Annotated in this window: 52 protein-coding genes and 1 pseudogene (2 of these 53 running past the window's edge); 26 read left to right on the top strand and 27 right to left on the bottom strand. The window is 74.9% G+C overall.

The window, feature by feature from the left end:
• The 4 genes from VKK44_RS30595 to VKK44_RS30580 form a co-directional block, all read right to left on the bottom strand.
• Positions 1-1921, bottom strand: partial view of a hypothetical protein gene (locus tag VKK44_RS30595; protein ID WP_343444656.1) — the 5' portion only. 146 nt of this gene lie to the left of the window's left edge; the window shows 1921 of its 2067 coding nt (coding positions 1-1921); its start codon is at positions 1919-1921; its stop codon lies beyond the left edge, outside the window.
• Positions 1922-2050: 129 nt separating this feature from the next.
• Entirely contained in the window at positions 2051-3055 is a 1005-nt protein-coding gene (locus VKK44_RS30590) for a glycine betaine ABC transporter substrate-binding protein (protein ID WP_343444655.1), read from the bottom strand.
• A gap of 201 nt (positions 3056-3256) precedes the next feature.
• On the bottom strand, positions 3257-3979 hold the full coding sequence (locus tag VKK44_RS30585) for an ABC transporter permease (protein WP_343444654.1): 723 nt from the start codon (positions 3977-3979) through the stop codon (positions 3257-3259).
• A 55-nt stretch (positions 3980-4034) separates the two neighbouring features.
• On the bottom strand, positions 4035-4721 hold the full coding sequence (locus tag VKK44_RS30580; RefSeq protein ID WP_343444653.1) for an ABC transporter permease: 687 nt from the start codon (positions 4719-4721) through the stop codon (positions 4035-4037).
• A 2-nt stretch (positions 4722-4723) separates the two neighbouring features.
• On the opposite strand from VKK44_RS30580, the gene VKK44_RS30575 reads away from it, so the two are divergent.
• Positions 4724-5716, top strand: a complete 993-nt coding sequence (locus VKK44_RS30575) for an ABC transporter ATP-binding protein (protein WP_343444651.1) — start codon at positions 4724-4726, stop codon at positions 5714-5716.
• 199 nt (positions 5717-5915) lie between these two features.
• On the opposite strand, the gene VKK44_RS30570 is transcribed toward VKK44_RS30575, so the two are convergent.
• From VKK44_RS30570 to folP, 7 genes are all read right to left on the bottom strand, one after another.
• The gene (locus VKK44_RS30570) at positions 5916-6407 is read right to left on the bottom strand and encodes a hypothetical protein (protein ID WP_343444650.1); all 492 of its coding nucleotides are present in this window, start codon (positions 6405-6407) and stop codon (positions 5916-5918) included.
• Between the two features lie 82 nt (positions 6408-6489).
• Positions 6490-6792, bottom strand: a complete 303-nt coding sequence (locus VKK44_RS30565; RefSeq protein ID WP_343444648.1) for a hypothetical protein — start codon at positions 6790-6792, stop codon at positions 6490-6492.
• A gap of 62 nt (positions 6793-6854) precedes the next feature.
• Positions 6855-8087: an ABC transporter permease gene (locus tag VKK44_RS30560; protein WP_343444646.1), complete on the bottom strand. Its 1233-nt coding sequence runs from the start codon at positions 8085-8087 to the stop codon at positions 6855-6857.
• 118 nt (positions 8088-8205) lie between these two features.
• Positions 8206-8736: a DUF3180 domain-containing protein gene (locus VKK44_RS30555; protein ID WP_458351585.1), complete on the bottom strand. Its 531-nt coding sequence runs from the start codon at positions 8734-8736 to the stop codon at positions 8206-8208.
• Positions 8733-9260: a 2-amino-4-hydroxy-6-hydroxymethyldihydropteridine diphosphokinase gene (gene folK / locus VKK44_RS30550; protein WP_343444645.1), complete on the bottom strand. Its 528-nt coding sequence runs from the start codon at positions 9258-9260 to the stop codon at positions 8733-8735. Before folK ends, VKK44_RS30555 begins: the two co-directional genes overlap by 4 nt.
• Entirely contained in the window at positions 9257-9616 is a 360-nt protein-coding gene (folB, locus tag VKK44_RS30545) for a dihydroneopterin aldolase (RefSeq protein WP_343444644.1), read from the bottom strand. The genes folK and folB overlap by 4 nt, the downstream gene beginning before the upstream one ends.
• Positions 9613-10491 carry a dihydropteroate synthase gene (gene folP, locus VKK44_RS30540; RefSeq protein WP_343444642.1) on the bottom strand — a complete coding sequence of 293 codons (879 nt, stop codon included), beginning with the start codon at positions 10489-10491 and terminating at the stop codon, positions 9613-9615. Before folP ends, folB begins: the two co-directional genes overlap by 4 nt.
• Positions 10492-10851: 360 nt before the next feature.
• Here folP and VKK44_RS30535 point away from each other — a divergent pair, with 360 nt between their 5' ends.
• From VKK44_RS30535 to VKK44_RS30505, 7 genes are read left to right on the top strand one after another with little or no spacing between them, the layout of a single operon-like run.
• A complete protein-coding gene (locus VKK44_RS30535; protein WP_091070155.1) occupies positions 10852-11166 on the top strand; it encodes a hypothetical protein in 315 nt (104 codons plus the stop codon).
• 14 nt (positions 11167-11180) lie between these two features.
• Positions 11181-11543, top strand: a complete 363-nt coding sequence (locus tag VKK44_RS30530) for a hypothetical protein (protein ID WP_089157613.1) — start codon at positions 11181-11183, stop codon at positions 11541-11543.
• Positions 11544-11592: 49 nt separating this feature from the next.
• Positions 11593-14967 (top strand): ATP-binding protein, encoded by a 3375-nt coding sequence (locus VKK44_RS30525; RefSeq protein WP_343444641.1) that lies wholly within the window; start codon positions 11593-11595, stop codon positions 14965-14967.
• Between the two features lies 1 nt (position 14968).
• Entirely contained in the window at positions 14969-16912 is a 1944-nt protein-coding gene (locus tag VKK44_RS30520) for an MraY family glycosyltransferase (RefSeq protein ID WP_343444640.1), read from the top strand.
• Positions 16909-17469, top strand: a complete 561-nt coding sequence (locus tag VKK44_RS30515; protein WP_343444638.1) for a hypothetical protein — start codon at positions 16909-16911, stop codon at positions 17467-17469. The genes VKK44_RS30520 and VKK44_RS30515 overlap by 4 nt, the downstream gene beginning before the upstream one ends.
• Positions 17466-18641: a M23 family metallopeptidase gene (locus tag VKK44_RS30510; RefSeq protein WP_343444637.1), complete on the top strand. Its 1176-nt coding sequence runs from the start codon at positions 17466-17468 to the stop codon at positions 18639-18641. Before VKK44_RS30515 ends, VKK44_RS30510 begins: the two co-directional genes overlap by 4 nt.
• A 10-nt stretch (positions 18642-18651) precedes the next feature.
• A complete protein-coding gene (locus VKK44_RS30505; protein ID WP_343444636.1) occupies positions 18652-19251 on the top strand; it encodes a hypothetical protein in 600 nt (199 codons plus the stop codon).
• A gap of 6 nt (positions 19252-19257) precedes the next feature.
• Here VKK44_RS30505 and VKK44_RS30500 read toward each other — a convergent pair whose 3' ends face one another.
• On the bottom strand, positions 19258-19818 hold the full coding sequence (locus VKK44_RS30500; protein WP_343447960.1) for an Rv0361 family membrane protein: 561 nt from the start codon (positions 19816-19818) through the stop codon (positions 19258-19260).
• A gap of 193 nt (positions 19819-20011) precedes the next feature.
• On the opposite strand from VKK44_RS30500, the gene VKK44_RS30495 reads away from it, so the two are divergent.
• Entirely contained in the window at positions 20012-22561 is a 2550-nt protein-coding gene (locus tag VKK44_RS30495; RefSeq protein WP_343444634.1) for an FtsK/SpoIIIE domain-containing protein, read from the top strand.
• Complete coding sequence (locus VKK44_RS30490) at positions 22558-23259, top strand: hypothetical protein (protein WP_343444633.1); 702 nt, start codon at positions 22558-22560, stop codon at positions 23257-23259. Before VKK44_RS30495 ends, VKK44_RS30490 begins: the two co-directional genes overlap by 4 nt.
• A 64-nt stretch (positions 23260-23323) precedes the next feature.
• Here VKK44_RS30490 and folE read toward each other — a convergent pair whose 3' ends face one another.
• From folE to VKK44_RS30470, 4 genes are all read right to left on the bottom strand, one after another.
• Entirely contained in the window at positions 23324-24028 is a 705-nt protein-coding gene (folE, locus tag VKK44_RS30485; RefSeq protein WP_343447959.1) for a GTP cyclohydrolase I FolE, read from the bottom strand.
• Entirely contained in the window at positions 24025-26031 is a 2007-nt protein-coding gene (gene ftsH, locus VKK44_RS30480) for an ATP-dependent zinc metalloprotease FtsH (protein ID WP_343444632.1), read from the bottom strand. Before ftsH ends, folE begins: the two co-directional genes overlap by 4 nt.
• Positions 26032-26412: 381 nt before the next feature.
• Entirely contained in the window at positions 26413-26988 is a 576-nt protein-coding gene (gene hpt, locus VKK44_RS30475) for a hypoxanthine phosphoribosyltransferase (protein ID WP_281934365.1), read from the bottom strand.
• A gap of 99 nt (positions 26989-27087) precedes the next feature.
• Complete coding sequence (locus VKK44_RS30470; RefSeq protein WP_199199870.1) at positions 27088-27225, bottom strand: hypothetical protein; 138 nt, start codon at positions 27223-27225, stop codon at positions 27088-27090.
• Positions 27226-27375: 150 nt separating this feature from the next.
• Here VKK44_RS30470 and VKK44_RS30465 point away from each other — a divergent pair, with 150 nt between their 5' ends.
• On the top strand, positions 27376-28362 hold the full coding sequence (locus tag VKK44_RS30465; protein WP_343444631.1) for a GlxA family transcriptional regulator: 987 nt from the start codon (positions 27376-27378) through the stop codon (positions 28360-28362).
• Between the two features lie 40 nt (positions 28363-28402).
• Here the strand turns inward: VKK44_RS30465 and tilS are convergent, their stop codons facing one another.
• The 3 genes from tilS to dacB form a co-directional block, all read right to left on the bottom strand.
• Positions 28403-29353: a tRNA lysidine(34) synthetase TilS gene (gene tilS / locus VKK44_RS30460; protein ID WP_458351702.1), complete on the bottom strand. Its 951-nt coding sequence runs from the start codon at positions 29351-29353 to the stop codon at positions 28403-28405.
• A 76-nt stretch (positions 29354-29429) separates the two neighbouring features.
• Positions 29430-30497 carry a zinc-dependent metalloprotease gene (locus VKK44_RS30455; protein ID WP_281934359.1) on the bottom strand — a complete coding sequence of 356 codons (1068 nt, stop codon included), beginning with the start codon at positions 30495-30497 and terminating at the stop codon, positions 29430-29432.
• A gap of 66 nt (positions 30498-30563) precedes the next feature.
• Positions 30564-31988 (bottom strand): D-alanyl-D-alanine carboxypeptidase/D-alanyl-D-alanine endopeptidase, encoded by a 1425-nt coding sequence (gene dacB, locus VKK44_RS30450; RefSeq protein WP_343447958.1) that lies wholly within the window; start codon positions 31986-31988, stop codon positions 30564-30566.
• 431 nt (positions 31989-32419) lie between these two features.
• On the opposite strand from dacB, the gene VKK44_RS30445 reads away from it, so the two are divergent.
• A complete protein-coding gene (locus tag VKK44_RS30445; RefSeq protein ID WP_091070192.1) occupies positions 32420-32926 on the top strand; it encodes an inorganic diphosphatase in 507 nt (168 codons plus the stop codon).
• 52 nt (positions 32927-32978) lie between these two features.
• On the opposite strand, the gene eccD is transcribed toward VKK44_RS30445, so the two are convergent.
• Positions 32979-34361 (bottom strand): type VII secretion integral membrane protein EccD, encoded by a 1383-nt coding sequence (eccD, locus tag VKK44_RS30440; protein WP_343444629.1) that lies wholly within the window; start codon positions 34359-34361, stop codon positions 32979-32981.
• A gap of 100 nt (positions 34362-34461) precedes the next feature.
• On the opposite strand from eccD, the gene eccCa reads away from it, so the two are divergent.
• The 4 genes from eccCa (at position 34462) to VKK44_RS30420 (ending at position 41397) form a co-directional block, all read left to right on the top strand.
• On the top strand, positions 34462-38409 hold the full coding sequence (eccCa, locus tag VKK44_RS30435; protein ID WP_343444628.1) for a type VII secretion protein EccCa: 3948 nt from the start codon (positions 34462-34464) through the stop codon (positions 38407-38409).
• Between the two features lie 89 nt (positions 38410-38498).
• On the top strand, positions 38499-39815 hold the full coding sequence (gene mycP, locus VKK44_RS30430; protein WP_343444627.1) for a type VII secretion-associated serine protease mycosin: 1317 nt from the start codon (positions 38499-38501) through the stop codon (positions 39813-39815).
• A gap of 43 nt (positions 39816-39858) precedes the next feature.
• Positions 39859-40641, top strand: coding sequence for a phosphatase PAP2 family protein (locus VKK44_RS30425; RefSeq protein ID WP_343444625.1), 783 nt, complete (start codon positions 39859-39861; stop codon positions 40639-40641).
• A 30-nt stretch (positions 40642-40671) separates the two neighbouring features.
• Positions 40672-41397 carry a phosphatase PAP2 family protein gene (locus tag VKK44_RS30420; protein WP_343444624.1) on the top strand — a complete coding sequence of 242 codons (726 nt, stop codon included), beginning with the start codon at positions 40672-40674 and terminating at the stop codon, positions 41395-41397.
• A 43-nt stretch (positions 41398-41440) separates the two neighbouring features.
• Here the strand turns inward: VKK44_RS30420 and VKK44_RS30415 are convergent, their stop codons facing one another.
• From VKK44_RS30415 to VKK44_RS30390, 6 genes are all read right to left on the bottom strand, one after another.
• On the bottom strand, positions 41441-42619 hold the full coding sequence (locus VKK44_RS30415; RefSeq protein WP_343444623.1) for a MarP family serine protease: 1179 nt from the start codon (positions 42617-42619) through the stop codon (positions 41441-41443).
• 76 nt (positions 42620-42695) lie between these two features.
• Positions 42696-43388: an NUDIX hydrolase gene (locus VKK44_RS30410; protein WP_343444622.1), complete on the bottom strand. Its 693-nt coding sequence runs from the start codon at positions 43386-43388 to the stop codon at positions 42696-42698.
• The gene (locus VKK44_RS30405; RefSeq protein WP_343444620.1) at positions 43385-43990 is read right to left on the bottom strand and encodes a TlpA family protein disulfide reductase; all 606 of its coding nucleotides are present in this window, start codon (positions 43988-43990) and stop codon (positions 43385-43387) included. The genes VKK44_RS30410 and VKK44_RS30405 overlap by 4 nt, the downstream gene beginning before the upstream one ends.
• Positions 43987-44766 (bottom strand): endonuclease III, encoded by a 780-nt coding sequence (gene nth, locus VKK44_RS30400; RefSeq protein ID WP_343444619.1) that lies wholly within the window; start codon positions 44764-44766, stop codon positions 43987-43989. The genes VKK44_RS30405 and nth overlap by 4 nt, the downstream gene beginning before the upstream one ends.
• A gap of 59 nt (positions 44767-44825) precedes the next feature.
• Positions 44826-46082: a CapA family protein gene (locus tag VKK44_RS30395; RefSeq protein ID WP_343444618.1), complete on the bottom strand. Its 1257-nt coding sequence runs from the start codon at positions 46080-46082 to the stop codon at positions 44826-44828.
• A 70-nt stretch (positions 46083-46152) separates the two neighbouring features.
• Entirely contained in the window at positions 46153-46824 is a 672-nt protein-coding gene (locus VKK44_RS30390) for an adenosylcobinamide amidohydrolase (RefSeq protein WP_343447956.1), read from the bottom strand.
• 173 nt (positions 46825-46997) lie between these two features.
• Between VKK44_RS30390 and VKK44_RS30385 the strand changes: the two genes are divergently transcribed.
• From VKK44_RS30385 to VKK44_RS30355, 7 genes are all read left to right on the top strand, one after another.
• Positions 46998-47675 (top strand): Crp/Fnr family transcriptional regulator, encoded by a 678-nt coding sequence (locus tag VKK44_RS30385; RefSeq protein WP_007073398.1) that lies wholly within the window; start codon positions 46998-47000, stop codon positions 47673-47675.
• 141 nt (positions 47676-47816) lie between these two features.
• Entirely contained in the window at positions 47817-48560 is a 744-nt protein-coding gene (locus VKK44_RS30380) for a metallophosphoesterase family protein (protein WP_343444617.1), read from the top strand.
• Between the two features lie 66 nt (positions 48561-48626).
• The gene (locus VKK44_RS30375) at positions 48627-49088 is read left to right on the top strand and encodes a glycosyltransferase (RefSeq protein WP_343444616.1); all 462 of its coding nucleotides are present in this window, start codon (positions 48627-48629) and stop codon (positions 49086-49088) included.
• Positions 49089-49090: 2 nt separating this feature from the next.
• The gene (locus tag VKK44_RS30370) at positions 49091-49585 is read left to right on the top strand and encodes a hypothetical protein (protein ID WP_343444615.1); all 495 of its coding nucleotides are present in this window, start codon (positions 49091-49093) and stop codon (positions 49583-49585) included.
• The gene (locus VKK44_RS30365) at positions 49582-50361 is read left to right on the top strand and encodes a class I SAM-dependent methyltransferase (protein WP_343444613.1); all 780 of its coding nucleotides are present in this window, start codon (positions 49582-49584) and stop codon (positions 50359-50361) included. The genes VKK44_RS30370 and VKK44_RS30365 overlap by 4 nt, the downstream gene beginning before the upstream one ends.
• A gap of 28 nt (positions 50362-50389) precedes the next feature.
• Complete coding sequence (locus tag VKK44_RS30360; RefSeq protein WP_343444612.1) at positions 50390-51463, top strand: radical SAM protein; 1074 nt, start codon at positions 50390-50392, stop codon at positions 51461-51463.
• A 4-nt stretch (positions 51464-51467) separates the two neighbouring features.
• Positions 51468-52238: a class I SAM-dependent methyltransferase gene (locus VKK44_RS30355; RefSeq protein WP_343444610.1), complete on the top strand. Its 771-nt coding sequence runs from the start codon at positions 51468-51470 to the stop codon at positions 52236-52238.
• Between the two features lie 15 nt (positions 52239-52253).
• Here the strand turns inward: VKK44_RS30355 and VKK44_RS30350 are convergent, their stop codons facing one another.
• On the bottom strand, positions 52254-54290 hold the full coding sequence (locus tag VKK44_RS30350) for an aminotransferase class I/II-fold pyridoxal phosphate-dependent enzyme (protein WP_343444609.1): 2037 nt from the start codon (positions 54288-54290) through the stop codon (positions 52254-52256).
• Positions 54291-54409: 119 nt separating this feature from the next.
• On the opposite strand from VKK44_RS30350, the pseudogene VKK44_RS30345 reads away from it, so the two are divergent.
• The 3 genes and pseudogenes from VKK44_RS30345 to VKK44_RS30335 all read left to right on the top strand — a co-directional run.
• A pseudogene (locus VKK44_RS30345) lies at positions 54410-55012 on the top strand (TetR/AcrR family transcriptional regulator); the annotation flags it as partial.
• 127 nt (positions 55013-55139) lie between these two features.
• Positions 55140-55934, top strand: a complete 795-nt coding sequence (locus VKK44_RS30340) for a TIGR03084 family metal-binding protein (RefSeq protein ID WP_343444607.1) — start codon at positions 55140-55142, stop codon at positions 55932-55934.
• A protein-coding gene (locus tag VKK44_RS30335) for an acyclic terpene utilization AtuA family protein (protein WP_343444606.1) crosses the window boundary here: on the top strand, positions 55931-57188 show its 5' portion. Its footprint extends 422 nt past the window's final position; 1258 of the gene's 1680 nt are visible here — the first part of the coding sequence; the start codon lies at positions 55931-55933; its stop codon lies off the right edge, out of view. Before VKK44_RS30340 ends, VKK44_RS30335 begins: the two co-directional genes overlap by 4 nt.

Here is a 57188-nt window from a genome sequence, read left to right as displayed (position 1 = left end):
GGGTCGGCGGTCGCCACGCGTCCGGCATCGGCACGCCGCCGGCCGGCAGCGCCGGCTGCCCCTCCCCCGACCAGCCGCCGCCCGGCGGCGACTCCCGGTCGTGCCGCGGCACGCCGACGTCGGGGTACGCCGCCTCCCGCCGCGACGCGCCGGAATCGGGGTACGCCGGGCCGGTGCCGTGGTGGCCGGATGGCGTGCCCCGGACGGAGGCCCACCGGTCCTCGACCCGGTACCCGGTGCTGCCGCCGTCGGCGTGCACCGCGGCCCGCCGCTCCCCGACCCGGACCTCGCGCCCCTGACCGTCGTCGCGGACCTCGGCCCAGCGGTTGCCGGCGCGCAACTCGGACCAGTGGCCGCCGTCCGGCTCCCCGACCGCCGCCCCGCCGTACGGTTCGGGCGGCGCCGCCCGCTCGTGCGCCCCGGTCGGCCGCCAACCGGCCTCCGCGGCCGACGGCCGCCCGGCCCGGTCGTCATCCGCCCCGGGCCAGGGGCGCTGCTCGTCCGCCGGCCGGCCCGACCGCGAGCCGGTCGACCAACCGTCCTCCGCCGGCCGCGCCGGCCAGCCCCGGTCACCGCCGGCGGCACGGCCGACGCCGGCCCACGGGTGCTCCCGCCCCTCGCCGCCCCGGGATCGTCCGTCGCCGGGCGGGCCCGACCGGAAGCCGTCGTCCCGCCCGCCCGGCCACGCCGGGCCGTCGCCCGCACCGTCGTCCCGCGCGCCCGGCCACGCCGGGCCGTCGCCCGCACCGTCGCCCCGCCCGCCCGGCCACGCCGGGCCGTCGACCCGGGCACCGGGCCAGGCCCGATCCGGGTCGGACCGGGGCGCTCCGGGCCAGGCGTCCTCCCCGGCAGCGGGCCAACCGGAGCGCGCCGGCTCGTCCCCGGCCGGCTCGCGGTGGCCGGCACCGCGCGGTCCGGCCGGCTCCGCACCCCTCGGCCGTTCCTCCGCCGACGGGGACCAACGGCCGGCGTACCCCCCGTACCGGGAACCGGCCGCGTCCCCGCCGCCGTCCACGATGGTGTGGCGCGTGGTCACGTGCACGGTCTCGGTGTGGTGGACCACCCCGACCGGACGCGATTCCGGTCGGGCCCCCGGTTCGGGCACCCGTGCCGCGCCGTACACGCCGCCGCCGGCCCGTTCCGCGTCCCGCCCGGCGGACGGCGGCGGCTCCGTGCCGTGGCCGCCGAACTCCGTACGCTCCGCGCGCGGCCGGGCCGCCGCGGTCGGGTAGCCGCGGAACTCCGCGTGCTCACCGGCCGGGCGGTCACGATCGGCGCCATGCGGCTCGGGTCGCGCCCGGCCCTCGACGGCGTACGCGTCGGATCCGGACCGCTCGGCCCGGTCGTCGACGTGGCGGCCGGTGGCGTCCGGACGGCCCGCCCACGGCGTATCGACCTGCTGGTCGGTGCCGAAGCGACCGTCGGCCGGCCGGCTCGACCCGTCCTCGTCGGGGCCGGCCGGACGCACCCCCGCGTCGTACCCCCCGACGACCGGCACCCGGGCCCGCCCGCCCGGGCGATCCTCGGCGGAAGGGGCGGCCAGGCCCGCAGCCGCCGCGTCGAGCCGCTGGCGCACCGCGCCGGCCGCGTCCTCCGCCCGTCGCGCCTGGTCGAGTGCCTGGTTGCCGCGCTGGGCGGCGGCCACGATCTCGGCCCGCAACTCCCGCCGGAGCTGCTCCAACTCCTCGCGCAACCCCTCGGACACGGTCCCGTCGGCGCCGTTGTCGGCCCGCAGCGCGATGGAGAGACCGATCAGCACGACGGCGAGGATCGCGAGCACGGCACCGAACCGGAGCGTGCCGTTGCCGTCGGCGACCAGCAGGATCAGCGCCGCCAGGGGGGCCAACCCCACACCGGTCCAGAACAGGACCGTCAGCAGCGTCGGGGGGCGCTTGTCGGTGGGGGCGACCGAGGCGGGCATGGGTGAGCAGAGTACCGAGAGTTCCACCGGAGCGGAACGGGTCGGCACAGTCGGATGCCCGCACCGCCGGCCGGGCCACCAGCCCCGACGCGCCGCCGGCCGGTCGGTGCGACCGGCCGGCGGCAACGGTCAGCTCGTGGCGAGCGCCGCGTCGGAGGAGAAGACCAGACCGACGCTGGCGGAACCGGTCTTCAGCGCGTTCTTGGTCTGCGGGCCGCCCGCGTCCAACGAGCTGAACGAGCCGGCCTTGAAGTCGTAGACCTCGACGAGCCCGGCCTGGCACTTCGGCCGCTGCGGGCACTCCGGCGGGCCGGCCAGCACGGTGGCCTGGCCGGAGCACTTGGCGGCCAGGTCGGAGAGCGTGGACACGCCGTACTTGTCGGCGAAGGCCTTGGTGACCGCGAACGCGTTCTGGTCCTGCGCCTGGGACGGCTGGCCGAACACCAGGCCGGACTTCTCGCCCTCGGTCTTGAGCGCCGCGACCGTCTTCTCCAGCTCGGGCGAGGAGATCGGCTGGGCGTCCTTGCCGTTGGCCTTGGTGTTGAGGAACTCCGCCATGGTGGCGGCGTACTCCGGGACGACCTGGATCTGGCCCTTCTCCAGGGCTGGCTCGTAGAGCTCCCGGTTGCCGATGGTCTGCACCTTGACCTGGTAGCCGGCCGCGGTGAGCCCGATCTTGTAAAGCTCGGCGACGGTCTGGCTCTCGCTGAAGTTGCCGGCGCCGACCGTCACCTGGCCGCCCGGACCCTTCTCGATCCCGTCGGTCACGCCGTTGGCGCCGGCGAACTCCTGGGCCGCCACCTGAGGCGTCTTCCGGTCGACGTCGACCGCCCGGTTGAGCTGAATCAGCTTGGTGGTGTCGAGCTTCGCGGAGACCTTGTCCAGCGCGGCCACGAGCTGCGGGGTGGCCGCCTTCTTGTTGATCGCGGGAAGGACGTTGTCGGTGTTCTGGAGCTTCTTGTCGTCGGTGAGGACGACGAGTTGGTCACCCGCCACCGGGGCGCAACCGGCGCCCGAGGCGCCCGCCTGGGGCGCGTCGGTGCCGGACGAGCCGGCGTCGCCGCAGCCGGTGAGAAGACCCGCCGCGACGAGGGCGCCGAAGGCCCCCGCGGCCAGCCGTGAACGTGCGCGCATCAGATGCCCGCCTTCCGTGTCCCGGCGCGGCCCTCTCGGGCCGGCCGCGTGTCCGACGGGCGATCCGTACGCCGCCCGTGACTTCACCCAACATCCTCACCGACCGGGACGACAAATTCGGAGCGGTTTTCGTCATCGGATCGTCACCCGGGGGCCGAGCGACAGTGACCGCCGTCTCGGTGCCCGCCCGGACGCCGGGCGTCAGCCGCCGGCCGTGGCCGCCGCCGCGCGGCGGTTCGCCCGCCGTTGGACCCGACGCAGCGGACGCGGCGTGACCAGCCGCTCCAGCACCGCGAGCACGCCCTCGACCAGCAGCGCCAGGCCGGCCACCAGGACGCCGCCGGCGATGATCTGGCCGCCACCGGCGGCGATGTCGAGGCCGAAGCCGGCGCGGATGATCTGGCCCAGCCCGCCGCCGTTGACGAAGGACGCCAGGGCGGCGGTGGCCACCACCTGCACGGCCGCGGTCCGGAACCCGGCCGCCAGATAGGGCACCGCGAGCGGCAGCTCCACCCGGCGCAGCACCTGCCCGCCGGAGAGCCCCATGCCGCGCGCGGCGTCCCGGGCCTCCGCGTCGGCCTGCCGCACCCCGGTGTACGCGTTCGCCAGCAGCGGCGGCACCGCGAACACGGCGAGCGCCACCACCACGGACGCGCGGCCGAACCCGAGGAAGGTCAGCGGCAGGATGGTCAGCAGGGCCAGGGTGGGGATCGCCAGCGTGACGTTGGAGACCAGCAGCACCAGGCCGCCACCCCGGCCGCTGTGCCCGAGCCAGAGGCCGATCGGCCAGGCCACCAGGCAGCCGAGCAGCACCGCCAGGGCGGACATGCTCAGGTGCTCGCCCAGCCGGTCCAGCACGCCGCCCGGATTGGTCCAGTTCAGCGGGTCGTTCAGCCAGGTCACGGCCGCCTGCACCGGGTTCACCGAACTGACCTTCCGTTCGCGACCGCGGTGCTCCGCGGCGCCGTACTCCTCGCGCTCACGAGTTTCTCCCGCGCAGCCAGGGGGTGAGCAGCCGGCCCACGCCGGCCAGCACCAGGTCGAGCGCCAGCGCCAGCAGCACGCAGAGCACCGTGCCGGTCATGATCTGCGCCTTGTAGAAGTTGTTCTGGAAGCCGGCGAAGATGAGCTGGCCGAGCCCGCCCCGGCCCACCACCACCCCGACCGTGACCAGCGCGACCGTGGAGACGGTGGCCAGGCGCAGGCCGGTGAGGATGCCGGGCAGCGCCAGCGGCAGCTCGATCCGGAACAGCCGGCCCCAGCGGCCGTATCCCATGCCCTCGGCGGCCTCCCGCACCTCGGGCGGCACCTGGTTCAGGCCGGCCAGCGTGTTGCGCACGATCACCAGCAGCGCGTACAGCGCCACCACGGTGAGCACCGTCACCGCGCCGATGCCGAGGTAGGGGGCGAGGAACGCGAACAGCGCCAGCGACGGGATCGTGTAGAGCACCCCGGTCAGCGCCAGGATGGACGCGGCCAACGACCGGAACCAGTACGCTGCCACCGCGAGCGGCAGCGCCACCAGCGCGGCGATCACCACGGCCCGGCCGGTCAGCCAGGTGTGCTCGCGCAACGCGGCGAGGATGCTGTCAGAGTTGTCCCGCACGTACCGCCAGGAGAACCACGGATTACCCGGGGCGGCCCGGTAGCTCAGGTGGAGGAACACACGTGGACGTTACCCCGGGGGCCCCCGCCGGTCACGGCGCCGCCTCGATCACGCTGGAGCGCATCCGCAAGCGCTATCCGGACGGCACCGAGGCGGTCCGCGAGCTGAGCCTGGAGGTCCAGGCAGGCGAGCTGGTGGTGCTGATCGGCCCGTCCGGCTGCGGCAAGTCCACCGTGCTGCGGATGATCAACCGGTTGATCGAGCCGACCGACGGGCGGATCCTACTCGGCGACGACGACGTCACCCGGGTCGACCCGGTGACGCTGCGCCGTCGCATCGGCTACGTGATCCAGAACGTCGGTCTCTTCCCGCACCAGACCGTGGCCACCAACGTGGCGACCGTGCCGGGGCTGCTGGGCTGGTCCCGGGAACGGACCCGGGCCCGGGTCGGTGAGCTGCTGGAGCTGGTCGGGCTCGACCCGGCGCAGTTCGGCAAGCGCTACCCGCACGAGCTCTCCGGCGGCCAGCGGCAACGGGTGGGGGTCGCGCGGGCGCTCGCCGCCGACCCGGTGGTACTGCTGATGGACGAGCCGTTCTCGGCCGTCGACCCGATCGTCCGGACCCGGTTGCAGGAGGAGTTCCTCCGGTTGCAGGCCGAGGTCCGCAAGACCATCGTGCTGGTCACCCACGACCTCGACGAGGCGGTCCGGCTGGGCGACCGGATCGCGGTGCTGTCCGAGGGCGGCGTCCTGGAGCAGTACGACCGGCCCGCCGCGCTGCTCGGCTCGCCCGCCTCGGCGTTCGTCCGCGAGTTCGTCGGCGCCGACCGGGGCATCCGGCAGCTCGCGGTCACCCCGGTGACCCGCGCGGTACTCGACCCGCTCCCGGCCGGCGACGCCGACGGCCTGCCCACGGTGCCGCTGGGCAGCTCGGCCTACGACGCGCTGGGCACGCTGCTCACCGCCGGCGCCGACCGGGCGGTGGTCACCGAGGACGGCCGCCCCCTGGGGCTCCTCGCCCGGACCCGGGTGCTGACCCTGGGCGCGGTCGACTGACCCGGTCCGGCCGACCATCCGCGCGAGGTCAGGCCCGGCCGCCCCGACCGGCTCGACCTGGCCAGGCCGACGATCCCGCGCGAGGTCAGGCCCGGCCGCCCCGACCGGCTCGACCTGGCCAGGCCGACGATCCCGCGCGAGGTCAGGCCCGGCCGCCCCGACCGGCTCGACCTGGCCAGGCCGACGATCCCGCGCGAGGTCAGGCCCGGCCGCCCAGGCTGGCCAGGCCGACGATCCAGCCGGCGAACAGGCCGTACGCGGCGCCGGTGCTCGCGGCCTGGAACGCGGCGTAGAGCGTGCCGTGCGGCCCGAGCAGCGTGGCGAGCAGCGCGCTGAGCCCGGCCGCCAGGGCGTACGCGCCCCAGCCGGAGAGGAACTGGCTGCCCGAGGCCGCCACCCGGTCGACCTGTGGACCGGGCAGCAGGTAGAGCAGCGCCGCGGCCAGCACGATCAACAGGATCGCCCGCAGGTTGGTGGCGAGCACCCCCTCGTCCGCGTGCCACTGCCAGGCCGGCCAGGCCAGCAGCCGCAGGAACCAGCCGCCCGCACCGGTCGGGTCGGTGTGCTCCTGCGCCCAGCCGACGTACATCGGGCTGCCGCCGACCGCGACGAGCAGGAACGCGGCGAGCGTGCCGGTGCCGGCGGCCGTGCCGTACCGGGGGACGGTGCGGGGGCGGTTGGTGAGGGCCATGGGACGGTCAGTTCCCGGGCCGCCGCGGCGGGCAAACCTGCCCGGCCGCCTGACCGCCGCCGGCCGGCGCGCGGCCACCGGGTCAGTGCTTCATCAGGTAGTCGATGAAGGCGGCACGCAGCAGCGGCGCGGACTCCTCGTAGCCGTGGCCGGTCAGCTCGCGCCACAACGCGTTGGCCTCGTCGATGGTCGGCCCGACCGAGTTGGGCGCACCGTCCAGGGCGGCGGCCTCGTCGGCGTTCGGCAGGTGCCGCAGCACCGACCAGAAGAACCCCACGTCGCGACGCTCCCGGGCCAGGTGGAACGCCTGCTCGCGCAGCTCCTCGGTGGAGAGCCTGTCGAGCTCGTCGAAGGTACGGCCGCCGGGGGCAGGAGTCTCCGTCATGCCGCCGAGCCTAACCGGCGAGATCAGCTCCGGCCCGCCGGACGCGACGCCGGCGGCGGGCGTCAGCGGCCGTCGGTGTCCCACCGTCGTGGCTCGCTCTCCCAGCGCGGCGCCTCCCAGGCGTCGACCGGGGTGTCGGTGTCCCGTACCGGCAGCACCGACGGCCAGGTGTCGGTCGGCTCGGGCCTCGGCGGCATCACCCAACCGCCGCTGATCGTGCCGTCGCCGGGCGACCGGAGCGGTGCGGGCGCGCCCGCGGCGGGCCCGGCCGGGCGGGGCCGGCCGAACGTCTCCACCAGTCGGGTGACCACCAGCCCGGCACCGAGGACGGCGCCGCCCACCGCCCACCGGCTGATCGTCCAGTCGTGCGCGTCGGCCCAGACCTGGAACACCACCACCAGGCAGACCGCCAGCAGGGCGCCGAAGATGCCGCCGCGCCGGCCGTACGCGCTGGTGCCGCCGAGCAGCACGGTGCCGACCGCCAGCACGGACCAGTCCAGCCCGGTGCCCGGCGGGACCGGGCCGTGCCCGTTCGCGGCGATCAGCACCCCGCCGAGCATCGCCAGCACGGTGGAGCCGACGAGCGCCAGCGCGGTCACCGTGGCGGCCACCGCGCCCCGCCGCCGCGCCGGGTCGGCGACCGGACGGAACCGGCCGAGCAGCCGGCGTACCGGTTTGATCGCGCCGAACAGACCACCGAGGACGGCCACCGCGGCGAACCCGACGAAGAGGTAGAGCGCGGTGCGGCGGGGGTCGTAGTCGCCCTGGACCGCGACCGGGCCGGTCCGCCGCTCCAGCCAGACGATCACACCGGCCGCGCCGGCCAGGCTCGCCGCCCAGCCGGGCACGTGCAGCACCACCACGGCCAGGGCGAGCGCCAGCCCACCGGCCGCCGCCACCGCCAGCGCCGGCAGCAGCGCGTCCCGCAGGCCCCGGTCGCCCTGCTCGGCGAAGTGCAACGCGGCGGCCAGCGCGACCGGACCGACCGCGAGGTTCACCGCGGCGGCCCGCAGGCTCAGGCCGGCGGCCAACGTGAGCAGGCCCAGCCCGGCCACGTCGACCAGCAGCATCTTGAGCGCGCCGCCGCGCAACGCGTCCGAATCCTCGCGCCAGAGCAGCCAGGTCACCGCGATCAGGCCGGCCAGCAGCAGGAACTCCCAGACCACGTGCACCGCGATCCGGTCCCGGCCGGGCTCGCCGTGGGACGGGTCGTCGAAGACGTTCTCCAGCACCGCGGCGGGCACGCCGGACGACGTCTCCGGTGGCGCCGTCCGGCCCGACTCGTCGTACCCCATTGGCCCGTGCCTCCCAGCTGGCCGCGTCCGGCCCACTTCGCGGGCGGACCGGTGGCGACCGTCGCTCTCCGGTCGCCAGGGACGGTACCTGCGGGCGGAGACGGGGGAAACCCTCTGCTCAGCGGCGCCCGCGCGGCGTCTCCCGGTCGCCCGGCTCCCGGTCCTCGTCGTCCTCCTGCTCGGGCACCCGGCACGAGCGCTCCAGCCAGAGCGCGGCCACGACCAGGGCCAGCGAGGCGACCAGGCCGGCCACCGCGGCCGGACGGTCGCCGACGGCGGCGTTGGTCCGCTCCACGAAGAGCCAGCCGACCAGGCCCGCGTAGAAGCCGGCGAAGATGGCCCCGGCCAGCGCGGACGCCTTGGCGAGCACCACGAAGCGGGCGACCAGGAGCGGATTCACCGGCTCCCGGCCGGGCCGGCGCTCGACCCGGGCGCGGGTGTTGGCCGCCGCGTAGCCCTCCAGCACGGCCAACCCGGCCAGCGTGACCACCGGCAGCCACGGCAGGTCCGGGGCGAAGTCGTAGTAGAAACCGCTGATCAGCAGCCAGGCCACCGCCGCGGCGGCCAGACCGGCCACGACCAGCGTGGAGACCCGGGTCGGACCCATCCGGAAGCGGTCGGGGTCCTGCGGGGGCCGGGCCGTACTCATGCGTCCGACTCTAGCGTCAGATCGGGCCGTGGGCTCAGTTCCAGGGCGTCGGCGGCCAGCGGCTCGGCGTTGAGCAGGTCGGTCAGCCAGCCGTGCCCGGGCAGCCGGCCGTGCGGCTCGATGTCGATCCACGGCCGCAGCACGAACGCCCGCAGGTGCGCCCGGGGGTGCGGCAGGGTCAGCTCGGGATCGTCGCTGAGCACCGGCTGCCCGGCGGCGTCCCAGACCGCGATCACGTCCACGTCGAGCGTGCGCGGCCCGTACCGCCGCGCCGGGTCGCGGGTCCGGCCGGCCGCCGCCTCGGCGGCCCGGGCCCGTGCCAGCCAGTCCTCCGGCGCCGCCGCCGGGTCCGCGACCATCACCGCGGCGTTCAGGTACGCGGGCTGCTCCGCGTCCCCCCACGGTGGAGTCTCGTAGACGCCGGAGACCAGCAGCACGCCGTCGCCGAGCGCGGCCACCGCGCCGCGCAGGTGGTCGAGGCGGTCGCCGAGGTTGCTGCCGATCGACAGCACGGCCCGGGTCACCGGGTACGCCGCATCGTGACGGCCACGTCGCGGAAGGCGTGCGGGATCGGGGCCTCCGGCTTGTGCACGGTCACCGTCGCGGCCACGACCAGCGGCTCGGCCAGGCAGACCGCGAGCAGCCGGTCGGCGAGCGTCTCGATCAGGTTCACCGGCTCACCGGTGAGCACGGCGACCAGCCGCTCGGCCAACTCGCCGTAGTGCACGGTGTCGGTCACCTCGTCGGAGCGGGCGGCCGGGCCCAGGTCGAGTTCGAGCACGGCGTCGACCACGAACTCCTGCCCCTGGGCCCGCTCGAAGTCGTAGACGCCGTGCCGCCCGTGCGCGCGCAGGCCGGTCAGCTCGATCCGGTCGGTCATCGGTCCCCTCCGCTCCGGGCGCCGGCCCGCGCCGCACCCGCCAGCCGCGGGCGGCCGGTGGCCCGCCAGACCGCGAGCGCGTCGGCCGTGCCGCGGACGTCGTGCACGCGTACCCCCCAGGCGCCGGCCGCGACGGCCAGCACGCTTGTCGCGATGGTCGCGGCCTCCCGGCCGGCGGTGGGGCGCGGCTCGCCGGCCGGGTCCGGGAGCAGCCGGCCCAGGTAGGACTTGCGGCTGGCCCCGAACAGCAGCGGGAAACCGAGGTCGACCAGCTCGGGCAGGCGGGCGCTGAGTTCCCAGTTGTGCGCGGCGGTCTTGGCGAAGCCGAGCCCGGGGTCGACGATGATCCGGTCGGCGGCGACGCCGGCGGCGAGCGCCGCGTCGACCCGCTGCCCCAGCTCGGCCCGGACGTCGGCCACCACGTCGGTGTAGGTGGCCAGGTCGCGCATGCCGCGCGAGGGGCCCCGCCAGTGCATGAGCACCCAGGGGCAGCCGGCGTCCCGGACCACCCGGGCCATGTCCGGGTCGGCGAGCCCGCCGGAGACGTCGTTCACCACGTCCGCGCCGGCCGCGAGCACCGCCTCGGCGACCCGGGCCCGGCTGGTGTCGATGCTGACCGGGATGCCGGCGGCGCTCAGCTCGCGGATCACCGGCAGCACCCGGGCGGTCTCGGTCTCCGCGTCGATCCGGTCGGCGCCGGGCCGGGTCGACTCGCCGCCGACGTCGACCAGGTCCGCGCCGGCCTCGCGGAGTCGCACCCCGTGTGCGACGGCGGCGTCCAGATCGGCGTATCTGCCGCCGTCGGAGAACGAGTCGGGCGTGACGTTGAGGACGCCCATCACCACCGGGGCGTTCGCCCGTACCAGATCGGTCACGGACCCGACAGTACCGTTCGCCAGCAGGGCTTCCGGCGACCGGGCGCGCCCCGGACACGGCACCCCTGACGTGCGCGTTAGAACAGGTGTACGATCGGTCGTCCGGGTCGAAGCGGGCCTACTCTTCGCGGCTTGTCGCAAAGGTGGCCGGCCCGTACGCTTTGGAATTGCCCAGCATCGAGATGGCGAAGCCCGGAGGGGAGGGCCGAAGCGGGAAGAATCCGCCCAAAGCTCACCACTCTTCGTGGTGGGTGACGGACTCAGCGTCGACGGCGCTGCTCCCGTCGAGCACCATCCCGCCAGGCTTGCCTAACTGCACCATCGCGGCGCCGCCGGCCGCGACCTTTGGGGAGGTTTCCAGTGATCGCCATCGAGCTCATGGCAACGGCGTCCACCGCCGTCGACCACGCGCTCCACACCCTGGCGTCGACTCCACTCGCCGAGCCGGCTCCGAAGGGCATCGACACCGACAACGTCGTCACGTTCTTCGCCAGCAAGGTGGCGCCGATCCTGCTCGCCGTACTCGGCGTGATCTTCATCGGCCGGGCCAGCCGGGGTGAGATCTCCAAGGTGCTGACCAGCTCCGCCATCGCCATCATCGGGCTGGCCTTCATCGCCGGCGCGGCCACACTTTTCTTCGTCGGCGACTACCTGATCAACCTCATCTTCGAGTAGGGCGTTGGGCGACGATGCGGCTGCGCACCGACGACGACATCTACCGGGCTCGCCTCGTCTACCTGGGGCCGCCCGGCTACACCCTGCCCGTCCACCTGCCGTACGCCCAGTACGGCCTGTTCATGCTGCTCGTACCCCTCTACGTGTTCATCCACTGGTTGTTCACGCTCCAGGTCGAGCTCTTCCCCGCCTGGGAGATCTCGCTCGCCATCGTGACGACCTCGTTCATCTTCCGGTACGTCGACCCGGACCGACCGGCGCGCATGGTCATCCGGACCGCGCTGACCGACTGGCGACGCACCCGGGAGCCGGCCGCCGAGCTGCGGGACCCGCGACTCGTCGCGAGCCGGATCAGGATCCGGGAGGAACTGGCATGACCGGGCGTAGGCCGACGGCGCAGACGAACCACGCGGGTGAGGCGGTCGCATGAGTCGCTCTTCCACGCCGGGTTCCCCGGCCGGACGCCCGGCCGACACGCCCGGTAACCGTACGCGATCGTTCGACTACCCGCCGGACGAGGATCTGGACGAGGTCGTGCTGGACCCGGCGCTCGTCACCAGCCCCGGCCACGGCCGGGTCGGCGTGTTCCAGCCGCCACGTCCGCTCGCCCCGTGCGGTGGCGACACCCGTGAGCCGGTACGCCCCGACGGCGACATCGACTCGCCCTTCCTCGACCTGTTCGGCGGCGCTCAGCCCCGGGTCCGCCGGCCCGCCCCGTCCGTCCCGCCGGCCCTGCCGGTCGAGCCGGTGGTGGCCCCGCCCCGGCGCGGCGTCGGCCGCGACGCGCTGCCGATCCCGCACCAGCCCGCCGCGCCGACCGAACCGGCGCCACCGGCCCACCCCGAGCCGCCGGCCCGGGAGCCGGCCCCCGGCGTACGCGCGGTGGAGCGGCCCCGGCCGGAGCACGCGCTCGCCGCGCCCGCCGAACCGCCCGCGCTCGACCCGCCGCCCGCGACCCGCAGCCGGGTGCCGCTGCAAGCGGGCGAGCGGCTCGCGCTCCGACCCACCGCCGAGCCGGAGCCGGTCGGCGAACCCGCGCTCCCGCCGCCCCCGCACGCCGAGGTCCGGGCCGCCGCGCACCGCACCGACCGGCGGGAGCCGGCACCCGACCTGGTGGACCGGCCGGCGCCGTCCCGGGAGGTCGGCCGCCCCGCGCACCGCGAGGTCACGCCGCCCCGGCAGCGCTCGGCCGAACGCCGGAACAAGCCCGCCAAGCCGGTCCGGGTCCGCGCCCCGAAGATCAAGTTCGGCGACCGGGACCCGGCGGTCGAGCTGGCCATCACCGAGATCGCCGGTCACCTCACCTTCACCCCCAACACGGTCACCGCCTGGTACTGGCTGCCCGAGGTGCGCTGGGCGTTCCGCCCGGACGCCGAACGCGAGGCGCTCCTCTCGGCGATCTCCGAGCAGTACGCCGGCCTGGCCGGGTTCCGGCTGCACCTGCGCCGCACCACCCGGCCCTTCCCGGCCGACGAGTGGGCGCGCACCATCGACGCGCACACCGCCACCCCGCTGCCCGACGTGCCCGGCACCACCGGCTGGGCCGACCACCTGGTCGCCGCCCAGCGGCACCTCATGTCCGTCAACCACGCCGAGGGCCAGACCTACCTCGGGGTCACCTTCGCCCGCCGGTCGCTCGGCGACTCGCTCACCGAGCGCCTGCTGCGCACATTCGGCCGGGGCACCGCCGACGGCGAACGACGCCGGCTGGGCCGCACCGTCGAACAGTTCGACGAGGTGCTCGGCGCGTTCGGCATGCGGGGCCGCCGGGTCACCGCGCCCGAGCTGGAATGGCTGCTCTACCGCTCGGTGGCGCTCTGCATGGCGCCGCCCGGCGTGCTCTCCCCGATCACCAACGGCCGATGGGAACGCGGCGACCTGCTGGCCCTCACCGAGCAGGTCGAGCGCTACCGCACCCCGTACGGCTCCACGGTGAAGCTGGTCAACCGGATGACCGGCGAGGAACGGCACGTGGCCGTGCTCGCGGTCGGCCGGATGGAGCCGCTGGAGATCCCCGAGCGGCACGAGCCCTGGCTGCACTTCCACGAGCGGCTGCCGTGGCCGATGGAGCTGTCCACCCGGGTCGACCTCCTCGGCCCCAACGACTCCTTCCGGAACCTCGAACACCGGCTCCGGATGATCCGCTCCCAACAGCTCGACTACGCCGAGCACGGCATCGACGCCCCACCCGAGCTGGAACGGCTCGCCAAGCGGGCACTGGTGATCGGTGACGAGATGACCACCGGGCTGCCGGTCGACTCGGCCCGGGCCCACGGCTGGCACCGGATCGCGGTCGGCGGGCGCACCCGGGAGGAGTGCCTGGAGCGGGCCCGCCGCCTCATCCAGCTCTACTCCCGCGAGCTGCGGATCTCGCTCCAGCACCCGAAGAACCAGGACTGGCTGGCCCGCGAGTTCATCCCCGGCGAGCCCATCGCCAACACCGGATACGTCCGGCGGATGCCGGTCCAACTGCTCGCCGCCGCGCTGCCCCAGGCCGCGTCCACGGTCGGCGACCGGCGCGGCGACCTGATCGGCCGGACCGCCGGCACCTGCCGTCGCCCGGTCTTCCTCGACCTGCACTTCCCGATGGAGGTGCGCGAACGCTCCGGGCTCGCCGTCTTCGTCGCCGAGCCTGGTGGTGGCAAGTCCACGCTGCTCGGCGCGCTCGGCTACCTCGCCGCGCGACGCGGCGTGCAGGTGACGCTGCTCGACCCGTCCGGCCCGCTGGCCCGGCTCTGCGCCATGCCCGAGCTGGCCCCGTACGCGCGGGTGCTCAACCTGACCGGCTCCGAACAGGGCACCCTGGCCCCGTACGCGCTGATCCCCACGCCGCTGCGCAGCGAGTTCGGCGCCGGCGCGGCCGGCGACCGGGAGTTCGAGATCGCCGTCTCCAACGCCCGCGCCGAACGCCGGATGCTGGTGCAGGACATCTGCATGATGCTGGTGCCACCGCAGGTGGCCCGGGAGGCGTCCACCGCCACGCTGTTCCGGCACGCCGTACGCCAGGTGCCGGCCGAGGAGACCTCCACCCTGGACGACGTGGTCGCCTGCCTCCAGGGGCTCGACGACGACGCCGGCCGCGAACTGGCGAACCTGCTGCTCGACACCGCCGAGATGCCGCTGGCCATGCTCTTCTTCGGCCGCCCGCCGGAAGGGCTGCTCGGCGCCGACGCCGCGCTCACCGTGATCACCATGGCCGGTCTCCGGCTGCCCGACCTCAAGATCGAGCGCGAGTACTGGTCGGCCGAGGAGGCCCTGGCCCTGCCGATGCTGCACACCGCGCACCGGCTGGCGGTCCGCCGCTGCTACGGCGGGTCGATGGCCTCCCGGAAGCTGGTCGGCCTGGACGAGGCGCACTTCATGGAGGGCTGGCGCTCCGGGCGGTCGTTCCTGGTCCGGCTCGCCCGCGACTCCCGGAAGTGGAACCTGGCCGCGCTGGTCGCCTCGCAGAACCCGAAGGACATCCTCGGCCTCGACGTGCAGAACCTCGTCTCCACCGTCTTCGTCGGCCGGATCGCCGAGGACAGCGAGATCGCCTCCGAGGCGCTGCGGCTGCTGCGGGTGCCGGTCGACGACGGCTACGAGGCCACCCTCGCCTCGCTCTCCCAGGCCGACAGCGGTTCCGCCAACCGGCTCGGGTTCCGTGAGTTCGTCATGCGCGACGTCGACGGGCGCGTGCAGAAGGTCCGGGTCGACGTGTCGTACGTCGACGGGCTGCTGAAGCACCTGGACACCACCCCCGCCGCGGTCGCCCAGGCCGCCGGCCAACTGCCGACCGTGCTGGCTGATCTGGAGGCGTGACATGGCGAGGGCCCGGGCACGGATCACGGCGCTCCTCATCGCCCTCGGCGTACTCGCCGGGGCCACGATCTCCTGGCCGCTGATCGGGGCCACACCCGCGTACGCGGCCGGCCCGGTCGCCCAGGCGCGGGCCGAGCTGTGCAGCACCAAGGAGTGGCAGGCCGACTTCCGGGCCTGCGTGGGCAAGCTCAAGGCGGTCAGCGAGGACCAGGTCGAGTGCCGCAACGCGCCGGTGCCCGGCGCGCCGGACTCCGGCCTCGCCGGCTGGTTCGCGGCCCGACCCGACTCCGCCAAGCAGCCCGGTCCCAAGGGCCTCTACAGCGACTACGGGTACGCCGGTTACAGCTACACCACGTACGACGTGGACGGCGGCTGCGCCTCGTCCGTGCTCCACCCGGACTACCGCTTCACCACCATGGTGGCGAACGGCGAATTCATGTTCGCCAACGCGGTGATCGGCGCGTCGAACGCGTTGCGGGAGCGCGCGTGGGACCCACGGACCATGTGGCGCTGGGCGGACCCACTGGTCGAGCAGGCCACCAAGGCCGTCTACCAAAAGGTGTTCAGCGTCTTCGGCATCATCACCATCTGCGTGGTCGGCCTCTACCTGCTCTGGCGCTCCCGCCAGTCGGACATGAGCAACGCGATGACCACTGCCGGCTGGGCGATCCTGGTGATGGTGGCGGTGACCGCGCTGGCCGCCTGGCCGGTGAAGTCCGCGAACATCGCCGACAACACGCTGATCACCACCCTGGGCGTGGTGCACGACGCGGTCGGCCCATCCACGAAGGACACCCCTCCCGGTCAGTGCGACGACCCGAACCCCGAGTCATGCAAGGACCATCGCCCGCCCGCGGTGCGGGCGAGCGACACCGCGACCGAGACCATGCTCTACCGCAACTGGCTGCGCGGCGTGCTCGGCTCCGCGGACAGCGAAACCGCCAAGAAGTACGGTCAGGCGCTCTACGACGCCAAGTCACTGACATGGGAGGAAGCGGAGAAGCTTCGCCAGAACCCGGCCACCCGCGAAGGCACCATCAAGGCGAAGCAACAGCAGTGGGCCCGGGTCGCCGAGCAGATCAAGTCGGAGGATCCGGAGGCGTACGAGTACCTCCAGGGCACCAAGGACATGGACCGGATCGGTGCCGGCTTCATCGCGGTGCTGGCCTCGCTGCTCTTCGCCATGTTTGACCTCACCGCGTCGGTGCTGGTGCTGCTCGGCTTCCTGATCTTCCGGTGGGCGGTGATCGCCGCGCCCATCCTCGGCACGGTCGGGCTGATGCGCCCGGCCAGCGCCGGGCTCCGCCGGCTGGCGAACGCCGTCGTGGCCGCCGTCTTCAACATCGCCATCTTCGGCACCGGCGCCGCCATCTACCTCTTCGCCGTCGACCTGATCATGAACACGGCCACGCTGCCCGGCTGGCTCCAGGTGGTGCTGGTCTGGCTCTGCGGGGTGGTGGGCTGGCTGCTGCTGCGACCGTACCGACGGATCACCCAGCTCGGCGGCAAGGACAGCAGCGAGGCGGTCAGCTCCGCCGGCTCGTGGCACCGCCGGTTCTTCCGGGACATGCGGGTAGCCGCCCGGCTCGACGTGGCCGAGCCCGGCGGCACCAACGAGCCGGCGTTCGGCCGGCGTCACGGCGTCACGGCCGACCAGCGCAGTCTCCGACCGGAGGCCCGGCACGAGGATCCGGCGCACGCCGCCACGGCGGTCGAACGGGAACGGCCGGACGGACGGGAACGGCCGGACGAGGCGCCCCCGGCCGAGCGCAGCGGTGGACGGCCCACCGCCGCTCCCCGGCCGCGCCGCGCACCGTCCACCTGGACCGACCCGGACGTGCCCGAGGAGGTTCCCTCCTACGCCGTCTACCGTCCGGACTCAGCGGACCGTGGGACGGCACCGGCGGCCCGACCGGCGCCGCGGATCCGCTCCGAGGCCAGGTGACACCGGTGCGACGGGCGCTGGAATTCCTCTTCACCCGGGTCCTCCGGTCCCGGCTCGGCATCGCGCTGGTGATCGCCGTCCTCATCTTCGGGGTGATCGGCGGGGCCCGACTGGTCGCCGGGTCCGGCGACGCGGGCGTCGGAGTGGCCGTCCGCCCCACCCAGCCGATCAGCACCGTGGATCCCGAGGCCGGTGAGGACGGGGTGCTGTCCAGCCCACCGGCCGCGGTCGCCCCGAGGACCCGCCCGGGTGAGCCCACCCCCGAGCAGGTGGCCGCGCGGTTCACCACCGCCTGGCTGGCCGGTCCGGGCAGCACCGGTGCGGCCTGGCAGGCCCGGTTGCGTCCGCTCTCCACCCCCGCGCTGGTGGAGAAGATGGCCGGCGCCGACCCGGAAACCGTGCCGGCCCGGCGGACCACCGGTCCGCCGGCGCTCCGCCCCCGCACGGAGTCCTTCGTGGAGGCGATGATCCCGCTGGACGACGGCACGCTCCGGCTCGAACTGGTCGCTCCGGACGGTCCGTGGTTGGTGGACGCGGTCGACTGGGAGCGGTCGTGAGCGCCGGAGCGGCGGCCGTCGGGCAGGTCCGCCGCAAGGTTCGGGTCGGCGTGCTGGCCACCGCGGTCACCGGCGTACTCGCCCTGCTCTGCTGTGTGGGCGGCGCCGCCGCCTTCTTCCTCACCGAACTGGGCGGTGATCGGGAGGACCCGAAGCTCGCCAGCCTGACCTGCGACCCCACCTACCAGGTGACGCTGACCGGAGACATGCCGCGCTTCGCCGAGTACGGCGACGGCCAGCTGCGTAACGCCGCCGCCATCATCAAGACGGGTCAGGACATGAAGGTGCCGGCCCGGGGGTGGGTGATCGCGTTGGCCACCGCGATGCAGGAGTCGGCGCTGCGTAACCTGGCCAACAGCCGCGTGCCGGCGTCGCTGGCGTTGCCGCACGAGGGGGTCGGTGCCGACCACGACTCGGTGGGCCTGTTTCAGCAGCGGCCGGGCTGGGGCACCGTCGAACAGCGGATGACGCCGTCGTACGCGGCGCGCAAGTTCTACCAGAAAATGGTGAAGGTGCCGAACTGGCAGCAACGGCCGCTGTCCGTGGTGGCGCAGCGGGTCCAGGTCAGCGCGTTCCCGGACGCCTACGCCAAGCACGAGGAACTGGCTGGCCGGATCGTCGACGCGCTCGCCGGCGGGGCGGCCCGGACCGTGGAGATCGCCGGCAAGGCGGTCTGCGACGCCGCCGCCGGGGCCCGGATCGCCGCCTCCGGTTGGACCGCGCCGCTGCCCGGCGGGGTGGTCTCCGGCTTCCGGACCGATGCCCGCCCGAGCCACGACGGCGTGGACCTGGCCGCGGACAAACGCACCGAGATCCACGCCGCGTCGGCCGGCCGGGTGCTGGTCGCCAGGTGCGACCCCGACCACTCCGGCCGGCGGGACTGCGACCGGGACGGCTGGCCGGACAAGGGCGGCTGCGGATGGTTCGTCGACATCCTGCACGCCGGTGGCTTCATCACCCGCTACTGCCACATGATCGAACGGCCCCGGGTACGTCCCGGTCAGGAGGTCGCGGCCGGTGAGGTGATCGGGCTCTCCGGCACCAGCGGCAACTCCTCCGGCCCGCACCTGCACTTCGAGGTGCACCACGACAGCGACCGGTCCAGCTACGGTGCGGAGAACCCGGTGCCGTTCATGCGCGAGCGCGGTGCGCCCCTCACCGGGACCGGATGAGCTCGCCGCCATGAGCAATCCGCTGCCCGACCCGTTCGCGGACCGCCCCGACTGGGCCCCGCTGCCGCCACGCCCGATCGAGGTCGTGCCCGCCACCGGTGGGGCCGAGCTGCGCGGCCGCCGGGTGCTGGTCGGCCTGCCCGGCCTCGGCTGGCGCGGTGACCTGCGGGCCGACGAGCGGGTGGTGCAGGGCAGCCGCACCTACGTGCCGGTCATCCCGGAGCACGAGTGGTATCGGGCCGAGTCCGAGCAGGTGGAGGTGTTCGCGCCGCTGATGCCGGTGGAACGCGTCTGGGTGGAGACGGTCGGCGGACGACGACCGTCGGTCGGCCCGGCCGAGTCCGGCATCCGGCTGGTCTCGCTCGACGCGCCCACCCGCCGGCCGCCGACCCCCGTCTTCGAGGCCGACGCGGTGACCGGGCGGCGCGTGGTGCACGTGGACGGTGGCGCGGAGCGGCGTGACCTGCGGGCCGTCACCGAGACCTACTCCGGCGCGGACGGCGACATCTGCGTCCGGGTGGCACCCGAGCTGGAGTGGTACCGCTGGGCGTGGCGCGGGCAGCCACCCACCACCCTGGAGGTGCCGGTCCACCTGCTCTGGCTGGAGTAGCCACCGCTAGCTGATCTTGTTGGCTCCGCAAACACGCCAGCCGTCCCGCTCAACCACTCGAAACTCCCAGTCCTCCCGCCGGCTGCTTCGTGTCTGTCCGTTAGCCGAGCTGGAAATGGTCAATGTCGTACTTACCGACTCGCCATCACCGTTCTTGATGCCGGTTAACGGACCCCAGTTGACGCGCACCACAACATCGAATTTCGCCTCGCGCTGCTCCACTTCGACACGAAGGCCACGGATCGCATCGAGATCGCCTTCAGAGGAGCAGGAGAACTCCTCCGCCTTGGTGTCATTGCGATCTACCAGGTAAGCCCGAAGATAGTTGTCCACCACCACATCGGGGGCGCTGCGGTCCGGTGCGGTCGCGCGGTCGTACAGCACGAAGCCGACGACTGCGCCGCCCGCGCAGAGCAACGCCACCACGCCGGCGACGACCGCGAGCACGGTGCGCAGCGGGCGCCTGGGGCGGACCGGAGCCGGAGCGGGCGCGGGGGGCGCCAACTGCTCCGGCGGGGTCCGCTGCGCCGGTACGCGGGAGACCTGGGAACCGGCGGGGGGCTGCACTGATTCCACCTCCTGAGGCTATCGGCTGCGCGCCGCGTACCCAATGCCTCAGAACTGGCGGATCGTGGCGAACCGCCGGGCGGACGCCGCCCGGCGACGGGGTGAGTCTGCTCACCGGCGCGCAGCTCACCGCGCCGACCGACATCCCGGTGGACGGCTCCCGGCTGGGTTACCGTCACAGCTCGGGGGGAAGATGTCGGCCTCGGGAAGAGAGGTGGACGCGGTGGCGACTCCGAAGGCGCGTGCCGGCCGGGCCGCCGCGCTGCACCGCAGGGCCGAGGCCGCGGCGACCGCGGCGGCCGGCATCCTCGACGAGATCCGGCCCGCCCCCGCCGACCACCACCGGCAGTACGAGCTGGCCGAGCGCCTGCGCGCGGCGGCCGAGCGGGTGGCGCCCGGCTGGGCGGGCGCGGCGCTGGAGACCCTGACACCGGCCACGCCGCCCGGCGACGGTCCGCCGGCCCGGGTCCGGGTCGGCAACGCCGCGCCGCTCGACGACGCCCGCTTCCCGGCGCTGGTGCCGCTGCTCGGCAGCGGCCACCTCAGCGTCGACGCCGACGTCACCGATCCGCGGGTGGCGGGGCTGCTCCGGGCGCTGCTGCTGCGTCTCTTCGCGGCCACCCCGGCGGGCGAGTTGCTGGCCCGGGTGGTCGACGGGGGCCCGGGTGACACGTTCGGGGGGTTCGCGGCGCTCGCCGACGCCGGCCTGCTGCCGCCGCCCGCCACCGACCTGGCCGGGCTGCGGGCGGTGCTGGCCGAGGCCGAGCAGTGGGTGGCCGCCGGCACCGCCCGGCAACGTGGACACGACCGTACGCTGCTGCTCGTGGTGGCCGCTCTGCCCGACGGCAGCGTCCCCACCGACACGGACCGGCTCGCCGACCTGGCCGAGCGTGGTCCCCGGGCCGGGTTGCACCTGGTGGTCGCCGGCTGGCCGGCCGGTGTCCCGCTGCCCCGGGCCACGCCGCTCACGGTGCGCACCGCCTACGCGCTGGTGGGTGGTCCGCCGGCGGCCGGGTTCAGCAGTCCGGGCGTCGAGGCGTCCGGCGGGTTGAACTCGCCGGTGTTCCTGGACGAGGATCCGCCGGCCGAGCTGGCCGCCGAGGTGTGCCGGCGGCTGGCCCGGCAGGTGGAGGACGGGTCGCGGCTGGCCCTGGCCGATTTGCTGCCGGCCGACGGGTTCTGGACCGACGGCTCGGCCGACGGGCTCAGCACCACGGTCGGTGACGCGGCCGGACGCCCGGTGAGTCTCGGGTTCACCGAGCTGACCCCGCACTGGCTGGTGAGCGGCCGGTCGCAGGCCGGGCGGTCGGCGTTCCTCACCGACGCGCTGTTCGGGCTGGCCGCCCGGTACGGCCCGGACGAGCTGGTGCTCTACCTGGCCGACCTGGGCGACGGCGAGTCGTTCGTGGAGTTCCTCCAGACCGAGCGGGACCGTTCCTGGGTGCCGCAGGTCCGCGCCGCCGGGATGGCCGCCGACCGGGAGTACGTCGCCGACCTGTTCGGTGAGCTGGAGGCGGAGGCGCGCCGCCGCGAGGAGGCGTCCCGGCGGGCCGGCGGGCAGCGTTACGCCGAGTTGCGTCAGCATCAGCCGCTGCCCCGGATCGTCTGCGTGATCGACAATTTCCCGCTGGTGTTGCGCGACCGGGACCGGCTCGCCACCGACCTGCTGGCCCGGCTGGACGCGCTGGCCCGGGCCGCCCGCGCGTACGGGATCCATCTGGTCCTGGCCGGCGAGGGTGACCTGGGCATCGGTGGTCCGCGTGATCCGCTGCTCGGCCAGTTCCCGGTGCGGGTGGCGCTGCCCGGCGGTTCGGCGGTGCTGGAGCCGGCGAACGACTCGGCGGCCGGCCTGCCGGTGGGCAACGCGGTGGTGAACACGGCCGGGGGCCTGGGTGGTCCGCGTGGCGCGACCCGCGGCCACGAGCGGATGATCCGCTTCCCGGACCCGTACGCGGACCCGGGCGTCCTCACCGACCTGCGGCGGCGGCTGTGGTCGGCCCGGCCGGAGACGGCGGTCCCGCCGGTGGTGTTCGCCGGCTACGCCCGCCCGCTGCTCGCCAACGACCCGCGGCACCGGGCCGCGCTGGCCGGGCGGGTGCACGCGCCGGCCGCGTTGCTGGGCCGCGCGGTGGACGTGCGGCGCAGCACGGTGGCCGTGCCGCTCGGGCCGGCCGCGGGCCGGAACCTCGCGGTGCTGGGTCGGGACGAGGAGGCCGAGCGGCTGCTGGTCACCGCCGTGCGCAGCACGGCGGTGGCGCACCCGGACGCGGGGCGGTTCGTGCTGGCGCCGCTGGCGAACGGGTCGGCGGAGCCGGCCGGCGTGCTCGCGGCCGAGCTGGCCGGGCGGCACCGGGTGGAGACGGTCGACGCGGGCGGGTTGCGGGCGGCCATCGAGGCGGACGAGCCGGGTTACCTGGTGGTGTTCGGGCTGGACGTGCCGGACGCCGCCGAGTTGCCGCCGGAGCTGCTGCGGTCGCTGCTGCTGGAGGGGCCACCGGCCGGCCGGCACCTGCTCGGCTGGTGGCGTACGCCGGCGCCGCTGGCCGGGCTGCTGGGGCCCGAGGGCGAGGTGGACAAGCTCACCGCCGTGGCGGTCACCGACGTGCCGGGTGGTCGGCTGGAGCGGCTCTTCGACCGGCCGGTGTGGTGGCATCCCCGGCCGGGTCGTGCGGTGCTCTGGGACGGCCCGGAGGAGCAGGGCACGGTCTTCGTGCCGTTCGGGGCCGGGGAGGTGGCCCGATGAGCGAGACGGGAACGGCGGTGCCCGGGCCGCGCGTGGGTGATCCGACGGTGACGGTGGATCCCGCCGAGTCGGCCTGGGCGGAATACGTCGCCGCCGCGCGGCAGCTCGACGGCGTACGCCGTGCGGCGGCGACCGCCGCCGGGGAGCAGGCCCGGTCGGTGACGGCGGCCCGCGAGGAGCTGACCGGGGTACGCGAGCGGCTGGCCGCGCAGCAGTCCCGGCTGCGTGAGCTGGGTGTGCCGGCGATCTCGCTGGCTCCGACGCCGCCGGAGGTGAGCGAGGCGGCCCGGTCGATGGCGGGTGGGCCGTCCGCCGTGCTGGCGGCGTTGCGTGCCGCCGGCGGCTGGGCGGACGCCGCGGACGACACCCTGGCCGCGCATGGCCTGCCCCGGCTGGCCCGGTGGCCGGCCCGCCCACGCAACCTGCTGGTGTACGGGCCGCTGGCGCTGGTGGTGCCGCTGCTGCAACTCGCCCTCCACGCGGTCGCGGGTGCCGGGCCGGTGACCGTGTTGGCGCTGCTGGTCGGGCTGCCGCTGCCGGCGGTGGCGTTCATGCTGGGTTGGCTGGCGGTCGGGCGGGTGTTCCGGCCGCGCCCGGCCGACCGGGTGGACCGGACGCCCCGGTTCGGCGCGCTGGTCTGCCTGGTTCCGGCCGTGCTCACCGCCGCCGGGCTGTTGTTGGCCATGCTGCCCGGCTGACCGTCCGGGGACGACCACGGCCGCGCCCGCCGAGGTGGCGGCGCGGCCGTGGGTGCCGGTCGGGTCAGCGGTGCATGATCAGCGCCATCGCCTCGGCCCGCGACTTGGCGTCGTTCTGGAGGCCGCCCCGGACCGCCGAGGTGATGGTCTTCGCGCCGGACTTCTGGATGCCGCGCATCGCCATGCACATGTGTTCGCACTCGAGCACCACGATGACGCCGCGCGGGGCGAGGCTGGACATCAGCAGGTCGGCGATCTGCGACGTGAGCCGCTCCTGGACCTGCGGCCGGCGGGCGAACACCTCGACCAGCCGGGCCAGCTTGGACAGGCCGGTGATCCGGCCGTCCGGCCCGGGGATGTAGCCGATGTGTGCGCTGCCCCGGAACGGCAGCAGGTGGTGCTCGCACAGGCTCATCACGTCGATGTCCCGGACGAGCACCAGTTCCTCGTGGTTGGCCTCGAAGGTGGTGCGGAGCACCTGCGCCGGGTCGACGCGCAGGCCGGCGAAGAGTTCGGCGTACGCGCGGGCGACCCGGGCCGGCGTCTGCTGGAGGCCGTCCCGGTCCGGGTTCTCACCGACCGCGATGAGGATCTCCCGGACCGCCTTCTCGATCCGGCCCAGGTCGACGCTGTCCTCGACCGGACCGCCGGTGAGCTTGCCGCTGATCAGGCGCGCGGCGACGTAGTCGAGCGCGTCGTCCCCGTCGGGTTCGGTCGCGGAAACGGCCGGCTCCCGGTGAGGGGAGCCGGCCGTCGGGTCGGTGCTCAGTGCGTACCGTCCGAGTTGTTGCTGGCGCCGCCGACCGAGATGCCGTCGGCTGTGGCCTGCGCCTTGAGCGCGTCCTTCTCGGCCGGGGTGAGCACCGGCGGCTCGGTGGAGGGCAGCCGCTTGCCGAAGCCGTGGTAGGGCGCCATCGGCGGACGCTTGACCACGCGGGCGCAGATCCGGGCCATGTCGGCGGTGGAGAGCGTTTCCTTCTCCATCAGCTCCAGGACCATGTTGTCCAGGACGTCCCGGTATTCCACCAGGATCTCCCAGGCCTCGTCGTGGGCCAGCTCGATCAGCGCGCGCATCTCGCCGTCGATCTCGGCGGCCACCGAGTCCGAGTAGTCCCGCTCGTGGCCCATGTTGCGGCCGAGGAACGGTTCGTCGCCGCTGGTGCCGTACTTGATCGCACCGAGCTTGGAGCTCATGCCGTACTGGGTGATCATCGCGCGGGCCAACTGGGTGGCCTTCTCGATGTCGTTGCCGGCGCCGGTGGTCGGCTCGTGGAACACGAGTTCCTCGGCCGCCCGGCCGCCCAGCGCGTACGCCAGGGTGTCGATCATCTCGGCCCGGGTCTGGGTGTACTTGTCCTCGGTCGGGAGGACCAGCGTGTGCCCCAGCGACCGGCCCCGGGACAGGATGGTCACCTTGTGCACCGGCGCGGCGTGCGGCAGCGCCCAGGCGACCAGCGCGTGCCCACCCTCGTGGTACGCGGTGATCTTCTTCTCCTGGTCGCTCATCACCCGGGTGCGGCGCTGCGGGCCGGCGATCACCCGGTCGATCGACTCCTCGAGCGAGTCGTTGGAGATCGCCCGCTGCTCCTTGCGTGCGGTGAGCAGCGCGGACTCGTTGATCACGTTGGCCAGGTCGGCGCCGGAGAAGCCCGGGGTACGCCGGGCGACCGCGTCGAGGTCGACGTCGGGCGTGAACGGCTTGCCCTTGGCGTGCACCCGCAGGATGGCCTTGCGGCCCTCCATGTCGGGGGCGTCGACCGGGATCTGCCGGTCGAACCGACCCGGGCGCAGCAGCGCCGGGTCGAGGATGTCCGGCCGGTTGGTGGCGGCGATCAGGATGACGCCGCCCTTGGTGTCGAAGCCGTCCATCTCGACCAGGAGCTGGTTGAGCGTCTGCTCCCGCTCGTCGTGGCCGCCGCCCATGCCGGCGCCACGGTGGCGGCCGACCGCGTCGATCTCGTCGACGAAGACGATCGCCGGCGCGTTCGACTTGGCCTGCTCGAACAGGTCACGGACCCGGCTGGCGCCGACACCGACGAACATCTCGACGAAGTCGGAGCCGGAGATGGAGTAGAAGGGCACGCCGGCCTCGCCGGCCACGGCGCGGGCCAGCAGCGTCTTACCGGTACCGGGCGGACCGAAGAGCAGCACGCCCTTCGGGATCTTGGCGCCCAGGGCCTGGTATTTCGCCGGGTTCTGCAGGAAGTCCTTGATCTCGTGCAGTTCCTCGACGGCCTCTTCCGCCCCGGCCACGTCCGCGAAGGTGGTCTTCGGCGTGTCCTTGGTGATCATCTTCGCCTTGGACTTGCCGAAGTTGAGCACCCGCGAGCCGCCACCCTGCATCTGCGACATGAAGAACAGCAGCAGGAGCACGAGCAGCGCGATGGGAAGGAGGTTGACCAGCAGGCTGACCCAGATGCTGTCCGACGACACCTTGGTGTCGACCGGGCCGGTGATCCGGTCCGCCGCCTCGGCCTCGCGGACCTGGTTCCAGACCTGGCCGCCGACCTCGTACGGGAACTGCGCCTCGATCTTGTCGGTGGTGGTGTCGTCGAACTTGGCCTTGTCCTTCAGGTCGAGCTGGAGCGTCTGCTCCTTGTCCTGGAAGACGACCTTCTCGATACCGCCCTTGTTGAGCTGGTCGAGCGCGACGGACGTGTCCACGCGGTGGTAGCTGGGACCAGCGGTGAACAGTTGACTGAGCACAACGGCGCCGAGGATGACCAGGATGATCCAGACCACCGGTCGGCGGAAGAAACGCGTACGTTCCATGCTGTCGTCGGGCACCGAGGCGCCCGCATCCTCCTGATCGACGTCAAGACCGTCTGAATGGTGTCGCCGCCTCGGGCGGCGGCCGGGGCCGCCGTGCGGGCCGGCCCGACCCCCGGGGCGCGCGAACTGCCGCACCACGGTCACTCGACGGTACACCGTTCGTGCCGGATGTGAGCTTGCGAGCCCGGCACTTACGCGTACGGCGAACCAAGGTTTGAGCCGGCGTGGCGGGGAGCTCCGCACCCGACCGGCCCATGCCGCACGGTCACGCGGCGCGAACGGTCGGGCGTGGAGGGTGCCTCCACGTCACCGACCCCTACCGTAGACCGAAAGACTGAGAGCCCGCTGAACGTCCGCTGACGAACGGCTCGACCGCGGCGCTCAGGCTCGCGCGTAGACCTCGGGCTTGAGCACCCCGACGTACGGCACCTCGCGGTAGCGCTCGCCGAAGTCGAGCCCGTAGCCGACCACGAACTCGGTGGGGATGTCGAAGCCGACGTACTTCACCGGCACCTGCACCTTGACCGCGTCCGGCTTGCGGAACAGGGCGACCACCTCGACGCTGGCCGCGGAGCGCGACTCCAGGTAACGCAGCAGCCAGGACAGGGTCAGGCCGGAGTCGACGATGTCCTCGACCACCACCACGTGCCGGCCGGCGATGTCCCGGTCCAGGTCCTTGAGGATGCGGACCACCCCGGACGAGGTGGTGCCCTGGCCGTACGACGAGACGGCCATGAACTCCAGCTCGGCGGGCGGGCCCTGGCGGCCCAACGCGCGGGCGAAGTCGGCCATGAACATGACCGCGCCCTTGAGCACGCAGACGAGCAGGAGACCGTCCTCGACGTGCGCGTAGTCCGCCGAGACCTGCTTGGCGAGTTCCGCGGTCTTCTCGCGGATCTGCGCCTCGGAGATGATCACGTGGTCGATGTCGGCGTCGTACCAGGAGCCGTCAGCCATGCTCCTAGCCTGCCGTACGCCGGATGGCCGCCGTCGGCGGGGCCGCCCCTTTTGGCGCGGTCCCACCGGGGATATTCGGCGCGAACGAAACAAATCACCTCAGCAGGTGCGGGAGCGCCAGCGCCGCCCGTCGTCGGTCGGCTTCCAGTCGGCCGAGTCACGGGTGTCGGCGGTGAACCCGAGGGCGCTGGCCCCGGCCAGCAGGAGCAGGAAGAGCAGGAGCAGCAGGACGGTCATGGCGGCGCTCGCTTTCGCATGGTTGGTTCGCTTTTCGCCGCCGGTGCGCACCGGACACCACCAAGTCTGCGGGCCGCCGTCCGACCCGGACAGTGGCAGAAATGCCCGTGAGCATCGATTTCCTGCCACCTGCCGGGTTACCCTCGTCACATGCTGCGTTCGGTGGCCGTGCTGGCGATGGACCGGGTCGCCACGTTCGAGCTGGGCGTGTTCGCCGAGGTGTTCGGCACCGACCGCACCGACGACGGCTTCCCCGCCTACCGGTTCCAGGTCTGCTCGCCCGACGGCGGGGCGGTGCGCACCTCGTCCGGGTTCGACCTCCAGCCGCACGCCGACCTGGCGCCGCTCGACGACGCCGACCTCGTCGCGGTGCCCGCGCACTTCAGCGGCGTCACCGTGCCCGGCGAGGACGACCTCCGGGCGATACCGCCCGCCGTGCCGGCGGCGCTGCGCCGGGCCGCCGCCCGCGGGGCGTACGTGTTGAGCGTCTGCTCGGGCGCGTTCGTGCTCGGCGCGGCCGGCCTGCTGGACGACCGGGAGTGCACCACCCACTGGCTCTACGTCGACGAGTTGCAGCGCCGCAATCCCCGGGCCCGGGTCCGGTGCAACTCGCTCTACGTCCAGGACGGCCGGCTGCTCACCAGCGCCGGGACGGCCGCCGGGATCGACGCGTGCCTGCACCTGGTACGCCAGGAACACGGCTCGGCGACCGCCACCCGGCTGGCCCGACGGATGGTGGTCCCACCGCACCGCGACGGCGGCCAGGCCCAGTACGTCGAGGCCCCGATCCCGAAGGCCCCGGAGGCGCCCACCCTCGAACCGGTGCTGGAATGGCTGATGGGCCACCTCGACCGCGGCGTGACCGTGGACGAGCTGGCCGCCCGCGCCGGGATGGCCCCGCGTACCTTCGCCCGCCGGTTCCGCGCCGAGACCGGCACCACGCCGCACGACTGGCTGACCAACCAGCGGGTGCTGCTGGCCCGGCGGCTGCTGGAGGACACCCGGCTCAGCGTGGAGAGCGTCGCCGACCGGGCCGGCTTCGGTGACGCGGCGGCGCTGCGGCACCACTTCACCCGCCGGGTCGGCACCACGCCGCACGCCTACCGGACCACCTTCCGCGAACGCGCCGACGCCTGACCCGCCCGACCGTCCCGCAGGCCCGGACCATGCCCCCCGGTCAGCCGACCAGGCGACCGGCGTGCCGGCGTACCTGCCGGCCGCCGGGCAGGTGCACCGGACCCTGGCCACGCCAGGCGGTGACCAGCGCGTCCAGCGCCGCCACGTGCCGGTGGGACAGCGCGGCCGGCGCGGCGCCCCGCTCCCGCGCCCAGGCGTGCAGCACCCGGGTACGGACCGCCGCCGGCAACGCGGCCAGCCCGTCGACCGAGAGCCCGCCACCGGGGGCCCGGACGTCGGCGAGCGCGTCGCCGGCCAACGCGTCGAGCGCGGTGGTGTCCGCCGCGAGCAGGCGCGCGGTCCGGGCCAGGTTCGCCACCACACCCGGCCCGAGCGCGTCGACGAGCGCCGGCAGCGCCTCGGCCCGGACCCGGGCCCGGGCGTACGCGGGATCGGTGTTGTGCGGGTCGGTCCACACCGCCAGGCCGAGCGCGGCGCAGGCCGCGCGGGTGTCGGACCGGGTCACGTCGAGCAGCGGACGCAGCAGCGGCACCCCGTCCCGCTCCCGGCGCTCCGGCATGCCGGAGAGACCGCGTGGCCCGGCGCCCCGGGCCAGCGCGAGCAGCACCGTCTCCGCCTGGTCGTCCCGGGTGTGCCCGAGCAGCACCCCGGCCGCGTCGTGCCGCCGGGCAGCGGCGACCAGCGCCTCGTAGCGGGCCTCCCGGGCCGCCGCCTCGGGACCGCCGTCGCGCCCGGCCACCCGTACCGCGATCACCTCGACCGGGTCGAAACCGGCCGTGCGGGCCCAGCCGGCGACCGCGTCGGCCCGCTCGGCCGAACCGGCTTGCAGGCCGTGGTCGACGGTCACCAGGCCGGCCGCGCGACCGAGCCGGGGCGCCACGAACGCGGTGGCCGCGGCGAGCGCCAGCGAGTCGGCCCCGCCGGAGCAGGCCACCAGCACCGGTCCGGGCCCGGGCAGGTCGGTCAGCAGCCGGCGTACGGCGAGCCGCACGGCGGCCACGGACGGCGCGGGCGCGGGGGGCGCGGCCGGTCCCGCCGACGGGGGCGGCCCGGTCGGGGCGGCCGGTTCAGCCGGCGGTCGGGGTGGCACCGGCCGGCCCGTGCACCCGGGACACCCAGGCGTCCGGGTCGCCCAGCTCGTCGAGCCGGGGCAGCGTGAGCGGGGAGGAGAAGATCTTGTTGAAGCCGGCCATGCCGACCCGGTCGACCACGCCGTGCACGAACTTCCGGCCCTCGGCGTACTGGCGCATCTTGACCTCGACGCCGAGCAGCCGGCGGATCGCCTTCTCCAGCGGGTTGCCGGACTCGCGGCGGCGGTTGAACGACGCCCGGATCGACCCGACGCTGGGGATGACCTGCGGGCCGACGCCGTCCATCACGAACTCGGCGTGCCCCTCCAGCAGCGTCATCAGCGCGGTCAGCCGGTCCAGCACGGCGCGCTGCGCCGGGGTCTGCACGATGTCGAGCACACTGGCCCGGCTCTCCGGGTCCTTGACCGCGTCGGAGAGCGTGGCGACGCCGCGGCGCAGGCGCTCCAGCAGGTGCTCGCCGCCCTGGGAGGCGTCCACGAACGCCTGCACCTCGCCCAGGAAGTAGGCGCGCATCCACGGCACGGCGGTGAACTGGGTGCGGTGGGTGACCTCGTGCAGGCACACCCACAGCCGGAAGTCACGCGGGTCGGCGCCGAGCTTGCGCTCCACCTCGACGATGTTCGGCGCCACCAGCAGCAGCTGGCCGGGGTCGCCGGCGAAGACCTCGTACTGGCCGAGCACCCGGCCGGACAGGTACGCCAGCACGGTGCCGGCCTGCACGCCGGTCACCCGGGAGCCGATCGCCTCGGTGAGCGCGCCCGGCCGCTTGTCCCCGGAGAGCCGTTCCACGAGCGGCGAGACGACCTCACGCAGCCCGGCGATGTTGGCCGCCGCCCAGTCCCGGCGGTCGACCACGCGGACCGGCGGGTGCGCCACCTGGGCCCGCAGGCCGGTGTAGTCGGCGACGTGACCGGCGGCCTCCTCGGTCAGCCGCCGCAGGTCGCCGACCACGTCGGTGGCCTCGGCGTACGACACCCGGGGGCCCGACTTGCTCAGCGCCCCCGCGGTAGCGGCGGCCAGATCCCAGTCCACGAACTGCGCCATGAACCCACCGTACCCGCGCCGGCACACCCCCACCCGGGCTCGGAGCGGCCGATCGACGCCGGTCGGTCAGCGGCAGCCGCAGCCGGCCAGCGCGGAGGTGATCCGGTCGAGCGCCTGCCGGGTCTCGTCGAGCGAGCCCTGCGTCCGGTCGGTGAGCACGGCGAACGTCAGCAGCCGACCGTCGACCGTGGTGACCGTTCCGGCGATGGCGTTCACCCCGGTCAGCGTGCCGGTCTTGGCGCGCACCACGCCGGCGCCGGTCCGCGTCGCGGCCACCTGGTAGCGCTCGTCGAGCGTGCCGGACCAGCCGCCGACCGGCAGGCCACCGAAGATCGCGGCCAGCTCGGGGTGGCTCCCGTTGCCGGCGAGCGTGATCAGGTCGGTGAGCAGCGACGGGCTGATCCGGTTGGTGCGGGACAGCCCGCTGCCGTCGGCCAGGCTGATCTCACCGGCCGGCAGACCGAGACCGCCGAGCACCTCGCCGGTGGCCGCCGCGCCGCCGGTGAAGGACCCGGGCCGGCCCTTGGCCAGCGCCACCTGGCGGGCCATCGCCTCGGCGATCACGTTGTCGCTGTCGCTGATCATGATGTCGACCAGCCGGATCACCGGCAGGGACTCGACCTTGCCCAACTCGGCGCCGGGCGCGGTGCCGGACCCGCCGGCGGCCGGCGCGGCGCCCCGCGTCGCCTGTGCAGCGACCCCGGTGAGCCCGAGCAGCTTCGCGAACTGCCGGCCGGCGGTCAGGTCCGGCTGGGGAACCCGCTCGGCGGCGTGGTTGGTCTCCTCCGCGGTGCGCCGGGCCTGCGCCGGGTCCTTCCGGGCGCCGTCGGTCATCAGCGCGGTGATCGCCGCGCCGAACCCGCCGGTGGGGATGTCGGCGTCCCAGCCGGGTTCGAAGACCGGGCCGCTGAACAGCGTCGAATCCACGATCACCTTGGTCGGGGCGGTGCCGCCGAGCGCGGTGCGCACCTGGGCGGCCAGGTCGTCCAGCCGGGCCGCGCCCGGGTAGAACGCGTTCTTCCGGTCCACCGCGAGGGTGGGGTCACCGCCGCCGACCAGGACCACCTCGCCCGGGTTCGCGCCGGCCACCGCACGGGTGGGGATGCGGTACGCGGGGCCGCGCGCGGCGAGCACCGCGACGCCGGTGGCGAGCTTGGTCACCGAGGCGGGCACGGTCGGCGCGTCCGCCCCCCTGCCGTAGAGCGCCTGACCGGTGGTCACGTCCGCCACCGAGACGTTCACCCGGTCACCGAGTGCGGCGGCGCGTACCAGCGGGTCCAGCGCGGCGCGGAGCCCGGCCGCGGTGGGCAGCGGGGCGTTGCCGTCCGGCCCGGCCAGCACCACCGGCGGGTCGGGTTCGGGCGGCGCGGCGGTCGCGCCGGACGGGGTGCCCCCGCTGCCCAGCCAGCCGGCCACCGGGCCGGGGCGGAGCACCGCCAGCCCGGCCACCGCCAGGGCCAGCACCAGCACGCCGGCCAGCGCCGCGACCAGTCGGCCGCGGCGGCGCGGCGGGACCGGGGGCGGCGGGAGCGGCGGGGGCGGCGCGGTGCCGACCGGCGGGACCGGCGGGCTCACCGGCACCGGGGCCGGCCAGTTGCCGGCCGCCCGGTCGTCGGGGCGGGCCGGGCCGGTGGACGGCGCCGCACGGTGGGTGAGGTTGGCACCCGGCACGGACACCCGGCCGGTGGCACCGGCCGGACCGGAACCGGATCCGACGGACCGCCGCCCGTCAACCCCCTCGGGGCGGTAGTGTGAATCTTCCCTCCCCACGGCCCCCTCCTCCCCCGCTCGAAATCACCTTGGGTGACACTACTTCGGTCCGAACACTATGCGGCGGCCGGAGCCGGCGGGGGGCGTTCCCCGTGCGGGCGGCGAGCCGGTGGTTCCGTTAGCCAGCGTGGGCAAACGAGGGAGCGTGGGAGATGGATTTCGACGTCACGGTTGAGATCCCCAAGGGTCACCGCAACAAGTACGAGGTGGACCACGCGACCGGCCGGATCCGGCTGGACCGCACCCTCTTCACCTCCACGCAGTACCCCGCCGACTACGGCTTCATCGAGGGCACCCTGGGCGAGGACGGCGACCCGCTGGACGCGCTCGTGCTGGTGCCGGAACCCACCTTCCCGGGCTGTCTGATCCGCTGCCGCACCATCGGCATGTTCCGGATGACCGACGAGAAGGGTGGCGACGACAAGGTCCTCTGCGTGCCCTACGAGGACCCGCGCCAGGAGCACCTGCGCGACATCCACCACCTGGGCGAGTTCGACCGGCTGGAGATCCAGCACTTCTTCGAGGTCTACAAGGACCTGGAGCCGGGCAAGTCGGTCGAGGGCGCGACCTGGGTGGGCCGGGTCGAGGCGGAGGCGGAGATCGTCAACTCGTACCGCCGGGCCAAGGAGGCCGCGGAGCGCGGCGAGACGCTGCACTGACGGCGAGACTTCCGGGGCCCGGGTCGCATCGGCGACCCGGGCCCCGCGTCGTTCAGGCGAGCAGGCCGCGGGCCCGGTCGTAGAGGTCGAGCACCGCGCAGGCCACCGGCACCACGGCCACCACGAGCGCGGTGTCGGTCAGGTCGGCCAGCCGGCCGAGGTAAGGCGAGACCGGCCGGCGGGCGTACGTGGCGCCGGCGGTGACCGCGGCCAGGGCCAGGGCCAGCCCGCCGACGGTCAGCGCGAGGCGGCCCTCCGGCCCGGCCCGTTCCGCCAGCACCACGCCGAGCAGCGCGTACCCGGCCAGGCCGGCGGCGACGGCCGGCACCCGGTGCCGCACCGCCACGAAGAGCCGGGAGCGCAGCAGCAGCACCCCGGCGGCGACGGCGACCAGCAGCCGGCCGGCGGTCCCACCGGCGGCGACGAGCACCGCGGCGGCGCCCACGGCCAGCACCGCGTGCCCCAGCAGCATCCCGGTCAACGCCTCCTCGGCGCGGGCCACGGCCGCGTGCACCCGCCCCCGGTCGGGCAGGTCGCGGGTGCCGGCGGGGGCGGGCAGGGTGAGCGGCGGCAGCGGCAGCTTGCCGACCCGGATGGCCAGCAGCGGCAGCCCGCCGAGCGCGAAGACTCCGACGGCGAGCAGCACGGCCGCGGTGCCGGCCGGGTCGAGCAGCAACGCGCCGAGCGCGGCCACCGCGCCGGCCGCGCCGACCGTCACGCCGGCCACCGGGACCCGGGACCGGTGCGCCACGCCGAGCAGGCCGAGCACCGCCACCAGCAGCACCGCCGCCGAGCCGACGAGCAGTTCGGGGGCGCCGACCCAGCGCAGGCCGGGGATCGGGCCGACCGGGTCGCCCGAGCCGACCGCGAGCGCGCCGGCCGCCGCCGCCCAGGGCAGCGCGTACCCGCCGAGCGTGGCGCCGACCGGGCCGTCGCCGTAGGCCCGGGAGGCCGCGGTGGCGGCGAGCACCAGGATCAGGGTGACCACCGCGGCGACCGCCCATCCGCGCCCGCCGGGACCGGCGGACAGCACCGCGACCAGCCCGACCGCCAGCGGCACGGCGGCGCCGGCCAGCGCGGCGGCCCGGGTCGCCGCGGCCGACCAGGCGGCACCCCGGCGGCGGGCGCCGTCCACGATCGCCTCGATCACGTCGTCGTACTCCAGCTCGGGCCATTCGGCGCGGGCCGGCACGAGATGCAGCACCTCACCGTCGCGGACGCCCTGCGGCAGCAGCGCCTGGGCGGTGGCCAGCACCGCGCCGTCGGTGCGTCGCAGCACCCAGCCGCCGTGTCGTTCGCCGTCGTCGGCGAGCCCCTCCCCGGCGTGCCGGAGCACCTCGGGCAGCAGCTCGGCCAGGGGAACCTGCTCCGGCAGGGCCACGTCGACCCGTCGCCGGGGCGCGCTGATCGTGACCCGGGCGAGCCCGCTTGTCATCGACGTATCTCCATCATCGAGCCGGAACGTGGGCTGACGGACGGGAGGACTTTACCTACTATGAGCCAGGCTCGGGTTACCGAGAGCCATGGGAGGCCGCGTGTCCACTGTCGTCATCAAGCGACCGCCGCGCCGACCGGCCCCGGAGATCCCGGCCGGCGAGCTGCCCGTCGAGGCGCCGCCGGAGATCCCGGTGGCAGCCGGCGGGCGCTGGCAGCAGGCGCTGATGGTGCTGCCGATGCTCGGCGGGACGGTGGCCATGGCGATGATGTTCGGCCGGGGCGGGGGCGCCTACTCGTACGTGGTGGGCGGCATGTTCGGGCTCTCCTCGCTGGCCATGCTGGTGACCACCTGGGGCAGCGCCGGCCCGAAGAAGTCCGAGCTGATGGCCGCGCGGCGGGAGTACCTGCGCCACCTGGCCACGCTGCGTCGCCGGGTCCGGGACACGGCCGGCGCCCAGCGCGCCGGGCTCGCCTACCGCCATCCGGAGCCGGGGCGGCTCTGGTCCACCGTCGACAGCCACCGGGTCTGGGAGCGCCGGCCGGGCGACCCGGACTTCGCGGTGGTCCGGGTCGGCGTCGGGCCGCAGACGCTGGCCACCCCGCTGGTCCCGCCGGTCACCCGCCCGCTGGAGGAGCTGGAGCCGATGACCGCCGGGGCGCTGCGGCGCTTCCTGGACGCGTACTCGGTGGTGCCGGACCTGCCGGTGGCGCTGTCGCTGCGCAGCTTCGCCCGGGTCTTCGTGCGCGGCCCGGCCGGCGAGGTACGCGGCACCGGCTCGCCGGCCGCCCGGGCGCTGGCCCGGGCGGTGCTCACCCAGCTCGCCGTCTTCCACGCCCCCGACGAGCTGCTGATCGCGGTCTGCGCCGGCCCGGAACGCCGGGACCGGTGGGAGTGGGTGAAGTGGCTGCCGCACGCCCACCACCCGGCGCGCACCGACGCGCTCGGCCCGGTGCGGCTGGTCACCAGCGCCGCCGCCGACCTGGAACGGCTCCTCGACGACGTGCTCGGCAGCCGGTCCCGGTTCAGCCCGCACGGCCCGGCCACGGACGGGCCGCACGTGGTGGTGGTGCTCGACGGCGGCGACCTGACCGGGGCCGCCGACCTGGCCGGCGACGGCGGCATCGACGCGGTCACCGTGCTCGACCTGGACACCCCGCCACCCCGGCTGCTCGACCGGTACGCCCTGCTCCTCGACCTGGTCGACGGCCGGCTGCACTCGCACTCGGCGGAGGGGGCGGCCGAGGTGGGCGCCGCCGACGCGCTGGCGGAGGCCGACGCGGAGGCGGTCGCCCGGCGGCTCGCGCCGCTGCGACTGGCCGGCACGGTACGCGGGCCGGACGCGCCGCCCGGGGCCGAGCCGGGCCTGCCGGAGCTGCTCGGTCTCGGCGACCCGGACGGCTTCACCGCCGAGCAGGGCTGGGCGCCCCGCGCCGCCCGGGACCGGCTGCGGGTGCCGATCGGGGTGGGCGCCGACGGCGGGGCGATCGACCTCGACCTGAAGGAGTCGGCGCTGGACGGGATGGGCCCGCACGGGCTGCTGATCGGCGCCACCGGCTCCGGCAAGTCGGAGCTGCTGCGCACGCTGGTGCTCGGCCTGGCCGCGACGCACAGCTCGGAGCAGCTCAACGTCGTGCTGGTCGACTTCAAGGGCGGCGCCACGTTCGCGCCGTTCGAGCGCCTGCCGCACACCGCCGCGGTGATCACCAACCTGGCCGACGCGTTGCCGCTCGTCGACCGGATGGTCGACGCGATCAACGGGGAGCTGATGCGCCGCCAGGAGCTGCTGCGCCGGGCCGGCAACTTCGCGAGCGTGCGCGACTACGAGCGGGCGCGCGCGGCCGGCAGCCCGCTCGCCCCGCTGCCGTCGCTGCTGCTGATCTGCGACGAGTTCTCCGAGCTGCTCTCCGCCAAGCCCGACTTCATCGACCTGTTCGTGCAGATCGGCCGGCTGGGCCGGTCGCTCGGCGTGCACCTGCTGCTGGCCAGCCAGCGGCTGGAGGAGGGGCGGCTGCGGGGGCTGGACACCCACCTGTCGTACCGGATCGGGTTGCGGACGTTCTCCACGTTGGAGTCCCGGACGGTGCTCGGCGTGCCGGACGCGTACGAGCTGCCCCGCAGTCCGGGGCACGGTTACCTGCGTTCCGGCACCGAACCGCTGGTCCGGTTCAAGGCCGCGTACGTCTCCGGCGCGGTCCGCCGCCGCCACGGTCCGGCGGGTACGCCCGGCACCGGCGCCGCTCGGGTGCTCGCGTTCTCCACCCACCTGGCGCCGGTGCCCGAACCGACGACACCGGCCGCGCTCCCGGCCGAGGAGGAGAGCGGCGAGACGCTGCTCGACCTGCTGGTCGACCGGCTGGCCGGGCAGGGCCCACCGGCCCACCAGGTGTGGCTGCCACCGCTGGACGCCTCCCCCACGCTCGACGAGCTGCTCGGCCCGGTCGGCGTCGACCCGGCCCGCGGGCTCACCGTGGCCAATCCCGAGCTGCACGGCGCGTTGCAGGTGCCGGTGGCGGTGGTGGACAAGCCGTTCGAGCAGCGACGGGACCTGTTCTGGCTGGCGTTGGACGGCGCGGCCGGGCACGTCGCGGTGGTCGGCACCACCCGCAGCGGCCGGTCCGCCGTGCTGCGCACGCTGGTCTGCGCGCTGGCGCTCACCCACACCCCGGCCGAGGTGCAGGTCTACTGCCTCGACTTCGGCGGCGGGACGCTCGGCGCGTTGCGGGACCTGCCGCACGTCGGCGGCGTGAGCGGGCGGACCGACGGCACCGCCGTGCGACGTACCGTCGGGGAGGTCGTCGGGCTGCTCGCCGAGCGGGAGCGGCGCTTCACCGAGTCCGGGGTGGAGTCGATGGCGGCGTGGCGTCGGCGGCGGGCCGCGACTCCGGCGGCGGGCGCCGACCCGTTCGGGGACGTGTTCCTGCTCGTCGACGGCTGGAACACGCTGCGCGGCGAGTACGAGGACCTGGAACCGCTGGTCACCGAGCTGGCCACCCGGGGGCTGGCGTACGGGGTGCACGTGGTGGCGAGCGCGCTGCGCTGGTCGGACTTCCGGCCGGCGATCCGTGACCTGTTCGGCTCCCGGCTGGAGCTGCGTCTCGGCGACCCGGCGGACTCGGTGGTGGTGAAGCGCGCACTGGCGGCCACCGTGCCGGAGGAGCGGCCGGGGCGCGGGATCACCGCCGGCGGGCTGCACTTCCTCACCGCGGAGCCCCGGGTGGCCGCGCTGGGCGACGGGACCGCCGACCTGGTGAAGGCCGTCGTGGACGGGTGGTCGGGCCCGGTGGCGCCCCGGGTGCGGCTGCTCCCGCCGGTGCTGCCGTACGCCGAGCTGGACCAGGCCGCGACCACCGGGCTGGCGTTCCCGGTGGGGGTGGCCGAGGCGGATCTGGCCCCGGTGGTGCTGGACTTCGCCACCGAGCCGAACTTCGTGGTCTTCGGCGACGCCGAGTGCGGCAAGTCCTCGTTCCTGCGCGCGCTGGCCACCTCGATCGTGCACCGGTTCACCCCGGAGCAGGCCCGGGTGATCCTGGTCGACTACCGACGCAGCCTGATGGGCGCCATCGAGACGGCGCACCTGATCGGGTACGGCACGGCCGCGCCGCACACCACCGAGCTGATCGAGTCGGCGGCCGGTTACCTCCAGGGGCGGCAGCCCGGCCCGGAGGTGACCCCGGCGGAGTTGCGCGCCCGGACGTGGTGGACCGGGCCGGAGCTGTTCGTGCTGGTGGACGACTACGACCTGGTGGCCGGCGGGCCGACGAACCCGCTGCGCGCGCTGGAGGAGCACCTGCCGCACGCCCGGGACGTCGGGCTGCACCTGGTGCTGGCGCGGCGCTCGGGCGGTGCCGGCCGCACCGCGTACGAGCCAATCATCCAGCGGTTGCGGGAGCTGTCCACGGCCGGGCTGGTGATGTCCGGCGGCCCGGAGGAGGGGCCGCTCGTGGGCCAGGTGAAGGCCGGGCCGTTGCCGCCGGGCCGGGCCCGTCTGGTCACCCGGCGTGAGGGCGTGCGTCTGGTGCAGTTGGCGCATCTTCCGCCCGGGTGAGGCGGGCGCGCCGAGTTGCCCCGGGACGGCCGGGACTACCGGTAATCTCCGAACAGCATGTGTCTGACGCGACGGAATGGCTGGGGAATGTGACCAGGATTCGGCAGGGACATCCCGGCGTGCCGTCCCGGCGTCTCGCCGGGCGGGCGCTGCTGGCCGGCGCGGCGGCGTTGGCCGTCACGGCCGGCCCGCTGGTCCCGCCGGCGCACGCCGCGCCGGCTGCCGCCGTCGCGGCCCCGTCCTGGTCCGCGCCGGACCGGCTGTTCCGCGCCGACCAGGTCCGCGACGAGCAGTGGCAGTTGACGGAGCTGCGGGCGAAGACCGCCTGGCGGACGTCGACCGGGCGCGGCGTGGTGGTCGCGGTGATCGACTCCGGGGTGGACGGTTCCCACCCCGACCTGGCCGGTCAGGTGCTGCCGGGCCTGGATTTGGTCGAGCCGGGCGGCACGGACGAGCCGGACCCGGTGGGGCACGGCACCACGGTGGCCGGGCTGATCGCCGGGCGGGCCGACGACGACCGGGGCGTGGTGGGGCTGGCGCCGGACGCCCGGATCCTGCCGGTCCGGGTGCTGGACGCGGAGAACCGGTACGACGATGCGTTGATCATCGCGAAGGCGGTGCGCTGGGCGGTCGACAACGGCGCCCGGGTGGTGAACCTGTCGCTGGGCGGCAGCGGCGACAGCCCGGCGCTGGCCGCGGCGCTCGACTACGCGTTCGCCCGGGACGTGGTGGTGGTGGCCTGCACCGGCAACCTGGCCACCTCGACCACCACCAAGGTCTGGTACCCGGCCCGCGAGCCGGGCGTGCTGGCGGTCACCGGCCTGGACCGCAACAGCGAGAACCTCTGGTCCGGTTCGATCACCGGCCACGAGACCACGCTCAGCGCCCCGGCCACCGCGCTCTACGGCGCCCGCTCCCGGGGCGGCTACTGGCGGGTGCAGGGGACGAGCTTCGCCGCGCCGCTGGTCGCCGCGACGGCCGCCCTGGTGCGGGCCCGCTACCCGCGGATGCCGGCCGGGGACGTGGTCAACCGGCTGGTCAGCACCGCCCGGGACCTCGGCCCGACCGGCCGGGACGACCGGTTCGGCTACGGCATGGTCGACCCGGTGGCCGCGCTGACCGCCGACGTGGCCCCGGTGGGGCGCAACCCGCTCGACGACAACGCCTCCCCCGGCGTGGCGGGGTTCGGTCCCGCCCCGGGCGAGGGGCCGGGCACCCGGGCCGCGGCGGCGGGGCAGGGCGGCGACCCGTTCGGTCGCCCGCAGGCGGCCGGCTGGTCGGCCCGCGCGGTGGGCCAGGCCGACACCTCCACGCCGGGACGGCTCTGGACCGGGCTGGCCCTGCTCGTCGCCCTGGTCACCGGCACCGCGCTGATGGTGCGCCGGTTCCGGCGGGCCCGGCGCTGACCGGCGGGTCTGACCACGCCCTTCCCTGGGTAGTGAACGGCGCATGAACAGCACCGGCCAGACGTCCACGCGTGACCGGTCGTGGCGGAGTCGCCGCCTCGACCCCGACCACTCGCTGGGTCTGCGGCTCACCCTGGCCGCCGTGGCGGCGGTCCTGGTGCTGGTGCCGTTCGCGCTGCTCGCGCTGCTGGTGCTGGGTGCCTGGCCGCCGCTGCTCCGGCTGGACGCCTCGGTCACCGACGCGTTCCACGGGTACGCGGTGCACCATCCGCTCTGGGTCCGGGTGATGACGGTGTGGACGCACGCGTTCGGGCCGGGCCCGCTGCGGGTGGCCGCCGCGGTGACGGTGGTCTGGCTGTTGCGGCGCGGGGCGCCGCGGCTGGCGGTCTGGGTGGTCACCACGATGCTTGTCGGCGGGCTGCTGGGCGCGCTGCTCAAGCTGCTGGTCGGCCGGCACCGGCCGGACCTGCTCGAACCGGTGGCCCGGGCCGCCGGCTACTCGTTCCCGTCCGGTCACGCGCTGAACGCGGCGTTGGCCGCCGGGGTGCTGCTGCTGGTCTTCCTGCCGTTCGCCAGGGACCACCGGGCCGGCCGGATCGCGCTCTGGACGGCGGCGACGCTGCTCACGGTGGTGACCGGGTTGAGCCGGATCGCGCTGGGCGTGCACTGGACCAGTGACGTGGTGGGCGGCTGGGTGCTGGGGGTGGCCACGGTCGCCGCCACCGCGGCCGGGTTCGCCACCTGGCGCACCGGGTCCGGCCGGCGGCCGGCCCACCCGCTGCGTGAGGGGGTCGAGCCGGAGGTCACCGAGGATCGACGGGCGTAACCGGACGTCCGCCGGGGTAAAGGGCGGCTCATGTCCGATGTCGCGGTCCAGATCGCCCGGCGCGTCCTGCTGCCGGTGGCCCTGCTCTTCGCGGTGATGGTGGGGTTGGGCCTGCTGATCACCCGGGTGCTCACGCACACCTGGCCGTTCACCGTGGAGGACGCGGTGAACCGCGAGTTCGCCGGTGACCGCACGCCCGGCTGGAACGACGTGTCGCTGGTCTTCAGCACGCTGGCCAGCACCCAGGTGATCGTCGTGGTGACGGTGTTGGCCGCGCTGGTGCTGCGCCTGGTGCTGCACCGCTGGCGGGAGCCGATCTTCCTGTGCGCGGCGGTCAGCGCGCAGGCGCTGATCTTCCTGTTCACCACCATGGTCATCGACCGGAACCGGCCGACCGTGGAGCACATGGACGCCTCCCCGCCGACGTCCAGCTTCCCCTCCGGGCACACCTCGGCGGCGACCGCGCTCTACGTCGGTCTCGCGGTGCTGCTGGCGTTGCGGGCGCGCAGCACCCCGGCCAAGGTCACCTGGTGGACGCTGTTGGTGCTGGTGCCGGTCGGCGTGGCGCTCACCCGGATGTACCGGGGCATGCACCATCCCAGCGACGTGGTGGCCTCGTTCCTCAACGGCGGCACCTGTGTGGCGATCATGGCGCGGGCGGTGCTCGACCGCACGCTCACCTGGGGGCGCGCGAAACTGTCGCTGAGCCGGCCGGGCGACGACGTGACGCCGGCCGGGGCCCCGGCGGGCGGCTGACCACCGCGCCGGCCGGCTCGGGCACCGGCCGCCGGTGGCGGGTTCAGGTGCAGTCGCCGGTGGCGACTCCCCGGGTACGCTCCGCGCCGGTCAGCGCCACCGACCGTGCCTCCGCCGCGGTCACCGCGAAGCCGGTGTTCGGGTCGTCCGCCGCCGCCGCGAAGATCACGCCGAGCACCAGCCCGTTCGAGGAGACCAGCGGGCCGCCGGAGTTGCCGCTGCGCACCAGCGCCCGGATGGTGTAGATCTCCCGCGTCACGTCCCCGGAGGAGTAGATGTCCGGCCCGGTGATCCGGTCGACGTCCCGCACCCGGGCCGGCCGGGCGTCGTACGGGCCGTCGAGGGGGAAGCCGAGCACGATCGCGTCCGCGCCGCTGGCGGCTGCCCCGGCGGCGAAGCGCAGCGACGGCCCGGGCAGCCCGGGCACGTAGAGCACGGCCAGGTCGCGTTCCGGGTCGTAGACCACCACCTCGCCGTCGTAGCGTTCGCCGCGCAGTTCCACCGCCACCGAGCGGGTGCCGGCCACCACGTGCGCGTTGGTCATCACCCGGTCGTCGGCGTAGACGAAGCCGGAGCCCTCGATCCGGCGGGAGCAGCTCGGCGCGGAGCCGAGCACCTTCACCACTGACCGCTTGCTGTTCTGCACCACCTGGGAGTTGGCCAGCGCCGGGTCGGGCGGCGAGACCTGCCGCGCGTTGGTGCTGCCCAGGCCGTTGAACACGTCGGGGAAGCCGTTGGTGTCGACGGTGTCCCGCAGGGCGGTGGAGAGTTCCTGGGCCCGGTCGGGCAGCACCCGGTCCACCACGGTGAGCAATGCGCTGTCCTTGACCGAAGCGGCCAGCCAGGGCACCGAGGAGGAACCCAGCGGCACCGCGACCAGCCAGGCCACCAGCATGACCGCGATGACCGAGATGAATGCGCCGCCGACGTCGTCGACCTTCTTGCCGGCCGGCCCGGTGATGGCCGCGCGCAGGTTGGAGCCGAGCCAGCCGGCCAGCGCCTGCCCCAGCACGGCGAGCCCGAAGATCGCCACCAGGGAGATCAACACCCGGGTGCCGCTGGACGCGAACTGCCGGGCGACCAGCGGGCCGATCTGGAGGCCGAGCAACGCGCCCAGGAAGAAACCCGAGAACGACAGCGCGCCGATGACGAAGCCCTGGCGGTATCCGCTGATCGCGAACACGAGCATGAGCAGGAGCAGGACGAGATCCACGGCGGACACGCCCCAAGGGTACGGGCACCGGGCCCGTGGCCGGCTCAGCGCTCGCTGAACGTGACCTGAGGGTCCGTGCGGGTGATCAGCGCACCGGACTCTCGTCGGCGGCGTCGGTGCCGGCCGAGGGGGCGGGGGCGGCACCGACCGGCGGCAGCTCCCACACCCGCGAGCTCGGCCAGGGCCGGGCCCAGCCGCCCAGTTCCAACAGCGTGTCGATCACGCCGGCGGTGAAGCCCCAGACCAGCATGCCGCGGACGGAGAACGCGGGGCCGATCCAGCCGCTGGGATGGCGTACCCGCATGCGGTTGTCCGGGTCGACAAGCTCGGCGACCGGCAGCCGGGCGACGTGCGCGACCTCGGCCGGCTCGCGTGGGTGGACCGGGTGCGGGTCGTGCCACCAGGCGAGCACCGGGGTCACCACGAAGTCGCTGACCGGGATCCACAGCCGGGGCAGTTCGGCCAGCACGGTGACGCTGCCCGGGTCGAGGCCGACCTCCTCGTTCGCCTCGCGCAGCGCGGTGGCGCGGGCGTCGGCGTCCTCCGGGTCGGCCGCGCCGCCGGGGAAGGCCGGTTGCCCGGCGTGGTTGCGCAGCGTCGCGGCGCGCTGGAGGACGAGCATGTCCGGCCCGGCACCGGGCTCCTCGCCGAGCAGCACCAGCACGGCGCTCTCCCGGCCGCCGGTCTCCGGCGTGGTGAGCCGGGTGAAGTCCTCGGCCCGGGCGCTGCCGAGCCGACCCAGCAGCGGGTCGAGCCAGCCGGGCGGCGTCCGGGTCACACCCGCACCCCGAGATGCGTCCGGACGAGCGCGGCGAGGCGGGCGTCGTCGAGCGCGCCGGTGCCGTCGACGTGCCGGATCCGGCCGTCGGAGTCGACCAGGACGGTCAGCGGGAACGCGCTGCGTTCGAGCGCGCGCTCGAACGCGTCGCCCTGGTCGAGCAGCATCGGGAAGTCGATGCCGAAGTCCTCGCCGAGAGACTGCGCGCCGCCGCGGCTGTCCCGGCTGTTCACGCCGATCACCTGGAACCGGCCGTCGGCGCGGTCACTGAGCCGCTGGAACGCGGGCAGCTCCTTGCGGCAGGGCGGGCACCAGGACGCCCACACGTTGATCACGGCGGGGCCCTTCACGTCGCGGAGCTTCACCGGCGCGCCGCCGGTGAAGCAGTTGAGCGCCAGGTCGGGCAGTGGATCACCGGGCCTGCCGGCCGGCGACGGCGCGGCCGAGGCCGGCGCCACGGTCAGCGGGGCGCAGTCGGCGAACGGCGAGGGGCGTTCCGCGCGGGTGGCCGACGCCGGGCCGGCCGGCTCCTCGGCGGTGGCGGTGCAGCCCGCCGCCGCCAGCAGCAGCGGGACGAGCAGGTACGCGAGCCGGCGGGTCACGGCACGTCCGCCACGGTCGCCTGCGGCGGCACCAGGTCGGGGTCGAGGCCGACGGCCGCCGCGAGGTCCCGCGCGCGGGGGCCCTTCAGCAGCTTGGCCGCGGCGGCCGGCTCGGTCGGCCCGGTGCCGTACGCGGGGCAGAGCTTCGCCAGCGTGCACGCGCCGCAGGCCGGCTTGCGGGCGTGGCAGACCCGGCGGCCGTGGAAGATGATCCGGTGCGACAGCATGGTCCAGTCACGCTTGGGGTAGCGCAAGCCGATCACGTGCTCGATCTTCACCGGATCGGTCTCGGTGGTGAGCTGCCACCGCTGCACCAGCCGCTGGAAGTGGGTGTCGACGGTGATGCCCGGAACGTCGAACGCGTTGCCGAGGATCACGTTCGCGGTCTTGCGCCCGATCCCCGGCAGGGTGACCAGGTCGGCGAGTCGGCCGGGCACCTCGCCGTCGTACCGTTCGCAGAGCGCGCGGCCCAGGTTGATCAGCGAGCTGGTCTTGTTGCGGTAGAAACCGGTGGGCCGGATCAGCTCCTCCAGCTCGACGCGGTCCGCGCCGGCGTAGTCGGCGGCGGTGCGGTAGCGGGCGAACAGCTTCGGCGTGACCTCGTTGACCTTCTTGTCGGTGCACTGGGCGGACAGGATCGTGGCGACCGCCAGCTCCAGCGCGTTGCCGTGGTCGAGTTCACAGTGCGCGTCGGGGTGGGTCTCGGTCAGCACCCGCCCGATGCGGCGGGCCCGACGCGTACGGCCGAGGTCGGTCTCGGGGGAGCGCGTGGTCACGCCGGCCAGCCTACGTCGCGGGGCCGACGCCCCGGTGGGTCGACGCGGCCGGCGTGCGCTCAGCCACCTGCCGGGGCGCTGATCTTCCCGCTCGCGTCGAGCTTCGCGCCGGTGTCCGGGAAGTCCGCCCGGGTCACCTCGCGCACCAGCCCGAGGCCGCGGTCCTGCCGGTCGACGGAGGGCCGGCCGACGCCGTTCATCACGGTCGAGGTGAACGTGCCGCCGACGAACCGGCCCTCGGCGGTGAGCGACACCTTGAGCACGCCGCCCCAGCCGAGCCGGCCGGCGCTCTGCAACGACTTCCCGCCGCCGGCGAAGTTGCCCAGGCTGTAGGCGATCAGCTTGCCCTGGTAGAACTCCAGGCCCCGCAGCACGTGCGGGCCGTGCCCGATCACCAGGTCCGCGCCGGCGTCGATCACGGTACGGGCGAAGCGCATCGGGTCGCCCCGGTTCTCCCCGACGTACATCTCGGTGCCGGGCTTGACCCGGGTCTTGTCCGCGCCCTCGGCGCCCATGTGCACCTGCACCACCACGAGCGTGGCCATCCCCTTGGCCATCTCGATGACCTGCTTGGCGGCGTTCAGGTCGATCAGGCTGTTCGACCAGGGGTACGACGAGAAGCCGACCACTGCCACCTTGACGCCCTTGACGTCGACCACGGTGATCTCGCCGGGCGCACCGGTGTGCTTGAGGCCGTGCGCCTCCAGCGCCGACTGGGTGTTCTCGTAGCCCTGCTGGCCGTAGTCGTTGCCGTGGTTGTTGGCCTGGTTGAGTAGCTGGAACCCGGCCGAGCGCAGGTGCGCGGCGTAGCCGGGCGGCGCCCGGAACTGGTAGCAGTTCTGCGGGTTCGGGCCGCACTTGCCGGCGCCGGTGTCGTCGGTGAGCGGCTCCTCCAGGTTGCCCATCACCAGGTCACCCTTGAGCGCGGACTTCACGTCGTCGAAGAAGCCCTTGCCGCCGTTGGGCGGCAGCCGGTTCGGCGCGTTCCCCATGATCACGTCACCGGTCGCGGTCAGCGAGATCGACGGCTCGGTCGATTCGCCGGACGCGGCCGGCTGGTCGCCGGACGCGGGCCCGGCCGACCCGGTCGAGCCGCCGCCCTGCCCGGTCTGCCAGAGCGGGCCGTCGCCGCCGCCGGAGTCCGAGCAGCCGGCGACGAGCAGGACCGCGAAGAGCGCGGCCAGCGCGGCGAGGCGCGGGCCGGGGACGGCACGGCGCGGTACGGGACCGGCGAGGTGCGGGCCGGGGCCGGCGAGGCGCGGGCCGGGGCCGGCGGTGCGGCGGGGACGGGGCACAGAGCGGGCGGAAGCGTACATCGTCGGCGACGCTACCGCCCCGGGGACGTCGCCACGAGGGCCGAATGGTCGGAATACCTGACGGCGCACGTCAGCCCGCCCGCCGGTCGGACCAGGGCACGACCGTGCCGGCGCCGCCGTCGCCCACGGCGGCGTGCACGGCCCGGGCCAGCCGGGCGCCCCAGGTCGAGCGCGGGCCGCCGTACGGGGCCGGGTCGCCGTCGGCCGGGCAGAGCACGGTGACCGCGTCGGTGGCGGTGCCGGTGGCCGCCAGCCCCAGCTCCCAGATCGCCTGCGCCTTCGCCTCGGTGGCGGTGGCCACCGCGTTGACCAGGGCGGCGTCCCCGAGCCGGACCGGCACGTGCACCACGATGTTGACGGTGCCGACCGGGTGGGCCGGCGCGGGCACCGCCGGCGCGGCGGGCGCGGCGGCCCAGACCGGGGTGCCCAGGCCGACCGTCGCCCAGACCCGCACGCCGCCGTCGCTCCGGTGCACCACCTCGGTCACGTCCACGCCGGTGAGCAGCCCGACCCCGGGCCCGCTCAGGTCCAGGTCGCGGGCCAGCTCGGTCAGGTGGGCGGCCGGGTCGTCCCGGTCGTACGTCATCGGCACGGTCGCGTTGACCACCCACCGGCGGACGCCGATCCCCCCGCCCAGCGGGGCGGAACCGACCGCCAGCAGCGGCGCCTCGGCCCGCCACACCAGCAGCGGGATGTCCCACCCGGCTTCGGACCGGCTGGTCAGGATCGGCTCGCACAGCACGTCCGTCACCCTACGATCACAGGTGGGGACCGGTGGCGTCGGCCGGCGCCGGTGGGCGGGATCCAGGGGTGCACCTCCGATTCCTGCTCATGTGCGCCTAGACTGGCGGCGCGCGAGGGATCAGCGGACGGCGGACCCGGGCCGACGGACGGCACGCGCAGGCGGAGGTGCGCATGGACGAGGTACTGGCCCGCAGCGGGATCTTCCAGGGTGTCGACCCGGAGGCTGCCGAGGCGCTCGCCAAGGAGATGGAGACGATCGAGGTCCGCAAGGGCGAGGTCGTCTTCAACGAGGGCGAGCCCGGTGACAGTCTCTACATCCTCCTGTCCGGCAAGATCAAGGTGGGTCGCCGCGCGGCGGACGGCCGGCAGAACCTGATCGCCGTGATGGGCCCGTCGGACATGGTCGGCGAGTTGTCGCTGTTCGACCCCGGCCCGCGGACGGCGACCGCCACGGCGGTCACCGACACCCGGCTGGTCCGACTCCGCAAGCAGGCCCTGCGTCCGTGGCTGAACAACCGGCCCGAGATCGCCGAGCAGTTGCTGCGGGTGCTGGCCCGCCGGCTGCGCCGGACCAACGACTCGCTCGCCGACCTGATCTTCACCGACGTGCCCGGCCGGGTCGCCAAGAACCTGCTCCAGATGGCCGGCCGGTTCGGCACCCGGGACGGCGGCGTGCTGCGGGTCACCCACGACCTCACCCAGGAGGAGATCGCCCAGCTCGTCGGCGCCTCCCGGGAGACCGTCAACAAGGCCCTGGCCGACTTCGCCTCGCGCGGCTGGCTGCGACTGGACGGCAAGAGCATCATCATCCTCGACCCGGAGCGCCTGGCCCGCCGCGCGCGGGTCTGACCTCCGCACCGGCTCCCCGGCCCGGCCCGCCTCGCGCGGTCCGGGCCGGCGCCGTCTCCGGCGTGGCGCGCGGCCCCGGGGTCGTCTCTGCCCAGCGCAGAATTCCTGGACGCCCCGGCGGCCGGCGTCCAGGCTGGGGCGATGATCGATCGGGTCGCCGTACTCTCCGACATCCACGGTGTGCTGCCGGCGCTGGAGGCCGTCCTGGCCGAGCCGGACGTGGCCGCCGCCGAGCTGATCGTGCTCACCGGTGACATCGCGTCCGGCCCGCAGCCGGTGGAGGTGCTGGACCGGCTCGCCGCGCTCGGCGACCGCGCCCGCTGGGTGGGCGGGAACGGCGAGCGGGAGCTGGTCGAGGCGCGGGCCGGGAAGCCGTCGGAGTTCGAGGTCGCCAACTGGGCCGCCGCGCAGCTCCGGGACGACCAGGTGGCCCGGCTGGCCGCGCTGCCGCCGCACCTCACGCTGCCGGTGGCCGGGCTCGGCGACGTGCTGTTCTGCCACGCCACGCCCCGCGACGACGAGGAGGTCGTGCTCGTCGACTCGCGGCCGGAACGCTGGGCCGAGGTCTTCGCCGGCCTGCCGGCCGAGGTCGGCACCGTGGTCTGCGGGCACACCCACATGCCGTACACCCGGTTGGTCGACCGTCGCCTGGTGGTCAACCCGGGCAGTGTCGGCATGCCGTACGGGGGCGCGGGCGCCTGGTGGGCGCTGCTCGGTCCCGGGGTGGAGCTGCGCCGCACCCGGTTCGACGTGGACGCCGCCCGCGCCGAGGTGGTCGCCGGGTCCGGCTTCCCGGAGGCGGCGCAGTGGGCCGACGAGTACCTGCGCGGCGGATACTCCGACCTGGACGCGCTCACCGCCTTCGGTCCCCGGGACGGTCGCTGACGGGTACCCGCCGTCCACGCTGGACGGGGGCCGTCCTGATCCGCGACTCTGAGATAGCGTGGCGTGATGGGACGGCGGTACCGGGTGCTCCTCGTCTCCAGCAGCGGCGGCGTCCTGCTGGATCTGCTCGCGCTCCGCCCCTGGTGGGAACGGCACGATCCGGTCTGGGTGGCGGTCCGGGCCCCCGACACCGAGGTGGCGTTGGTCGGGCAGCGGGTGCACTGGCAGCCCGAGTTGTCGACCCGCAGCCGGCTGCGGGTGCTGCCGGCGACCTGGCGGGCGCTGCGGCTGCTGCGCCGTGAGCGACCCGACGTGGTGGTGTCGGCCGGCACCGGGGTGGCCGTCGGCGTGTTCCTCGCCGCCCGCCTGCTCCGGGTGCCGTCGCTGTGGCTGGAGACGTTCAACATGACCGGGCCCGCCGGGGCCGCCGCCCGGCTCTGCTCCCGGCTCGCCGCCGCGGTGCTGGTGCAGCGACCCGCCCTGCTGGCGTCCCGCCCCCGCGCGGTGCTCATCGGGGAGCTCTACTGACCATGGCCCGCGTCCTGGTCACCGTCGGCATGGGTCCGTGGCCGTTCGACCGCCTGATCCACGGCGTCGCGCCGCTGTGCGCCGCGCACGAGGTGTTCGTCCAGACCGGCACCTCGACCGTGACGCCGCCGTGCCCGCACGAGGCGTTCCTGCCCCTGGACGACCTGCGGGAGCGGCTGGCCGCCGCCGACGTGGTGATCACCCACGCGGGGAACACCGTCCGCCTGGTCCAGCGGCTCGGCCGGGTGCCGGTCGCGGTGGCCCGGGAGGCCGCGCGGGGCGAGATGGGCAACGACCACCAGGTCGCCTACCTGCGGGACGAGGAGCGTTCGGGCCGGGTGATCGCGGTGTGGGACACCGCCGACCTGCCGGCCGTGGTGGCCGCACACCCCGAGCGGCAACGGCGGTTGCTGGCCGAGCGGCCACTGCCCGGCGCGGTCGACAGCGCTCGGCTGGTCGCCACGTTGGACGCGCTCTGCGCCCGGCTGGTCCGGTGAGCCGGGCCGACGCGGCGACCCGCCGGCAGCCCTTCGCCGCCCATCCCCTGCGGCGCTACGCGTTCGCCTGGTCGGCGCTGGCCGGCCGCACCGGCCGGCACCTCGACCTGGGCTGCGGCCCCGGGGACTTCCTCGCCGTGCTGCACGAGCACGGCACCGTGACCTGCGAGGGCGCCGACCCGCACCCGGGCTACCTGGCCGGCCTGGCCGCCCGTCACCCCGACCTGCCGCTGCACCGGCTGCGGGTCGGTCGACCGCTGCCGTTCGCCGACGGCCGCTTCGACTCGGTCAGCCTGCTCGACGTGCTGGAGCACGTGCCCGACGAGGCCGCGCTGCTCGCCGAGACGCACCGGGTGCTCGCCCCCGGTGGGCTGCTGGTGCTCACCGTGCCGCGCCGGCACGTCTTCAGCTTCCTCGACCCCGACAACGCGAAGTTCGACTTCCCCCGGCTGCACCGTTGGATCTACTCGTGGCGCTTCGGGTCGCGGGTGTGGCACAGCCGGTTCGCCGACCTCTCCGACGACCTGCGCGGGGACATGTCGGTCGGCCGGGACCGGCACACCAACTACCGCACCGCCGACCTGCTCGACCTGCTGCGCGCGGCGGGCTTCACGCCGACCACGGTGACCGGCGCCAACCTGTTCTGGCGGTGGTTGCAGATCCCGGCGCTGCTCACCGGCGGCCCGGTACGCCGCCTGCTGGAGCGCGGCATCCACCTCGACGGCCGGCTGTTCCGCGCGGCCAACCTCTTCGTCGCCGCCCGGCGGCGTCCGTGAGCGTCACCCACACCGCCCGGAGGTGCCCGTGAGCGTCACCGACACCGCACGGCTGGCCTGGTTCTTCGGTCGGCTCGCCGTGAAGGAGCGGGTCGCGCCCCGGCTGCACGTCCGGCCACTGGTCGCCGAGCTGTTCCTCACCGACAACTGCAACCTGCGCTGCACGAGCTGCGGCTGCTGGACCACCAACACCAGGGGTGAGCTGTCCACCGAGGAGTGGCGGGACGTCCTGCGTCAGCTCGTCGCGATGCGCATCCACAAGGTGAACTTCACCGGCGGTGAGCCGTTGATCCGGCCGGACGCGCTGGCCCTGATGGCGTACGCGCACGAGGTGGGCGTACGCCACCTGCACCTGAACACCAACGGCATCCGGCTCACCCCGCCCGTCCTGGCGGAGGTGCTCGCCGCGGGCGTACGCAGCTTCAACGTCTCGGTCGACGGCCCGACGGCGCTGGTGCACGACCGGATCCGGGGCCGGCTCGGCGCGTTCGAGACGACCACCCGGCACCTGCGGCACCTGATCGCGGAGCGCGACCGGCTCGGCCTGAAGGTGCGGATGAACTTCACCGTCATGCGGGACAACGTGGACAGTCTGCCCGGCATCGCGGCGCTGGCCCAGGAGCTGGGCGTGACGCTCTATCTCAACCTGGTCACCGACCGGACGTTCCTGTTCCGCACCGACGCGGTCACCGGGCAGACCGACGTGGCCGGCGACCGGCTCGACGCGGCGCTGGCCGGGTTGGAGGCGATGGCCCGGGCCGACCGCCGGTGGTTGCCGCGCTACTCGGAGCTGCGTTACCTGCGCGGGCACTTCGACGATCTGGTGCAACGCGACCTGCCCTGCGCCGAGTCGCAGCTCAAGCTGATGGTGCACTCCCGGGGCGAGATCGGCGGCTGCTGGGCGCACGACCCGACCGCCTCGGTCCGGCAGCGCCCGATCGCCGAGATCGTCGACGCCCCGGAGTACCGCGCCGAGCATGCGCGGCTGTTCCGCAAGGAGTGTGTCGGCTGCGGCAGCAACTACAGCCTCAACCTGCGCTGGCGGCCGGGCACCTACCTGGCCGACCGGCAGTGGCGGCGCGGGCGGCGCAGCCTTGTCTGAGCCGATGCGCCCGAGCCAGCCGCTGTACGACGCGCTGGCGCCCGGCTACGAGGAGCACTTCGCGGTGCCGCACCGGCGCGCGTACGACGATCTGGCGTGGGAGCGGGTGCGCGCGCTGCTGCCGCCGGACGGTCCGGTGGTGGATGCCGGCTGCGGCGTGGGCCGCTGGGCGCGGCGGCTGCTCGACCTGGGTCATCCGGTGACCGGCGTCGAGCAGGCGTCGGGGATGGTCGCCGAGCTGCGTCGCCGCCCGCCCGGTCCCGGTTTCACGCTGGTCGAGGGCTCGATGACGGAGGTGACGCTGCCCGCCACGGCCGGCGCGGTGCTGGCGATGGGCTCGCTGCAATACACCGCCGATCCCGAGCGGGCGGTCCGGCATCTGGCCGGCTGGTTGCGTCCGGGCGGGGTGCTGGCCGTGCTCGTCGACTCGCTGGTGGGCCTGGTGCTGGAGCTGGTCGGCGCCGGCCGGGACGACGAGGCGGTGGACCGGTTGGCCCGGCGCCGGGGCGTCTGGCGGGCCGACGGGCACGCCGCCGACCTGCACCTGCTGGACCGCGCCCGGTTGGAGGCCGCGTTCGCCGCCGCCGGCCTGGTCGAGGTGCGCAGCGCCGGGTTGCTGGTCAGCGCCGGGCCGCTGGGCCGGGCGGGGTTGGTTGGGCGGCTCGCCGCCGACCGGGACGCGCTGCTGGCGCTGGAGCGCCGGCTGGGCGACGACCCGGTCCTCGCCGACGCCGGCAAGCAACTGCTGGTGACCGGCCGCCGCGCTCCGACCTGACCACCCGCCCCGGGTTCAGCCGAGGCAGCGGCGCAGCGCGGCGACCACCCGTTCCGCCTGCTCCACGGTGAGTTCCGACGACATGGGCAGGGCGAGCGCCTCGGCGTCCAGCCGGTCGGTCACCGGCAGCCGTTCGCCGTCGCCGAGCGGGCCACTGTGGATCGCCGCGAAGTAGGGCTTGGTCTGCACGCCGAGCGCGGCCAGCGCGTCCGCCACCCGCGCCCGGTCGGCGATCCGGGCCACCCAGTGCACCCAGCAGTGCCGGTCCCCGGGGCGGACCTGCTGGAACTCCACCGGGAGGGTGCGGGCGGCGGCGGCGTACACCTCGGCCACCTCGGCCCGGCGGCGGACCAGGGTGTCCAGCTCCGCGAGCTGGTCGACCGCGACGACGGCGTGCAGCTCGTTCATCAGCTCGGAGCGGGTCCAGCCGGCCGGCGAGGCGAGCACCGCCTCGGCGGCGTCGGCGGGCAGCACGAGGGCGCCGCCGGCCCCGCCGGCCGAGACCACCTTGGCGAAACTCATCGAGTACGAGTGGGCCAGCGCCTGCTGTGCCACCGGGCGGCCCCGGTGCAGGCTGCCGAGGGCGGCGGCGGAGTCGGCCAGCAGCGCCACCCCGGCGGGGTCGCAGACCGCCCGCAGGGCCGGGTAGTCGCACGGATTGCCGAAGGTGTCCACGCAGAGCACCAGGCGTACGCCGCCCCCCGCGACGGCGGTGGCGACGGCCGCCGGGTCCAGCGTCCACGTCGCGGCGTCCACGTCAACGAAGCGCAGCGCGTACCCGAGCTGGACCAGGATCTCCGCGGTCGCGGGGAACGTGTACGACGGCAGCACCGCCACGTCGCCGGGGCGGGCCGGGCCGACGGTGGCGGCCACCATGATCCGCAGTGCGGCGGTGCCGGACGCGGTGACCAGCACCCGGTGGTCGTCGTCGAGTTCCAGCTCCTTGCCGAGTTGTTCGGTCAGCTCCCGCGTCCACCGGTTGCCGTGCTTGACCTCGCCGCTGGCGAGCGCCGCCTGCTGGCGGGCGGCCACCAGCTCGGGGTGGGCCGGCGGCGGCGGCACGACGACCGGCAGCGGCGGCCGGAACACGGGTGCCCGGTCGGCGTCCACCGCGTCGACCAGTTCCGCCAGGCGCGGGCGGAGCGGGGGCACGCGGTGGCCGGCGGCGGTGAGCTTGTCGGTGACCACCAGGCCGGAGCTGTCCGGCGTGCGGCGGGGCGTGGTCAGCAGCGGCGCGGACGAGCCGCACAGGTCACGGATCCAGGTGGCGAGGTCGACAAGAGGCACCGGCTCCCCGCCGACGTTCCAGATGCCGGGGCCGATCCCGTCGAGCAGCATCCGGGCGAGGGCGTCGGCGGGCAGGAAGCTGCGTACGGTGTCCGCGGTGACCGGCAGCGGCAGTCCCAGGCGGGCCCGGCGGACCAGCCGGGTGGCGACCCGGTGCTGTCCCGCGCCGAACGCGTTCGCGAGCCGGAGCACGGTCAGCCGGTCGGGGTCGACCGCGTCGGCGACGAGCCGTTCCTGGGCGAGCTTCGCCATCGCGTACGTCCACCGGCCGGTCGGGTCGGCGTCGGCCATGGCCCGGGCCAGCGGGGCGGCCCGCCAGGGCGGGCAGGGCGTCCGGGCCAGTTCGCGGGCGGCGGCGCACCAGCGGTCGATCTCCTCGACGGACCACGGCAGGTCGGGCGCGGTCTCCTCGGTCAGCGGACCGGCCGCGGCGCCGTAGACCTCGACGGAGGAGGTGAGCACCACCTGCCGTCCGGCCAGCCGGGGCAGCAGCCGGGCGGTGCTGATCGCGTTGTCGAGCGGCAGCGTCCAGGGCCGGCGGGGGCGCGGCTGACTCGCGCCGAGCAGCACCACCACGATGCCGGGCGGCAGCTCGGGCGGGTCGTCGACGAGCAGGTCGACGCGGAGCCAGTCCGGAGCGCCGGTGCTCGTCCCGGCCGGCGGGTGCCGGTCCACGGTGGTGACCCGCGCGCCGGCGGCCAGCAGTGCCTCGGCGGTCGCGGTGCCCAGGAACCCGGCGCCGCCGACCAGCACGAATTCATCCATCGTCGTGCCTCCCCGTGAACCGAGCACAGTATCGCGGAACGGACCGTCCGGAGTGTCGGATAGCGGCGGCAGAAAAAGTCAGGCTTGACTGTTTGTTTCCGGGGCGGGACGCTGTCCCCGTGCCCACCGCACCGACCCGCGTCCCGCAGCAGGAGCGCAGCCGCGCCACCCAGGCCCGGCTGCTGGAGGCGACCGTCGAGTGCCTGGTGGAACACGGCTGGTCCGGCACCACGACCACGGTGGTGGCCGCCCGGGCCGGTGTCTCCCGGGGCGCGCAGTTGCACCACTACCCCACCAAGGCCGCCCTGGTCACCGCCGCCGTCGCCCACCTCGCCGAGCGCCGGGCGGCGGAGCTGCGCACCGAGGCGGACGCGCTGCCGGCCGGCCCGCAACGGCTGGACCGGGTGATCGACCTGCTCGGTGTCGCCTTCACCGGGCCGCTCTTCGTCGCCGCCCTCGAACTCTGGGTCGCCGCCCGCACCGACGCCGAGCTGCGCGACGCGCTGGTGCCGCTGGAGGCCACCGTGGGCCGGGAGATGCACCGGCTCACCGTCGAGCTGCTCGGGGTGGACGAGCGCCGCCCCGGCATCCGCGAGGCCGTACAGGCCACCCTCGACCTGCTGCGCGGGCTGGGCGTGGCGAACCTGCTCAGCGACGACTCGTCCCGCCGCACCGCGCTGCTGCGGATGTGGAAGCGCCAACTCGCCACCCTGCTCACCCCCGACGACCCGCCCGGGGCGGGCCCGACCCGCCCCGGCCCGCCCGCCACCGACCCGGCCGCACCCGGGCCGCCCGGCGACGCGCGGCCCTGATCCGAAGCCCTGACCGGCACACCCGCCCGGAGGCACCATGGTCGACGCGACCGCACTGCTCGCGGATCTCACCGCCGAGTCCGACCAGCTCGACGCGCTCGTCAGCGGGCTGCCGCCGGAGGACTGGGCCCGGGACACCCCGGCCGCCGGATGGACCGTCGCCCACCAGATCGCCCACCTGGCCTGGACCGACCACGTGGCCGGGCTCGCCGCCACCGACCCCGACGCGTTCTACGCCTCGGTGCTGTCCGCCCCCGACCCGGCCCGGCTGGTCGACGACGGGGCCGAGTCCTTCCTCGCCCCGCCGCCCGCGCTGCTGGCCCGCTGGCGGGACGGCCGCACCACGCTCGCGGCGGCCCTGGCCGCCACCCCGGCCGGCGAGAAGCTGCCCTGGTACGGGACCCGGATGTCGCCCGCCTCGATGGCCACCGCCCGGATCATGGAAACCTGGGCGCACGGCGAGGACGTCGCCGACGCGCTCGGTGTCACCCGCGCCCCGACCGCCCGGCTGCGGCACGTCGCGCACCTCGGCTTCCGTACCCTCGGGCACGGCTTCGCCGCGCACGGCCGACCGGTGCCGACAGACCCGGTCCGGGTCGAACTCACCGCACCGGCGGGCGACGAGGTCTGGGCCTTCGGTCCGGCGGCGGCGAGCGACCGGGTGACCGGGCCGGCGCTCGACTTCTGCCTGCTGGTCACGCAGCGCCGGCACCGCGCCGACCTGGCCCTGGTCGCGACCGGGCCGGTCGCCGACGAATGGCTGGACGTGGCCCAGGCATTCGCCGGCCCGCCCGGCGGCAAGCGGGAGCCGGCGAGCGGGGTCCACCAGTGAGCGGGGTGCTGCGGGTCGGCAACGCGTCCGGCTTCTACGGCGACCGGTTCGCCGCCTGGCGGGAGATGCTCGACGGTGGCGAGCTGGACGTGCTGACCGGCGACTACCTGGCCGAGCTGACCATGCTGATCCTCGGTCGCGACCGGATGCGTGACCCCTCCCTCGGCTACGCGAAGACGTTCCTGCGCCAGCTTGAGGGCGTGCTCGGCACCGCGCGGGAGCGGGGCGTCACGCTGGTCACCAACGCCGGCGGCCTCAACCCGGCCGGCCTGGCCGACGCGGTCCGGGCGCTCGCCGCGCGGCTCGGCATGGACGTGCGGGTCGGGTACGTCGAGGGCGACGCGCTCCAGCGGCCGGACGCGCTGACCGCGAACGCCTACCTGGGAGCGTTCGGCATCGCGGCCTGCCTCGACGCGGGCGCGGACGTGGTGGTCACCGGGCGGGTCACCGACGCGTCGCTGGCGGTCGGCCCGGCCATCGCCCGCTTCGGCTGGACCCGGGACGACCTCGACGCGCTGGCCGGAGCCACCGTGGCCGGGCACCTGATCGAATGCGGGGCGCAGGTCACCGGCGGCAACTTCAGCTTCTTCACCGAGCTGCCGGACGGCGGCCGGCGTCCCGGCTTCCCGATCGCCGAGCTGCACCCGGACGGCACGTCGGTGCTCACCAAGCATCCGGGCACCGGCGGCGCGGTCACCGTCGAGACGGTCACCGCCCAACTCCTGTACGAGGTGGGCGGCCCGGACTACCTCGGGCCGGACGTGGTGACCCGGCTGGACACGGTGCGGCTGGAGCAGGCGGGCCCGGACCGGGTACGCGTCTCCGGCGTGCGTGGCACGCCCCCGCCGGGCACGCTCAAGGTGGGCGTCAACAACCTGGGCGGCTTCCGCAACTCGATGACGTTCGTCCTGTGCGGGCTGGACATCCCGGCCAAGGCGGCGCTGGTCCGGAGCCAGGTGGAGGACGCGGTCGGCAGCGAGGGGCTGGAGTTCACGCTGGCCCGCACCGACCACCCGGACGCGGCCGACACCGAGGCGGCGAGCGCGCTGCTGCACGTACACCTGCGCGACGGCGACAAGGCGCGGGCCGGGCGGGCGTTCTCGGCGGCGGCGGTGGAGCTGGCGCTCGCCTCCTACCCGGGCTGCACGTTGACCACCTTGCCCGGTGACGCCATGCCGTACGGCGTCTTCACCGCCGACGTGGTCGCGCAGGACGCGGTGGCGCACGTGGCCGTGCTCCCGTCGGGCGAGCGCG

This window comes from Micromonospora sp. DSM 45708 (assembly GCF_039566955.1).
Classification (GTDB): Bacteria; Actinomycetota; Actinomycetes; order Mycobacteriales; family Micromonosporaceae; genus Micromonospora.
The sequence above is the reverse complement of the archived record's forward strand: the minus strand, read 5'-3'. Positions and strand labels throughout refer to the sequence as shown.

Bases quoted from the DNA above. Each gene is read 5' to 3' on its own strand.
- VKK44_RS30590 (WP_343444655.1), bottom strand. From the start codon at position 3,055: ATGCGCGCACGTTCACGGCTGGCCGCGGGGGCCTTCGGCGCCCTCGTC.
- VKK44_RS30570 (WP_343444650.1), bottom strand. From the start codon at position 6,407: ATGGCCCTCACCAACCGCCCCCGCACCGTCCCCCGGTACGGCACGGCC.
- VKK44_RS30565 (WP_343444648.1), bottom strand. From the start codon at position 6,792: ATGACGGAGACTCCTGCCCCCGGCGGCCGTACCTTCGACGAGCTCGAC.
- VKK44_RS30560 (WP_343444646.1), bottom strand. From the start codon at position 8,087: ATGGGGTACGACGAGTCGGGCCGGACGGCGCCACCGGAGACGTCGTCC.
- VKK44_RS30555 (WP_458351585.1), bottom strand. From the start codon at position 8,736: ATGAGTACGGCCCGGCCCCCGCAGGACCCCGACCGCTTCCGGATGGGT.
- folB (WP_343444644.1), bottom strand. From the start codon at position 9,616: ATGACCGACCGGATCGAGCTGACCGGCCTGCGCGCGCACGGGCGGCAC.
- VKK44_RS30530 (WP_089157613.1), top strand. From the start codon at position 11,181: ATGCGGCTGCGCACCGACGACGACATCTACCGGGCTCGCCTCGTCTAC.
- VKK44_RS30525 (WP_343444641.1), top strand. From the start codon at position 11,593: ATGAGTCGCTCTTCCACGCCGGGTTCCCCGGCCGGACGCCCGGCCGAC.
- VKK44_RS30520 (WP_343444640.1), top strand. From the start codon at position 14,969: ATGGCGAGGGCCCGGGCACGGATCACGGCGCTCCTCATCGCCCTCGGC.
- VKK44_RS30505 (WP_343444636.1), top strand. From the start codon at position 18,652: ATGAGCAATCCGCTGCCCGACCCGTTCGCGGACCGCCCCGACTGGGCC.
- VKK44_RS30495 (WP_343444634.1), top strand. From the start codon at position 20,012: ATGTCGGCCTCGGGAAGAGAGGTGGACGCGGTGGCGACTCCGAAGGCG.
- VKK44_RS30490 (WP_343444633.1), top strand. From the start codon at position 22,558: ATGAGCGAGACGGGAACGGCGGTGCCCGGGCCGCGCGTGGGTGATCCG.
- ftsH (WP_343444632.1), bottom strand. From the start codon at position 26,031: ATGGAACGTACGCGTTTCTTCCGCCGACCGGTGGTCTGGATCATCCTG.
- hpt (WP_281934365.1), bottom strand. From the start codon at position 26,988: ATGGCTGACGGCTCCTGGTACGACGCCGACATCGACCACGTGATCATC.
- VKK44_RS30470 (WP_199199870.1), bottom strand. From the start codon at position 27,225: ATGACCGTCCTGCTGCTCCTGCTCTTCCTGCTCCTGCTGGCCGGGGCC.
- VKK44_RS30465 (WP_343444631.1), top strand. From the start codon at position 27,376: ATGCTGCGTTCGGTGGCCGTGCTGGCGATGGACCGGGTCGCCACGTTC.
- VKK44_RS30455 (WP_281934359.1), bottom strand. From the start codon at position 30,497: ATGGCGCAGTTCGTGGACTGGGATCTGGCCGCCGCTACCGCGGGGGCG.
- VKK44_RS30445 (WP_091070192.1), top strand. From the start codon at position 32,420: ATGGATTTCGACGTCACGGTTGAGATCCCCAAGGGTCACCGCAACAAG.
- eccD (WP_343444629.1), bottom strand. From the start codon at position 34,361: ATGACAAGCGGGCTCGCCCGGGTCACGATCAGCGCGCCCCGGCGACGG.
- VKK44_RS30425 (WP_343444625.1), top strand. From the start codon at position 39,859: ATGAACAGCACCGGCCAGACGTCCACGCGTGACCGGTCGTGGCGGAGT.
- VKK44_RS30420 (WP_343444624.1), top strand. From the start codon at position 40,672: ATGTCCGATGTCGCGGTCCAGATCGCCCGGCGCGTCCTGCTGCCGGTG.
- VKK44_RS30395 (WP_343444618.1), bottom strand. From the start codon at position 46,082: ATGTACGCTTCCGCCCGCTCTGTGCCCCGTCCCCGCCGCACCGCCGGC.
- VKK44_RS30385 (WP_007073398.1), top strand. From the start codon at position 46,998: ATGGACGAGGTACTGGCCCGCAGCGGGATCTTCCAGGGTGTCGACCCG.
- VKK44_RS30380 (WP_343444617.1), top strand. From the start codon at position 47,817: ATGATCGATCGGGTCGCCGTACTCTCCGACATCCACGGTGTGCTGCCG.
- VKK44_RS30375 (WP_343444616.1), top strand. From the start codon at position 48,627: ATGGGACGGCGGTACCGGGTGCTCCTCGTCTCCAGCAGCGGCGGCGTC.
- VKK44_RS30370 (WP_343444615.1), top strand. From the start codon at position 49,091: ATGGCCCGCGTCCTGGTCACCGTCGGCATGGGTCCGTGGCCGTTCGAC.
- VKK44_RS30355 (WP_343444610.1), top strand. From the start codon at position 51,468: ATGCGCCCGAGCCAGCCGCTGTACGACGCGCTGGCGCCCGGCTACGAG.
- VKK44_RS30350 (WP_343444609.1), bottom strand. From the start codon at position 54,290: ATGGATGAATTCGTGCTGGTCGGCGGCGCCGGGTTCCTGGGCACCGCG.
- VKK44_RS30340 (WP_343444607.1), top strand. From the start codon at position 55,140: ATGGTCGACGCGACCGCACTGCTCGCGGATCTCACCGCCGAGTCCGAC.